53 protein-coding genes, 1 tRNA gene, 3 pseudogenes and 1 riboswitch (1 of these 58 running past the window's edge) are annotated in these 48,578 nt (G+C 71.1%); of the genes and pseudogenes, 20 read left to right on the plus strand and 37 right to left on the minus strand.

Going from position 1 to position 48,578, the window contains the following annotated elements; translation table 11 throughout:
* A protein-coding gene (locus ACFY4A_RS10890; RefSeq protein WP_390829084.1) for a DUF3427 domain-containing protein crosses the window boundary here: on the plus strand, nt 1–93 show its final stretch. Its footprint begins 3,054 nt before the window's first position; the window shows 93 of its 3,147 coding nt (coding positions 3,055–3,147); its start codon lies off the left edge, out of view; it ends in the stop codon at nt 91–93.
* 12 nt (nt 94–105) lie between these two features.
* Here ACFY4A_RS10890 and ACFY4A_RS10895 read toward each other — a convergent pair whose 3' ends face one another.
* Nucleotides 106–765 carry an ATP-binding protein gene (locus ACFY4A_RS10895; protein WP_390829191.1) on the minus strand — a complete coding sequence of 220 codons (660 nt, stop codon included), beginning with the start codon at nt 763–765 and terminating at the stop codon, nt 106–108.
* A gap of 215 nt (nt 766–980) precedes the next feature.
* Here ACFY4A_RS10895 and ACFY4A_RS10900 point away from each other — a divergent pair, with 215 nt between their 5' ends.
* A complete protein-coding gene (locus ACFY4A_RS10900) occupies nt 981–1,826 on the plus strand; it encodes a helix-turn-helix domain-containing protein (protein ID WP_390829085.1) in 846 nt (281 codons plus the stop codon).
* A complete protein-coding gene (locus tag ACFY4A_RS10905) occupies nt 1,826–2,014 on the plus strand; it encodes a DUF397 domain-containing protein (RefSeq protein WP_390829086.1) in 189 nt (62 codons plus the stop codon). The genes ACFY4A_RS10900 and ACFY4A_RS10905 overlap by 1 nt, the downstream gene beginning before the upstream one ends.
* 318 nt (nt 2,015–2,332) lie before the next feature.
* On the opposite strand, the pseudogene ACFY4A_RS10910 reads toward ACFY4A_RS10905, so the two are convergent.
* From ACFY4A_RS10910 to ACFY4A_RS10945, 8 genes and pseudogenes are all read right to left on the minus strand, one after another.
* A pseudogene (locus tag ACFY4A_RS10910) lies at nt 2,333–2,564 on the minus strand (e9imm peptide).
* An 85-nt stretch (nt 2,565–2,649) separates the two neighbouring features.
* Complete coding sequence (locus ACFY4A_RS10915; protein ID WP_390829087.1) at nt 2,650–2,937, minus strand: hypothetical protein; 288 nt, start codon at nt 2,935–2,937, stop codon at nt 2,650–2,652.
* Nucleotides 2,938–3,078: 141 nt separating this feature from the next.
* A complete protein-coding gene (locus tag ACFY4A_RS10920) occupies nt 3,079–4,137 on the minus strand; it encodes a response regulator transcription factor (RefSeq protein ID WP_390829088.1) in 1,059 nt (352 codons plus the stop codon).
* 42 nt (nt 4,138–4,179) lie between these two features.
* A complete protein-coding gene (locus ACFY4A_RS10925; RefSeq protein ID WP_390829090.1) occupies nt 4,180–5,883 on the minus strand; it encodes an amidohydrolase in 1,704 nt (567 codons plus the stop codon).
* A 232-nt stretch (nt 5,884–6,115) separates the two neighbouring features.
* The gene (locus tag ACFY4A_RS10930) at nt 6,116–6,316 is read right to left on the minus strand and encodes a DUF1737 domain-containing protein (RefSeq protein ID WP_390829091.1); all 201 of its coding nucleotides are present in this window, start codon (nt 6,314–6,316) and stop codon (nt 6,116–6,118) included.
* Between the two features lie 35 nt (nt 6,317–6,351).
* Nucleotides 6,352–6,753 (minus strand): PIN domain nuclease, encoded by a 402-nt coding sequence (locus ACFY4A_RS10935; protein WP_390829092.1) that lies wholly within the window; start codon nt 6,751–6,753, stop codon nt 6,352–6,354.
* Entirely contained in the window at nt 6,750–6,968 is a 219-nt protein-coding gene (locus tag ACFY4A_RS10940) for a type II toxin-antitoxin system VapB family antitoxin (RefSeq protein WP_111006448.1), read from the minus strand. The genes ACFY4A_RS10935 and ACFY4A_RS10940 overlap by 4 nt, the downstream gene beginning before the upstream one ends.
* A gap of 313 nt (nt 6,969–7,281) precedes the next feature.
* On the minus strand, nt 7,282–7,755 hold the full coding sequence (locus ACFY4A_RS10945; protein WP_390829093.1) for a carboxymuconolactone decarboxylase family protein: 474 nt from the start codon (nt 7,753–7,755) through the stop codon (nt 7,282–7,284).
* Nucleotides 7,756–7,968: 213 nt separating this feature from the next.
* Here ACFY4A_RS10945 and ACFY4A_RS10950 point away from each other — a divergent pair, with 213 nt between their 5' ends.
* A complete protein-coding gene (locus ACFY4A_RS10950; protein ID WP_390829094.1) occupies nt 7,969–8,277 on the plus strand; it encodes a hypothetical protein in 309 nt (102 codons plus the stop codon).
* A gap of 212 nt (nt 8,278–8,489) precedes the next feature.
* Nucleotides 8,490–8,723 carry a hypothetical protein gene (locus ACFY4A_RS10955; RefSeq protein WP_390829197.1) on the plus strand — a complete coding sequence of 78 codons (234 nt, stop codon included), beginning with the start codon at nt 8,490–8,492 and terminating at the stop codon, nt 8,721–8,723.
* Here the strand turns inward: ACFY4A_RS10955 and ACFY4A_RS10960 are convergent.
* Both ACFY4A_RS10960 and ACFY4A_RS10965 read right to left on the minus strand, forming a co-directional pair.
* Nucleotides 8,720–10,198 (minus strand): MFS transporter, encoded by a 1,479-nt coding sequence (locus tag ACFY4A_RS10960; RefSeq protein WP_390829095.1) that lies wholly within the window; start codon nt 10,196–10,198, stop codon nt 8,720–8,722. The genes ACFY4A_RS10955 and ACFY4A_RS10960 overlap by 4 nt on opposite strands.
* Nucleotides 10,199–10,553: 355 nt before the next feature.
* Nucleotides 10,554–11,903 (minus strand): DUF445 domain-containing protein, encoded by a 1,350-nt coding sequence (locus ACFY4A_RS10965; protein ID WP_390829096.1) that lies wholly within the window; start codon nt 11,901–11,903, stop codon nt 10,554–10,556.
* A gap of 171 nt (nt 11,904–12,074) precedes the next feature.
* Between ACFY4A_RS10965 and ACFY4A_RS10970 the strand changes: the two genes are divergently transcribed.
* Entirely contained in the window at nt 12,075–13,406 is a 1,332-nt protein-coding gene (locus tag ACFY4A_RS10970; protein WP_390829097.1) for an SGNH/GDSL hydrolase family protein, read from the plus strand.
* Nucleotides 13,407–13,432: 26 nt separating this feature from the next.
* Here the strand turns inward: ACFY4A_RS10970 and ACFY4A_RS10975 are convergent, their stop codons facing one another.
* The 4 genes from ACFY4A_RS10975 to ACFY4A_RS10990 form a co-directional block, all read right to left on the minus strand.
* Nucleotides 13,433–14,122 carry a DUF1707 domain-containing protein gene (locus ACFY4A_RS10975; protein WP_390829098.1) on the minus strand — a complete coding sequence of 230 codons (690 nt, stop codon included), beginning with the start codon at nt 14,120–14,122 and terminating at the stop codon, nt 13,433–13,435.
* Nucleotides 14,123–14,131: 9 nt separating this feature from the next.
* The gene (locus tag ACFY4A_RS10980; protein WP_390829099.1) at nt 14,132–15,163 is read right to left on the minus strand and encodes an ATP-binding cassette domain-containing protein; all 1,032 of its coding nucleotides are present in this window, start codon (nt 15,161–15,163) and stop codon (nt 14,132–14,134) included.
* A 34-nt stretch (nt 15,164–15,197) separates the two neighbouring features.
* Nucleotides 15,198–15,962, minus strand: a complete 765-nt coding sequence (locus ACFY4A_RS10985) for an ABC transporter permease (RefSeq protein WP_390829192.1) — start codon at nt 15,960–15,962, stop codon at nt 15,198–15,200.
* A 67-nt stretch (nt 15,963–16,029) separates the two neighbouring features.
* Nucleotides 16,030–16,830, minus strand: a complete 801-nt coding sequence (locus ACFY4A_RS10990; RefSeq protein ID WP_390829193.1) for an ABC transporter permease — start codon at nt 16,828–16,830, stop codon at nt 16,030–16,032.
* Between the two features lie 225 nt (nt 16,831–17,055).
* Here ACFY4A_RS10990 and ACFY4A_RS10995 point away from each other — a divergent pair, with 225 nt between their 5' ends.
* Nucleotides 17,056–19,506: a transglycosylase domain-containing protein gene (locus tag ACFY4A_RS10995; protein WP_390829100.1), complete on the plus strand. Its 2,451-nt coding sequence runs from the start codon at nt 17,056–17,058 to the stop codon at nt 19,504–19,506.
* 7 nt (nt 19,507–19,513) lie between these two features.
* Here ACFY4A_RS10995 and ACFY4A_RS11000 read toward each other — a convergent pair whose 3' ends face one another.
* From ACFY4A_RS11000 to ACFY4A_RS11010, 3 genes are all read right to left on the minus strand, one after another.
* The gene (locus ACFY4A_RS11000; protein ID WP_390829101.1) at nt 19,514–19,834 is read right to left on the minus strand and encodes a DMT family transporter; all 321 of its coding nucleotides are present in this window, start codon (nt 19,832–19,834) and stop codon (nt 19,514–19,516) included.
* A 38-nt stretch (nt 19,835–19,872) separates the two neighbouring features.
* Nucleotides 19,873–19,936: riboswitch (guanidine-III (ykkC-III) riboswitch) on the minus strand.
* 97 nt (nt 19,937–20,033) lie between these two features.
* Nucleotides 20,034–20,390, minus strand: coding sequence for a GroES family chaperonin (locus ACFY4A_RS11005; protein WP_390829102.1), 357 nt, complete (start codon nt 20,388–20,390; stop codon nt 20,034–20,036).
* Between the two features lie 54 nt (nt 20,391–20,444).
* Nucleotides 20,445–20,774, minus strand: coding sequence for a DUF3618 domain-containing protein (locus ACFY4A_RS11010; RefSeq protein ID WP_390829103.1), 330 nt, complete (start codon nt 20,772–20,774; stop codon nt 20,445–20,447).
* Between the two features lie 143 nt (nt 20,775–20,917).
* Between ACFY4A_RS11010 and bcp the strand changes: the two genes are divergently transcribed.
* Nucleotides 20,918–21,385 (plus strand): thioredoxin-dependent thiol peroxidase, encoded by a 468-nt coding sequence (gene bcp / locus ACFY4A_RS11015; protein ID WP_390829104.1) that lies wholly within the window; start codon nt 20,918–20,920, stop codon nt 21,383–21,385.
* A 39-nt stretch (nt 21,386–21,424) separates the two neighbouring features.
* A tRNA-Leu gene (locus ACFY4A_RS11020) sits at nt 21,425–21,511 on the plus strand.
* Between the two features lie 13 nt (nt 21,512–21,524).
* Here the strand turns inward: ACFY4A_RS11020 and rdgB are convergent.
* Nucleotides 21,525–22,127: an RdgB/HAM1 family non-canonical purine NTP pyrophosphatase gene (rdgB, locus tag ACFY4A_RS11025; protein ID WP_390829105.1), complete on the minus strand. Its 603-nt coding sequence runs from the start codon at nt 22,125–22,127 to the stop codon at nt 21,525–21,527.
* A 14-nt stretch (nt 22,128–22,141) separates the two neighbouring features.
* On the minus strand, nt 22,142–22,879 hold the full coding sequence (rph, locus tag ACFY4A_RS11030) for a ribonuclease PH (protein ID WP_390829106.1): 738 nt from the start codon (nt 22,877–22,879) through the stop codon (nt 22,142–22,144).
* A gap of 114 nt (nt 22,880–22,993) precedes the next feature.
* Between rph and ACFY4A_RS11035 the strand changes: the two are divergent.
* Nucleotides 22,994–23,155, plus strand: a pseudogene (locus tag ACFY4A_RS11035) (RNA-guided endonuclease TnpB family protein); the annotation flags it as partial.
* Nucleotides 23,156–23,190: 35 nt separating this feature from the next.
* Here ACFY4A_RS11035 and ACFY4A_RS11040 read toward each other — a convergent pair.
* The gene (locus ACFY4A_RS11040; RefSeq protein WP_390829107.1) at nt 23,191–23,424 is read right to left on the minus strand and encodes a glucose PTS transporter subunit EIIB; all 234 of its coding nucleotides are present in this window, start codon (nt 23,422–23,424) and stop codon (nt 23,191–23,193) included.
* Nucleotides 23,425–23,774: 350 nt separating this feature from the next.
* Between ACFY4A_RS11040 and ACFY4A_RS11045 the strand changes: the two genes are divergently transcribed.
* On the plus strand, nt 23,775–25,028 hold the full coding sequence (locus ACFY4A_RS11045; protein ID WP_390829108.1) for a PTS transporter subunit EIIC: 1,254 nt from the start codon (nt 23,775–23,777) through the stop codon (nt 25,026–25,028).
* Nucleotides 25,029–25,107: 79 nt separating this feature from the next.
* Here ACFY4A_RS11045 and ACFY4A_RS11050 read toward each other — a convergent pair whose 3' ends face one another.
* A complete protein-coding gene (locus ACFY4A_RS11050) occupies nt 25,108–25,860 on the minus strand; it encodes an MBL fold metallo-hydrolase (RefSeq protein WP_390829109.1) in 753 nt (250 codons plus the stop codon).
* Between the two features lie 216 nt (nt 25,861–26,076).
* Between ACFY4A_RS11050 and ACFY4A_RS11055 the strand changes: the two genes are divergently transcribed.
* Nucleotides 26,077–26,529, plus strand: a complete 453-nt coding sequence (locus tag ACFY4A_RS11055) for a type II toxin-antitoxin system PemK/MazF family toxin (protein WP_390829110.1) — start codon at nt 26,077–26,079, stop codon at nt 26,527–26,529.
* 217 nt (nt 26,530–26,746) lie between these two features.
* Here the strand turns inward: ACFY4A_RS11055 and ACFY4A_RS11060 are convergent, their stop codons facing one another.
* The 8 genes from ACFY4A_RS11060 to clpS all read right to left on the minus strand — a co-directional run bounded on the left by ACFY4A_RS11060 (nt 26,747) and on the right by clpS (nt 32,455).
* The gene (locus ACFY4A_RS11060) at nt 26,747–27,304 is read right to left on the minus strand and encodes a hypothetical protein (protein WP_390829111.1); all 558 of its coding nucleotides are present in this window, start codon (nt 27,302–27,304) and stop codon (nt 26,747–26,749) included.
* A 163-nt stretch (nt 27,305–27,467) separates the two neighbouring features.
* Nucleotides 27,468–28,418 carry a PLP-dependent cysteine synthase family protein gene (locus ACFY4A_RS11065; RefSeq protein ID WP_390829112.1) on the minus strand — a complete coding sequence of 317 codons (951 nt, stop codon included), beginning with the start codon at nt 28,416–28,418 and terminating at the stop codon, nt 27,468–27,470.
* Nucleotides 28,419–28,435: 17 nt separating this feature from the next.
* Nucleotides 28,436–28,714, minus strand: a complete 279-nt coding sequence (locus tag ACFY4A_RS11070) for a MoaD/ThiS family protein (RefSeq protein WP_390829113.1) — start codon at nt 28,712–28,714, stop codon at nt 28,436–28,438.
* A 141-nt stretch (nt 28,715–28,855) separates the two neighbouring features.
* On the minus strand, nt 28,856–28,951 hold the full coding sequence (locus ACFY4A_RS11075) for a putative leader peptide (protein ID WP_390829114.1): 96 nt from the start codon (nt 28,949–28,951) through the stop codon (nt 28,856–28,858).
* Between the two features lie 89 nt (nt 28,952–29,040).
* Entirely contained in the window at nt 29,041–29,463 is a 423-nt protein-coding gene (locus tag ACFY4A_RS11080; protein WP_390829115.1) for a Mov34/MPN/PAD-1 family protein, read from the minus strand.
* 144 nt (nt 29,464–29,607) lie between these two features.
* The gene (locus ACFY4A_RS11085) at nt 29,608–31,026 is read right to left on the minus strand and encodes an amino acid permease (protein WP_390829116.1); all 1,419 of its coding nucleotides are present in this window, start codon (nt 31,024–31,026) and stop codon (nt 29,608–29,610) included.
* A gap of 493 nt (nt 31,027–31,519) precedes the next feature.
* Nucleotides 31,520–32,125: a DUF2017 domain-containing protein gene (locus ACFY4A_RS11090; protein ID WP_390829117.1), complete on the minus strand. Its 606-nt coding sequence runs from the start codon at nt 32,123–32,125 to the stop codon at nt 31,520–31,522.
* A gap of 12 nt (nt 32,126–32,137) precedes the next feature.
* Nucleotides 32,138–32,455 (minus strand): ATP-dependent Clp protease adapter ClpS, encoded by a 318-nt coding sequence (gene clpS / locus ACFY4A_RS11095; RefSeq protein ID WP_141360548.1) that lies wholly within the window; start codon nt 32,453–32,455, stop codon nt 32,138–32,140.
* Nucleotides 32,456–32,611: 156 nt separating this feature from the next.
* On the opposite strand from clpS, the gene ACFY4A_RS11100 reads away from it, so the two are divergent.
* Together ACFY4A_RS11100 and ACFY4A_RS11105 are read left to right on the plus strand one after the other, a co-directional pair.
* Complete coding sequence (locus tag ACFY4A_RS11100; protein ID WP_390829118.1) at nt 32,612–33,958, plus strand: nicotinate phosphoribosyltransferase; 1,347 nt, start codon at nt 32,612–32,614, stop codon at nt 33,956–33,958.
* A 133-nt stretch (nt 33,959–34,091) separates the two neighbouring features.
* Complete coding sequence (locus ACFY4A_RS11105) at nt 34,092–34,679, plus strand: isochorismatase family protein (protein ID WP_390829119.1); 588 nt, start codon at nt 34,092–34,094, stop codon at nt 34,677–34,679.
* Nucleotides 34,680–35,168: 489 nt separating this feature from the next.
* On the opposite strand, the gene ACFY4A_RS11110 is transcribed toward ACFY4A_RS11105, so the two are convergent.
* Both ACFY4A_RS11110 and ACFY4A_RS11115 read right to left on the minus strand, forming a co-directional pair.
* A complete protein-coding gene (locus ACFY4A_RS11110; protein ID WP_390829120.1) occupies nt 35,169–35,507 on the minus strand; it encodes a hypothetical protein in 339 nt (112 codons plus the stop codon).
* Nucleotides 35,508–35,628: 121 nt separating this feature from the next.
* Nucleotides 35,629–37,314, minus strand: a complete 1,686-nt coding sequence (locus ACFY4A_RS11115) for a M6 family metalloprotease domain-containing protein (RefSeq protein WP_390829121.1) — start codon at nt 37,312–37,314, stop codon at nt 35,629–35,631.
* Nucleotides 37,315–37,731: 417 nt separating this feature from the next.
* Between ACFY4A_RS11115 and ACFY4A_RS11120 the strand changes: the two genes are divergently transcribed.
* On the plus strand, nt 37,732–38,028 hold the full coding sequence (locus ACFY4A_RS11120) for a hypothetical protein (RefSeq protein WP_390829122.1): 297 nt from the start codon (nt 37,732–37,734) through the stop codon (nt 38,026–38,028).
* Between the two features lie 115 nt (nt 38,029–38,143).
* Here ACFY4A_RS11120 and ACFY4A_RS11125 read toward each other — a convergent pair whose 3' ends face one another.
* Both ACFY4A_RS11125 and ACFY4A_RS11130 read right to left on the minus strand, forming a co-directional pair.
* Complete coding sequence (locus ACFY4A_RS11125; protein ID WP_390829123.1) at nt 38,144–38,956, minus strand: RDD family protein; 813 nt, start codon at nt 38,954–38,956, stop codon at nt 38,144–38,146.
* Nucleotides 38,957–39,077: 121 nt separating this feature from the next.
* Complete coding sequence (locus ACFY4A_RS11130; protein WP_390829124.1) at nt 39,078–40,658, minus strand: RDD family protein; 1,581 nt, start codon at nt 40,656–40,658, stop codon at nt 39,078–39,080.
* Between the two features lie 296 nt (nt 40,659–40,954).
* On the opposite strand from ACFY4A_RS11130, the pseudogene ACFY4A_RS11135 reads away from it, so the two are divergent.
* Nucleotides 40,955–41,369, plus strand: a pseudogene (locus tag ACFY4A_RS11135) (SsgA family sporulation/cell division regulator).
* An 11-nt stretch (nt 41,370–41,380) separates the two neighbouring features.
* On the opposite strand, the gene ACFY4A_RS11140 reads toward ACFY4A_RS11135, so the two are convergent.
* Nucleotides 41,381–42,787 (minus strand): FAD-binding oxidoreductase, encoded by a 1,407-nt coding sequence (locus ACFY4A_RS11140; RefSeq protein WP_390829125.1) that lies wholly within the window; start codon nt 42,785–42,787, stop codon nt 41,381–41,383.
* A 93-nt stretch (nt 42,788–42,880) separates the two neighbouring features.
* On the opposite strand from ACFY4A_RS11140, the gene ACFY4A_RS11145 reads away from it, so the two are divergent.
* Nucleotides 42,881–44,350, plus strand: a complete 1,470-nt coding sequence (locus ACFY4A_RS11145) for a tetratricopeptide repeat protein (protein WP_390829126.1) — start codon at nt 42,881–42,883, stop codon at nt 44,348–44,350.
* A gap of 94 nt (nt 44,351–44,444) precedes the next feature.
* On the opposite strand, the gene hppD is transcribed toward ACFY4A_RS11145, so the two are convergent.
* Complete coding sequence (gene hppD / locus ACFY4A_RS11150; protein WP_390829127.1) at nt 44,445–45,593, minus strand: 4-hydroxyphenylpyruvate dioxygenase; 1,149 nt, start codon at nt 45,591–45,593, stop codon at nt 44,445–44,447.
* A 125-nt stretch (nt 45,594–45,718) separates the two neighbouring features.
* Between hppD and ACFY4A_RS11155 the strand changes: the two genes are divergently transcribed.
* The 3 genes from ACFY4A_RS11155 to ACFY4A_RS11165 all read left to right on the plus strand — a co-directional run bounded on the left by ACFY4A_RS11155 (nt 45,719) and on the right by ACFY4A_RS11165 (nt 47,043).
* Nucleotides 45,719–46,186, plus strand: coding sequence for an Lrp/AsnC family transcriptional regulator (locus ACFY4A_RS11155; protein ID WP_390829128.1), 468 nt, complete (start codon nt 45,719–45,721; stop codon nt 46,184–46,186).
* Nucleotides 46,187–46,261: 75 nt separating this feature from the next.
* A complete protein-coding gene (locus tag ACFY4A_RS11160; RefSeq protein WP_390829129.1) occupies nt 46,262–46,846 on the plus strand; it encodes an ArsR/SmtB family transcription factor in 585 nt (194 codons plus the stop codon).
* A gap of 11 nt (nt 46,847–46,857) precedes the next feature.
* On the plus strand, nt 46,858–47,043 hold the full coding sequence (locus ACFY4A_RS11165) for a hypothetical protein (protein WP_390829130.1): 186 nt from the start codon (nt 46,858–46,860) through the stop codon (nt 47,041–47,043).
* A gap of 215 nt (nt 47,044–47,258) precedes the next feature.
* On the opposite strand, the gene ACFY4A_RS11170 is transcribed toward ACFY4A_RS11165, so the two are convergent.
* Nucleotides 47,259–48,050 (minus strand): PDZ domain-containing protein, encoded by a 792-nt coding sequence (locus ACFY4A_RS11170; protein ID WP_390829131.1) that lies wholly within the window; start codon nt 48,048–48,050, stop codon nt 47,259–47,261.
* Between the last annotated feature and the right edge of the window lie 528 nt (nt 48,051–48,578).

Here is a 48,578-nt window from a genome sequence, read left to right on the forward strand (position 1 = left end):
CATACAGGCAGCAAGCCAATGGCGGTCACCTGGCGTTTGAAGCACGAACTCCCGGCCGACGTGTGGACGTACTCGGCCATCACGGCGAGCTGATCCGCAGCACTGCTAAAAATCAGCGGGTTCGGCCTCGGCCTGGAAGTGGGTCTGGGCTCGCTCCAGTACCTCGTCCGGGTCCCGGCCATGGGCGCCGAGCCAGTGGAGGAGATCGGCGATCACGTTGATCGCCGTCTCCTCCGCTACCGCCGTCCCCAGCCGAGTGAGCCGGGTCCCTTGTGGCAGCTTCGCCACCTCGGTGTAGAGCCCGAGCACGTGCGCGGCTCGTGCCATACGAGGGCCTGTGATGTGCCCGTCGGCCGCAGTGAGACGCGTGCGCAACTCACACCACGTGGCCTTGCGCCCGGCGGTGAGGTCGACGCCCCAACGGTCGGTGATGGCGTCGATGAGGGCGATACCTCGCCCCGTCTCGGCGTCCGAGTCCACGTCCGCCAGGACCGCGAGGGCACGGGGGTCGGGGTCGTGGACTTCGATGCGCAAGCGGGTGCCGTTCATGAAGACGGCGAGCGTGGTCGGGGTCGCGGGCCCCACGTGCTTGATGACGTTGGCGACGAGTTCGCTAACGCACAACTGGGCAGCTTCGCTAACTTCCTGCAAGCCCCAAAGCTCCAAGTGGAGCCGCAACAGTCGCCGCAAAGCGGCAACTTCTTCCGCCTGCGCCAGGAACGGCAGCTCCCACATCCTTCTTGGCATACATCCGGTGCACTCCATGACGTACTCCGCTTCCTCGCTCACACTGTCTGTGGTGCTCTGTGCGCTCCGTGGCCTCACAACAACCAAGAGTTGCAGTGAGAGTTTCAAAATGGAACTCTCGTATCCGGTGAAGAGGAGCACGGCACCGCACAACGCGCCCCGGCGCACGCCACCTTGCCGTCTCTCCCGAGAGGCGACGACGATCTACCGCAGCGGCAGGAAGGGCCACACGCATGGCAGTTGGACCAACTACCCGTAGGCGCCAACTGGGAGCCGACCTACGTCGACTTCGAGAACTGAAGGGACTAACTCTGGAGGAGGCGGGCGCTCGAGTCGGCATCTCGAAGGCGACACTCAGCCGCTACGAAACAAAGGAAGGGACGGTGAAGTGGCCGGCCGTCGACGCCCTTTGCCGTGAGTACGGCGCCACGGACGAGGAACGTCTAGCGCTTGTAGAACTGGCCAAGGGCGCCAAGATCCAAGGCTGGTGGCGCTCCCTCGCCGACCCCATCCCCGAGTCCATGAACCTCATGCTCACCCTCGAAGACGAGGTCGTGCGCGAGGACCACTACGCCTGCATGTACATCCCCGGCCTGCTCCAGACTCGCGCATACGCCGAAGCCGTACACCGGGCTTCGGAGGTGCAGTGCCCGGAGCGCGAGGTTCAGCACATGGTCGACATTCGCATGAAACGGCAGGAGTTGTTGGATCGCGAGGAGCCACCACACATCTGGTGTGTGATCGACGAGGCGGCGATCCGGCGCCAGGTGGGCGGCCGAGAGGTCATGCGGCAGCAGATGGAGCACCTGCTGGCTGTGTCCCAACGACCACGTATCACCGTCCAGGTGCTGCCGTTCGCATGCGGTGCACACGCAGCAGCCGTCGGCAGCTTCGCCGTCCTCCGCGGACAAGCTCCCGAACTCGACGTGGTGTACGTGGACCTCATCGGCGGCGGCCTCTTCATGGAGAAGCCACAGGAACTGGAGCGTTATAGATTGGCGTTCGAATACCTCAGCGCCCAGGCACTCGACTTCGAGTCCTCTGCTGAGCTCATCGAACGGATTAGCAGGGAGCCTTGATGGCGAAGTCGGCAGAAGTGCACTGGTTCAAATCCTCTTACAGCGGCGGCAGTGGGACCGAGTGTGTAGAGGCCGCTTTCATCCCGCCTGGCGTGCTCGTGCGGGACTCCAAGCGGCCCGAGCATCCGCATCTCACCGTGTCGGCGGAGGCATGGGCGAGCTTCGTGGCTGGTGTGCGCCATACCTAACTCGCCTACATGTAAGGCTTTTCGACAGTCTGAGAGGCAGTCCCGCGTACGTAGTCATCGCAACACCTCGATACCCATGTCAAGTGGAGGGTTTGGGCCACCCGCCCTGATGTGACCAGGTATTTCCCAGGTCGCGGGCGGCCCAATTCCCCCACTTCCCCCTATGGGAGCACTCCTGTCGCCCAGTGCAGTGACGCGGCGGGCCTACCCGACCAGTGCCAAACCGACGTCGACCCCTTCGACAAACACGGTTGTGTCTCCCTGGGCACCGTTGCCACCGCAGTCCTCGTCATGCGGATCCGGAAATGAACGGGGTCCTCACAAGGCGATCGGCCGATACGCCGAGGCCTGATCGACCACCTCATCGGCCGAGAGTTCTCGCTCGGACGGCCAGAAGATCAAGTCGCCCGACGTGCCCAGTTGGACATGCCAGGGCCCTGTCGAGCATGTCCAGCCAGTTGCCTACCTCCGCTTCGGAGGCGTAATCCGCGTCCATGATCCGCTGCACGAACGCAACAGCCCGGGCCCGGCTCATCTCCACGGAACCCATCTGATCACGGTCTGGGTCGCGGTGTTGCCCTTGCTGTCCGACGCGGTGACGCGAATGGAGACGTAGGGCGCCGACTTCGGGGCCTTCACAGCGGTCTGCAAGGAGGCCCGGACCGGTTCAGGTCGGCCTTCTGCCAGGTGGCTCCGTCGTCGTACGAGACCTCCAGCCCGGTCGAGGTGACGGTGCCCGCGTCCACGGCACCGCCGATGGTCGACGGAGTGACGGTCAGGTCGGTGTTGCGGTGGGCGTAGCCGTTGGCCTCGGTCTCCACCCCGTAGTCGAACTGGATCAGCGGCAGCAGCTCGATGGCGTCCCACATGGTGCGGGCCGCGTGCGCCTGGTCGCCGCTGAGCCGGGACTCGGCAGGACTCACTGTCGGCCGGGTGCGGTGCCCGAACTGCCGCTCCGGTCGTCCGGTTGACCTGCTCGGTGATCCGGTGGGCGCCGCCCACGGCGATGTTGTCGACGTTGACGGCCACTGCCCCGCCATTGCGCATGTGCGCATCCCGCAGGTTCAGCTGCCGAGGGGAGTCACCTGGCGCAGGGCGGCTCGGGGGGCCGCGGCGACGGGGTCGGCAGGTGGTGGAGGCTTTGGCTCCAGCCCCCAGGCCGTGGCGCGGCTCGCGGCCGCCACGCGGTTGGGGAGGTCCAGCTTGGCGAGGATGTGCTCGACGTGTGTGGCGACGGTGCGCACGCTCACGAAGAGGCGTTCGGCGATCTCCCGGTTGGTGAGCCCGGTGGTGAGCTCGGCCAGGACGTCCAGTTCACGCGGTGAGAGCCCGCCCGGGGGCGTCACGCGACGGCACACCGCGAGCGTCGCGGTGCCCCGGCGGGTGAGCCGCAGTTCGAGCAGCCGCTGCCCGTGGGGCACGAGGATCGTGGCGGGCAGGGTCCGCCGCGCGGCCGCACGCCGTACGACGTCGCCCAGCGGCACCGCGTCACCGAGCCAGGCCGGGACGCGACCGCTGAGGGGCAGGGGGGCCGCCCGTGGCGGGTCGGGTACCGCCAGCGTCCACGTGTCGGCGGGGGAGTCCGCCGGCAGGCCGACGGAGCCTGCCGGCGCGAGGACGTCTACGGCCGCTGCCAGGCAGTCGCCGAGCAGAGCCAGGACGAGGTCGGTGGGCCGAAGCCGCTGCCGCCGCCGCCTCATGCTGAGGTTCAGCACGCCCACGTAGCGGCCGTCCGGGGAGAAGAGGCACTGGGTCACGCCGTCCTCGAACCCGGACGGTTCGAGGACATCGCGGATCGTGGTGGAGGCGGCCCGCAGGTCCTCCGGCACGTCATGCAGCCAGAGCAGCCCGCCCGGGCGGCGCACCAGGGCGAACAGCGGGTCCTCGTGCAGCCCGCTGCTCAGGTGCTCCCGCGCCCGCTCCGGGTAGTTGTTCGCCAGACTGACGTGACGGCGGTTCGCGGGATCCCACCGGGCCAGGGACGCGTGATCACAGTCGACCACCTCGGACAGCGCCGAGAGCACCGCGTGGGCGCTCCCGGCCTCGTACGTGCCCCGTCGCGCGGCCTCGCGCACCCGCAGTGCCGCCTCCAGGACCGTTTCCATCCGGGCTGCTGCCTCCATCCGCGTAGCATCGGGCGCCGCGCGGCCCTCGTCAACGCCTGTTCAGCCGGTGAGAAGGTCGTGCACGACCTCACCGCCGAGCACGGTCAGCGTCACCGGCAGGTCGGGGATGTCGTGCGGGTCGGCGGTCAACAGGTCGCCGCCCAGCACGCACAGGTCGGCGACCTTGCCGGCCTCCAGCGTGCCCTTCCAGTCGTCCGCGAAGTCCTGCCACGCGCCGTTGGCCGTGTAGGTGCGTACGGCCTCGGCGAGGGTGATGCGCTGATCGGGGCCGCTGACCCGGCCGCTGGCCTTGGACTCGCGCAGCAGCATGGTGGCGATGCCCTGACGCCAGTCGGGGAGCGTGACGGGCGCGTCGGAACTGCTCGCCACGGTGACTCCCGCGTCGATGGCGTCCCGGTAGGGCCACTCGTACGCTGCTCGCTCCGGGCCGACGAGTTCCTCCTCCAGATCGGCGATCGTCCACTTGATGGTGGGGTTCATGTTGGCCCCGAACCCGTGCTCGGCCAGCCGCTTCATGCTGCGGGGCGTGAGGAAGTCACCGTGGATGACGTAGTGCCGGGCGTCGGGACGGGGATGCGTGTCGGCCGCGGCCGCGAAGGCGTCGACGACGGTGTCGATGCCCCGGTCGCCGGTCACATGGACGCCGACCTGGTAACCGGCGGCGTGCGCGTGCCGCACCATCTCGCGGACCTCCGCCACGCGTTCGTCGTCGGTCCCGCCGCCCACGCACAGGGCGCCGCAGCCGCCGCCGAGGTACGCCTCGTGCATCCAAGCCGTCTTGTTCGGCGGGATGCCGTCGGCGAAGACTTTCACGCCGATGACGTTCAGGCGACGCGGGTCCGCGTTCGCCGGCGCGTCCATCCCGTCCAGGGCGCGGGCGAACTCCGTCGCCGTGCCGGACATGCCGACCGGCAGGAGCAGCACGCTGACGCGGGCGGTGAGTTCGCCGTCGGCCAGCAGTTGCCGGTAGACGTCGAGGGTCTCCCCCGCCAGCGCACCGCCCATGATCTGCTCACCGCCGGGGCCGAGGCCCGGCTCGGTGTAACTGGTGATGCCGAGAGCGCGCAGCTTCGCCAGCGTCGAGCGGATCGCCGTGGCCCTTGCCTCACGGGTGAGCGGCGGCAGCACCCGCTGAACACACACCTGGGCACCTTCCCGCAACAGCCCGGTGGGCTCTCCGGACCCGTCCGTGACGATGACCCCGCCAGGGGGCGTCGCGGTTGCCCGGTCCACCCCGGCGCGCGTGAGCGCGGCGGAGTTCACCCAGCAGGCGTGCCCGGAGAAGTCCTGCAGAAGGACCGGGTGGTGCGGGCTGACGGCGTCGAGGTCGTGACGGGTCGGCAGCCGCGAGGAGTCGGCCACGCATTCGGCGAGATAGCCGAGGTCCCAGCCGATGCCGGTGATCCACTGACCGGGCGGGGTGCTCTCGGCGGCCTGCCGGACCGCTTCGGTGACGTCCGCGATCGACCCCACGGCGGGGTGGCCGAGGTCGAGCGCCAGCGGGGGCGAGCTGACGCCGAAGGCGCAGCCGTGCAGGTGGGAGTCGTTGATGCCAGGCAGCAGCGTGCCGCCCTTCAGATCGATGACCCGGGTGGCGGGACCGGTCAGAGCGTCTGTCTCGCCGCGTCCGCCGACGGCCGTGATGGTGTCCCCGGTGACCGCGAGCGCGGAGGCGATGGTGAAGTCGGCGTCCACGGTCAGCACGGAACCGTTGACGAAGACCAGGTCGGCGAATGCGGGCAAGGCGACTCCCGGACAGGACGCGGTTGGATGACGGGCCGCCCAGGGGCGCACCCGGAGTGGGAGCGACTCTGCGATGTCAGCCGGGCGCCGCGCATCGGTCATCCGACCGATGCGCCGGGATGCCGATGCCTCCTGCGCGGTCAGGACGGGAAGGCCGCACGGGTCAGGCGTGGCTCACGCCTCGCCCAACCCGTGCGGCCACGACCACGTCACGGGTGAACCGCGACCGTCGCTACTCCGAGGGCTGCTTCGGCCGTACCGGCCAGACCACTGCCTGGGCGACCACGACGTTCTCGCCGTTGAAGGTGAGGGCAGGGCCGTCGTGCAGTTCGTAGCCGAGGCCGAGCGCCTCGCTCACCCGCCGGCAGAACGCGGCGTCGTCCGGGCCGGTCAGGACTCGGTAGAGGGGCAGTCCGTCTGGTGGTGTCGTCATGGGGTAAGGGTCTCAACATTTTTTGGATCAGTTGCTCAGCGTTCGCCCCGGACCATGGAGACGTCCGGTCTCACCTTGGCGATGGCCGCGAAGTCGTCATCGGCATGAAGCACGGTCAGGCCGTGCTGCCCGGCGGTGAGAGCGATCAGGATGTCCATGGGGGAGGGACCGCGATGATGGCCGATCTTCGCCAGGTCCCGCTGCACCTCCACGATCTTCGACCAGGGATCGTCGAGTGCGGGAACCCAGCCGAAGGTCTGGCCGAGCATGGTGAAGAAGGGCTCGTAGTCCCGGCCGGACCGGAGGCCGGGCATCAGTTCGGCCTCGACGGGCGGGCAGATGGCGACCAGCCCTCGTGCCACGCGATCGGGCCAGGGAGAGCCGAGTCGACCACGCAGCAGCCGCCACACCGCGGAGGTGTCGGCCAGGTAGGTCACAGGCCTGCCCGTTCCCGTTCCGCGAGGACGTCGAAGTCCAGGAAGGCGTCGGCGTTCTCCTGGAGCCAGCGCAGGGCGCGCGCCCGGTCATCGGCGCTGATCGCGGACGCTATGGTCAGCGCGCGGTCGATGGTCTCCCGTTTGGTCTTGGTGCCGAGCTGCCGCTGGGCGAAAGCCAGCTTGTCGTCGTCGATGTCAACCAGTGTCCTGGACATGAGGCCTCCCACGACCGGGTTTATATATCGCGGCCAATCTTATATCAGGCCGCGAATGCCGCCCTCACGGAAACCGACTCCCCCCACCGGACGCCAGGATGAGACGGACGGGCCGTGGGAGGAGCACCGGCAGGCGGCGAACGACACCACTGAGGTCGAGGCCGCCCGCCGGCGGCTGGTCACAGTGCACCGGCCGGACGGCCGGACGCCCCGACCGGACCCCCCGGCCGCCGCCCCCACGCCGGGTGGGATTCGGCGGCCGCGTAGGCCCGACGCGCTCAGCAGAAGCCCGGCCGGAGCACGGCCGAGACGCTCACCCGAACATGCCCGGTTCGTAGTCGCCCGCGGGCTGCTGGACGATGACGTTCAGGCGGTTGTAGGCGTTGATCATGGTGATGAGGGCTACCAGGGCCGCCAGTTGGTCCTCGTCGTAGTGCTTGGCGGCGTTGGCCCAGGCCTCGTCGGTGACGCCGCCCGCCGCGTCGGCGATGCGGGTGCCCTGCTCCGCCAGTTCCAGGGCGGCACGTTCGGCCTCGGTGAAGACCTTGGCCTCGCGCCAGGCGGCGACCATGTTGAGGCGTACGGCCGTCTCGCCGGCGTGGGCGGCGTCCTTGGTGTGCATGTCGAGGCAGAAGCCGCAGCCGTTGATCTGGCTGGCGCGGATCTTCACCAGTTCCTGGGTCGAGGCCGGGAGCGACGAGTCCGACACGGTCTTGCCCGCGGAGTTGATCTGGCGGAGGAACTTGGCCGCGAGGGCGTTGCCGAAGAGGTTGAGACGGGCTTCCATCCTGGGCTCCTTGTGGAGGTTGGTTCTGCTTCGTTCTGCTTCGCTCGGTTTCGCTTACACCTCTACGACGGACCCCGTAGGCGATGTGTGACAGACCCGCCGAGGCGACCCATGTGACCTGCGTCTCACCGCTCCGCTGGGGCCGCCGGCCCGCCGGAACGCCGCGTGACGTGCGGGTTAGCCTGGTATGTCCTACGAGTGCGGGAGGCAGTGATGGCCAGGGTTCCTGCGGCAGTGGTCGCCGCGAGTGGGCTCGTCGGTGGGTACGGCGTGGCCCGGTGGACCGGGAAGCGGCAACTGGGCGGGGCCGTGCTGGCCGCCGCCGGGGTCGCGTCCGCGTGGCAGTGGCACCGACGGGCCGGCGGGAAGGCGGCAGGTGCGCTCACCGCCGCCTACGTCGCCGCCTTCGCCGGGTCGCATCCGCTGGCCAGGAAGGTGGGCGCATGGCCGTCCGTGTTCACCGTGGCGGGCGCGGTCGCCCTCGCCTCCTGGGCCGTGGCCGACCGGCGAGACGCCCGGTAGGCCCGGGTCCCGGCCTCGGTCGGGCGGTCGGGCCTCGCTCCGGGCACCGGTCCGGCACTGGTCCGGCACCGGGGGTGTGCGCCGGCGCTCACCCCTGTCGTGCCTGATGGCGGTGCCCGCGATCGTCGGCGGGCCGGGGCTGGCGAGAATCCGTCGGTCCCTGTCACTCTCGCCACTTCTTCAAGATCGGCCCGGTGTCTAGCGTCGGGGACGTGACCAAGTTCCTTCTCGCCGTGCACGTCCTGGCCGCGATCGTCGCCATCGGACCCGTCACCGTCGCCGCCAGCATGTTTCCGCCCGCCGTGCGCCGCGCGCTGGCCGCGCCCGAGGATCTTCATCGAGAAGGGCACGCGGTACTTCTACGGCTGATCCGCGGCGGATGCCCGTGCGGCTGCCCCTCGGCGGATGCCCTTGCGGCTGCCCTCGGCGGGCGGCTGCCCCGCTAGGGCAACGACTCCGCCTCCGGTGTCTTCACCGCCGTCAGCGGTGTGGCGATGTCCTCCAGGGAGCGGCGTTCGGCCCTGACCGCGAGGAAGGCGGCGACCAGGCCCGCCGCGCACATCAGGGCGGCGCCGATCTGGAAGGCGAGGACCGTGTCGCCGACCCTGCCGGTGCTGGTGAGGTCGGCGAAGATGAGCGGGCCGCTGATGCCGCCGGCCGCGGTGCCGAGGGCGTAGAAGAAGGCGATGGACATCGCCCGGGTCTCCATCGGGAAGACCTCGGAGACCGTCAGGTAGGCGCTGGAGGCGCCGGCCGAGGCGAAGAAGAGCACCACGCACCAGCAGGCCGTCAGCGTGCCGGCGCTCAGCACGCCGCGGTCGAACAGCCAGGCCGTGCCGAACAGGAGCAGGCCGGACAGCAGGTAGGTGGAGGAGATCATCACCCGGCGGCCGACCGTGTCGAAGAGGTGGCCCAGCAGCAGCGGGCCCAGGAAGTTGCCCGCCGCGATGACGGCGAAGTAGTAGCCGGTGTGGTCGGAGGGGACGTGGAAGAACTTGGTCAGGATCGCGCCGAAGCCGAAGGTGATGGCGTTGTAGAGGAAGGCCTGGCCGATGAAGAGGGAGAAGCCGAGGACTGCGCGCCTGCGGTAGTCGGCGAAGACCGTGCGGGCGATCTCGGTGAAGCTCACGCCGCGGCGCTGGTGGATGGTGATCGCGCCGTGCGGCTCGGCAAGCGGCTCGTCCCGCTCGGCTTCGATCCGGCGTTCGATGTCGGTCACCACCTCTTGGGCCTCCCGGTCCCTGCCGTGGATCAGCAGCCAGCGCGGGCTCTCCGGGACGTGCCTGCGGACGAGGAGGATCACCAGGGCGAGGACGGCGCCGAGCGCGAACGTCAGCCGCCAGCCCAGGTCGGCGGCCAGGACGCCGGTGTTCAGCGCGAGGATCGACAGCAGGGAGCCGCCGACGGCGCCCACCCAGAAGCTGCCGTTGATGATCAGGTCGACGCGGCCGCGGTACGCGGCGGGGATCAGCTCGTCGATCGCGGAGTTGATGGCCGCGTACTCGCCGCCGATGCCGAAGCCGGTCAGGAAGCGGAAGAGGAAGAACCACCAGGCCTCGAAGGAGGCCGCGGTCAGGGCGGTGGCCGCCAGATACACCGCGAGGGTGATCATGAAGAGCTTCTTGCGGCCGTAGCGGTCGGTCAGGCGGCCCCAGAAGAGGGCGCCGGTGCAGGCGCCCGCCACATAGAGGGCGGCCGCGGTGCCGGTGACCTGTGCGGAGCTGATCGACAGGCCGCTGCCGGGCTCGGACAGGCGGCTGGCGATGTTGCCGACGACCGTGACCTCCAGACCGTCGAGGATCCACACGGTGCCGAGACCGACGACGATCGTCCAGTGCCAGCGCGACCACGGAAGGCGGTCCAGGCGGGCGGGGATGTCGGTGGTCACGGTACGGCCGGTCTCGGCCTCGGCGGTGGCCATGGGCTCCCTCCACGTCGAGCGGAACGCCATGCGGGTTCCCCCGAACCGCGTGGATCACGCTCGGGAGACGGCCGACCGGCCCAAAGGCCCGCCCTGCCCGCAGGCCTCGCCCCATCCGAATGCCCGTCCTGCCATCCAAAAGCCCGTCCCGCGGCCCACAGGCCCCGCCCGGCCCAAGGGCCCGTCCCGTCCAAGAGCCCGGCCCCCACCCAAAGGCCGTCCCGCCCAAGGACACCCCGCCCAAAAGCCCGCCCCGTCCGCCGACCACGACAGGGCCCGAGGGGCCCCCGGAAGCCGACAGGCCCCGGGTCCCCCGGACACACCAGGCCCGGAACCCGTCCAACCGCCGGAGGCCCTACGCTCCCATCGCCCGCGTCACCGCGTAGATCAGCACGCCCGCCAGGGAGCCCACCACCGTGCCGTTGATGCGGATGAACTGGAGGTCGCGGCCGATGTTGGCCTCGATCTTGCGGGTGGTGTGCTCGGCGTCCCAGCCGGCGACGGTGTCGGTGATCAGGGAGGTGATCTCCCTGCGGTAGGTAGTCACCACGTAGACCGCCGCGCCCTCGACCCAGGAGTCGACCTTGCCCTGCGCCTTGGAGTCCTCGGCCATCCGGGCGCCCAGGGACAGCAGCGAGGCGCGGACCCGCAGGCGCAGCTCGCTGCGCTCGTCCTCGGCCGCCGCGACGATCATCGACCGTACGGCCGTCCAGGCGGAGGCGATCAGCTCCTGGACCTCGCCGCGGCGCAGCACCTCGCCCTTGAGCCGCTCGACACGCGCGCGTGTGTCGGTGTCGGACTGGAGGTCGGAGGCGAAGTCGGTGAGGAAGCGGTCGAGCGCGCCGCGCGCCGGGTGCGAGGGCATGTCCCGCATCTCGGTGACGAAGCGCAGCAGCTCCTTGTAGACGCGCTCGCCGACCTTCCTGTCGACGAACCGCGGGGTCCAGCCGGGCGCGCCGCCCTGCACGGCGTCCATCACGGAGTCGCTGTGCAGCACCAGCCAGTCGTGCGCGCGGGAGACGACCAGGTCGACGACCCGTTTGTGGCCGCCGTCGGCGACGACCCGCTCCAGCAGCTTGCCGATGCCGGGCGCGATCTCCTGCGCGTTGGCCCTGCGGGTGATCGCCTCGCCGACGACGGCCTGGACGTCGGAGTCGCGCAGGACGGCCAGGGCGCCGCGCAGCGCGGTGGCCAGTTCCGCGGTCACCCGGTCCGCGTGCTCCGGCTGGGCGAGCCAGGCGCCGAGGCGGCTGCCGATGCCGACGGCGCGCAGCCGCTCCCGTACGACGTCCTCGGAGAGGAAGTTCTCACCGACGAACTCGCCCAGCGAGACGCCGAGCTGGTCCTTCTTGTTCGGGATGATCGCGGTGTGCGGGATGGGCAGGCCGAGGGGGTGGCGGAAGAGGGCGGTGACCGCGAACCAGTCGGCGAGCGCGCCGACCATGCCGGCCTCGGCGGCCGCGGCGACGTACGACGTCCAGGGGCCGGCGCCCGCGTGCTCGCCCCACTTGGCGAGCACGTACACCACGGCGACGAACAGCAGCAGCCCGGTGGCGGTCAGCTTCATGCGGCGCACCCCGCGGCGCCGCTCCTCGTCGGCGGGGCTGAACACGGTCATCGCGCGGCGGGAGACGGCGTCCGCCGTTTCCGGACCGGCCTTGGTCGTCTGTTCCATCCGCTCCACCCGTTCGGTGATCCCGCACACAATTGTCCCTTCCTGACCGACTCCCGGAACGGAACAAGAGTTCCCGGCGTCTGTCCGGAGGGGGGTTCGGCGGGATCCTGTCCATTCTCCCCGGGCGCATGACCCACCATGTGCCCATCAGTTCGGAGCCCCGGGCTCCGGTCGGCGTCGCCCGAGGAGAGCATCACCCGCATGACCAGACGCCACGGTTACGCCCTGCTGACCGCGATCGTCGCACTCATCGTCGTCGTTTCCGCCGCCATCTACGCCGGGATCGCCTCCGGCAACGGCCGCCTGGCCGGCGCCCCGGCCGGCGGCCGTGGCCCCGGACAGTCCGCCGCCCCGGCCTCCTCCGGTACCTGGGTCGCCACCTGGGCGACCTCCCCGGCCGCCGCCGAACCCGGCACGGAGACCACGGGCATGGCGGGCCTCTCGGTGCGCAACGTCGTGCACACGAGCGTCGCCGGGACGAGTGCCCGTATCACGCTGTCCAACCTCTACGGCCAATCGCCGCTGAGCGTCACCCACGCCTCGATCGCCGTCGCCGCCGGCGACGCCACCGCGGCCGCCGCCCCGCGCACCATGCGGCGGCTCACCTTCACCGGCGCCCCCTCGGTCGTCGTACCGGCCGGCGGGCAGGTGATGAGCGACTCCGTACGCATCGCCGTACCGCGGGGCGGCGACGTCCTGGTCACCACCTACTCCCCCACCCCGTCGGGCCCGGTCACCCACCACCCGCACGCCCGCCAGATCTCCTACGTCGCCCAGGGCGACCGTACCGAGGACCTGACCGGAGCCCCGTACACCGAGCGGACCACGGTCTGGCGCTATCTGACCGCGCTGGACGTGCTCAGCGACGAGGCCGAGGGGACGGTCGTCGTCCTCGGCGACTCGATCACCGACGGCACCACCTCCACCCTCGGCGCCGACCGCCGCTGGACCGACGTCCTGTCCGGCCGGCTGCGGGCGGCGATCGAGGAGGGCCGGGACGTGCCGCGCTACAGCGTCGTCAACGAGGGCATCAGCGGCAACCAGGTGCTGGCCGACGGCCTCGGGCGGCCCGCGGACAACCCCAGCGGGCTGAGCCGGTTCGAGCGGGACGTGCTGGAGCGGACCGGGGTCAAGGTCGTCGTCGTCGACCTCGGCGTCAACGACATCCTGCGCGATCCGCTGCTCGCCGACCCGGAGCGGATCACCGGCGGACTGCGCACGCTGGTGCGGCAGGCGCACGCGCGCGGGCTGAAGGTCGTCGGGGCGACGCTGATGCCGTTCGGGGGGCACCGCGGGTACACACCCGCCCGGGATGCGGTACGGCAGCGGGTCAACGCGGAGATCCGGGGCGGGCGGGTGTTCGACGCCGTGGTCGACTTCGACAGGGCGCTGCGGGACCCCTACGATCCGCGGCGGCTGCGAGGCGAGTACGACTGCGGGGACCATCTGCACCCCAGTGACCTGGGGTACCGGGAGATGGCCGAGGTGTTCGAGCTGAGGCTGCTGAAGGGGGCGGGGCAGGCGCAACTGTAGGGCGCGCAGTGGTGGGGGCCGCGGGGCTACTCGAGCCTGCGGCGTTCTTCCCTGCGCTCCAGTCTCTCCTGGCGACGCTGCTCCTTCAGGCGGCGCCGTTCCGCTTCGGTGATCTTTCGCCTGACGCCCACGCCGCCCCAGAAGGCCACGCCGGTCACGATCACGCGCGGTGCCCCCGGCACGCCCCGCACGCCGTCCTCTCGGTGGTCGAAGCCGCCCATGATGCCGATGCCGCGCACCACCACCTCGACGCCGGGCGGCACGATCACGTCCACCCCGCCCATGATCGCCACACAGTTGATCACGACCTCGCGGTCGGCGAAGTCCGCGTCGCGCAGGTCGATGCCGCCGCCGCCCCAGAAGGTGAAGCAGTTGAACCGCTTGGGCACGGTCCAGCGCCCCTTGCGCTCGAACCCGCCCATGATGGCGACGGCCCACGACGAGGACCCCTCGCCGCCGACCACCCGCGACGCCCAACTGCCGTCCTGCACGGGCTGCTTGACCATGTTCACCGCCGGGGCGACCATCCCGGGCACGGGCAGGTCCCGGGTGAGCGGCGCGAGTTCGCCGTACGTGCGCGCCCGGTACGCCGCCTCCAGCCGCTCCTCGAACTCGGTCATGTCGAGCCGCCCCTCCGCGAGGGCGTCCCGCAGTTGCTCGGCGACTCGTTCACGATCGGCGTCGGAAGCGCGAAGCTCCGGCAGGTCCTCCGTCATGACAGCAGCCTACGAGACCGCTTTCTCGGCGTACATCCTCGCGATGACCGCCTCGATGTCGGGCTCCCGCACCGACAGATCCACCAGGGGGTACTCCGCCGCGATCCGCGCCACCAGGGGCGCCGCCGACTCGGCCGCCGGGAAGGCCAGCCACTGCCGGGGCCCCTCGACCCGCACCACGCGCGCGGACGGAATCTCGATCGGCGGCAGCTCTCGCTCCAGGTCGACCACCAGGGTGCGTTCGCTCTCGCCCGCCTCGTGCAGGCCGGTGAGCGGGCCGTCGTACATCAGGCGCCCGTGGTCGATGACCATCACCCGCGAGCACAGCTGCTCGATGTCCTGGAGGTCGTGCGTGGTCAACAGCACCGTCGTGCCGCGTTCGGCGTTCAAGTCGCGCAGGAACTCACGGACCTTGGCCTTGCTGATGACGTCCAGGCCGATGGTCGGCTCGTCCAGGTAGAGGACCTCCGGGTCGTGCAGCAGGGCGGCGGCGATGTCGCCGCGCATCCGCTGGCCCAGCGAGAGCTGCCGTACCGGCACGTCCAACAGGTCGCCGAGTTCGAGGAGTTCGATGCAGCGGTCGAGGTTGTCGCGGTAACGGCCTTCGGGGATCCGGTACATGCGGTGCATCAGCCGGTAGGAGTCGATCAGCGGCAGGTCCCACCACAGGGTCGTACGCTGCCCGAACACCACCCCGATGCGCCGGGCGAGCCGGGTCCGCTCGCGGGAGGGGTCGATGCCGGCGACCCGCAGCCGGCCGCCGCTGGGCGTCAGGATGCCGGTGAGCATCTTGATCGTCGTCGACTTGCCCGCGCCGTTCGGGCCGATGTAGCCCACCATCTCACCGCGCGCCACGCTGAAGGAGATCGAGTCGACCGCCCGCACCTGCCGCCGCTCACGCTTGAGGAACCCGGTCTTCTTCCGTACGTCGAAGACCTTCTCGACCCGGTCGAGTGCGATGAAACCACCGCCCGCGCCGTCCGTGTCGTCCACGCCGTCCACACCGTCCCTGCCCTCCACACCGTCCATCGCCGTCGCCATACGCCCTGTACGCCCTTCTCCCCTTCATTTCCCGTCAGTTCCCGGTACTCCGATACGACCGCAGGCCCACCCGCCAGGCCGCCCCCGCCAGCGCGCAGCACGCCACCGCGACCAGCGGCGGCGCGAACGCGGTCCAGCCGGGCAGGCCGAGCGGATACGGCCGCCCCAGCACGTACAGCGCGGGCAGCCAGTTGACGAAGGCCAGCGGCAGGACGAACGTCACCCCGCGCACCAGCTCCTTGGCGAACACCGTCGGCGGGTACTGGAGCAGCGTGGTGCCGCCGTAGGTGAACGCGTTCTGCACCTCCGAGGCGTCCTGGGCCACGAACTGGAAGGCCGCCCCGGCCACGAACACCGCGCAGAAGATCGCGCAGCCGCTGACCACCATGACCGGCATCAGCAGCAGCTTCGGCAACGTCCAGTCGACGTCGAGCCGGGCCATCGCCCAGCCCAGCACCAGCGCCCCCTGCGTCACCCGGCCCAGCCGGCGCAGCGCGAACCGGTCGGCGGCCACCTGCGCGAGCACCGGCGCCGGCCGGACCAGCAGCGTGTCGAGGGTGCCGTCGCGCACCCGCCGCCCCAGCCGGTCCATGGAGCCGATCGCCAGGTCGGCGAGCCCGAAGGCGGTGGCGGACAGCCCGTACAGGAAGGCGATCTCGGGCAGCGTGTAGCCGCCGAGCGCGTCCACTCGGGAGAACATCAGCAGGATCGCCACGAAGTCCAGCCCGGTCGCGACGAAGCTCCCGGCCGTGGTCATGACGAAGGAGGCGCGGTAGGCCATCGTCGAGCGGATCCACATCGCGGCGATCAGGCGGTAGGCGCGCAGCCCCTCCACCAGCCGGTTGCCGGCCGGGTCCGCGGTGAGCTCAGCCACCCTGCACCACCACCCGCCGGGTCGCCGCCGACTGCACCAGCCGCCCCGCCGCCAGCAGCGCCACCGCCCACGCCCCCTGGAAGACGTACGTGTCCAGCGGGTCCGCGTGCCCCAGCAGGATGTCGGCGGGGGCCTGGAGCAGCGAGGACCACGGCAGCGCCCGGACCACCTCGCCCAGCGCGCCCGGGAAGACGTTCAGCGGCAGCAGCATCCCCGAGCAGAAGTACCCGGCCAGCCAGGCCATCTGCACCACGCCCGCCCCGTCCAGCAGCCAGAACGCGCTCAGCGCCACCAGGAAGCGGATCCCGAAGCCCACCAGCAGCGCCAGCGGCACCGCTCCGAGGAACGCCGCCCAGGTCACCGGGTCCGAGGGCAGGTACACCGGGAAGAACAGCGACCCGAACACGAAGGGCAGCACCCCCCGGCCCACCAGCTGGAACAACGCCCGGCCCGCGTCGGCCGACAGCCACCACAGCTGGAGATCGGCCGGCCGGTAGAGGTCGACGGCGATGTCACCCGTACGGATGCGTTCCATCAACTCGTCCTCGACGCCGCCCCCGCCGATCGCGAGCGCCGCCAGGAACGCCTGCCCCAGCCACACGTACGTCACGGCCTGTGCCTGGTCGTAACCGCCCAGGTGCGGCCGGACATCCCACAGCGCAAGGTACGTGTACACCAGGATCAGCCCGAATGCCGTATTGGTGAACACCCCGGCCGCCGTCGCCGCCCGATACGTCGCGTACCGTCTGAATCCCCCCGCCGCGACGGCCCCGTACAACCGTCCAGCGCCCACGTGCACCGCCTCCCAGGCCACGACACCGAAAGCGCCGGAGCCTAATGCGCCCGGGCGTGACATGCCACGCATTTTCCGGCCCGGACAAGTGCCCGTGACCGGGAACGGAACGGTTGCTGCGAGAGTCTTCATCTGGGGGCGCCGAAGGCGCATGAGGGCGTACGGGGACGTACGACGTGAAACGTACGGCGACGTACGACGTGAAAACAGGAGTCCGAGCACGACATGAGTGACGAGCCGCAGCCGCAGCAGCGGAACCAGGGCTGGGCCGACCACCAGCCACCGGCGGCGCCCGGGACCGGGGGCGGGACGGAGAGCGAGACGGGGAGCGGGGCGGGAAGCGGGGCGGAGAGCGAGACGGGCGACGAGAAGGCCGGACGGCCCCGGCGCACCGGCTGGCGCCGCGCCGTACCGACCTGGCGGATGGTGCTCGGCGGCTTCCTCACCGTCATGCTGCTGGTCATCGGCGCGTTCTTCCTCGGCTACTCCCTGGTGAAGATCCCGCCGGCCAACGCCATGGCCGTCAAACAGGCCAACGTCTACCTGTACGCCGACGGCACCGAGATCGCCCGCGACGGCGAGATCAACCGGGAGAACGTCACGCTCGCCCAGGTCTCCAAGGACGCCCAGCACGCCGTGCTCGCCGCCGAGGACCGCGACTTCTACACCGAGTCCGCCGTCGACCCCAAGGCGATGCTGCGCGCCGGCTGGAACACCGCCACCGGCAAGGGCAAGCAGTCCGGCTCGACGATCACCCAGCAGTACGTGAAGAACTACTACCTGGGCCAGGAGCAGACCGTCACCCGCAAGGTGAAGGAGTTCTTCATCGCGATCAAGCTGGACCGCACCGAGTCCAAGGACGACATCCTCGAGGGCTACCTCAACACCAGCTACTTCGGCCGCAACGCCTACGGCATCCAGGCCGCCGCCCAGGCGTACTACGGCGTCAAGGCCAAGGACCTCGACCCGGCCCGCGCCGCCTACCTGGCCGCGCTGGTCAACGCGCCCAGCGAGTACGACGTCGTCGCCCACCCGGAGAACAAGTCCGCCGCCGTGGCCCGCTGGAACTACGTCCTGAACGGCATGGTCAAGAAGGGCTGGCTGAGCGCCTCACAGCGGGCCGGGATGAAGTTCCCGATGCCGAAGGAGGCCACCGCCCCCACGGGCATGTCCGGGCAGCGCGGCTACATCGTCCGCGCGGTGAAGGACTACCTGGCCAAGAACAAGATCCTGGACGAGGACCAGCTCTCCGCGGGCGGCTACCAGATCACCACGACCCTGGAGAAGAACAAGCAGGACGCCCTGGTCAAGGCCGTGGACGACCAGGTGATGAGCAAGCTCGACCGGAAGAACCGCAAGGTCGACACCTACGTCCGGGCCGGCGCCGCCTCCATCGACCCGAAGACCGGCGAGCTCGTGGCCATGTACGGCGGCATCGACTACGTCAAGCAGTACACCAACAACGCCACCCGCCGGGACTTCCAGGTGGGTTCCACCTTCAAGCCGTTCGTGTTCACCTCCGCCGTCCAGAACGGCTCGGCGACCCAGGACGGCCGCCCGATCACCCCGAACACCTACTACGACGGCACCAACAAGCGCCCCGTCCAGGGCTGGAGCGGCTCCTACGCCCCCGAGAACGAGGACCAGCAGTCCTACGGGGACATCACCGTCCGCGAGGCCACGGACAAGTCCGTCAACGCGGTGTACGCGCAGATGGCCGTCGACGTCGGCTCCGACAAGGTCAAGGACACCGCCGTCGCCCTCGGCCTGCCGGCCGACACCCCCGAGTTGACCGGCACCCCGTCCATCGCGCTCGGGGTGGCCCGCGCCGGCGTCGTCGACATGGCCCAGGCCTACGCCACGCTCGCCAACCACGGCCGGCACGCCCCGTACACGATGATCAAGAAGATCACCAAGGACGGCACCGACACCGTCGAACTGCCCCAGCGCTCGGAGTCCCAGCCGATCAGCCGCGAGGCCGCCGACACCACCACCGCGGTACTGCGCAGCGTCGTGCAGAACGGCACCGCCACCGCCGCCCAGGGCGCCGGCCGGCCCGCCGCCGGCAAGACCGGCACCGCCGAGGAGGACACCGCGGCCTGGTTCGCCGGCTACACCCCCGACCTCGCCACCGTCGTCTCGGTCATGGGCCAGGACCCGGTCACCGCCCATCACAAGTCGCTCTACGGCGCCATGGGGCTGGTCCGCGTCAACGGCGGCGGGCCACCCGCCCAGATCTGGGCGCAGTACACCCAGGAAGCCCTGAAGAACACCCTGGTCACCGACTTCGACCTCCAACTCCAGCCGGGTGCCGACCAGATCCAGCCGCCGCCCTCGGAGCCCGCCGAGAACCCGGGCGACGGCGGCCAGAGCGACGGCGGCACGACCGGCGCCGACACCGGCGGCCAGGACCACGGACAGGACCAGGGCCAGGACCAGGGGCAGAGCCAGGGCCAGGGCGACGGCGGCACGGGTGACGCCAACAGCGGCGACCCCGCCACCGGCGGGACCGACAGCACCCCGCCGGGCGGTCCCACCGGCGGGGAGCCCGGGGACGTCGGAGGCACCCCGCCGGGAGACGTGACCGGCGGAGCCGACACCGGCACCCCGGGCGACGCGGGCGGGAGCACGGGGGCCGGTGCCTCGGGCGACGGCGGCACGAACACCGGCCTGTAAGGGGTGTTCAGTGGCCGGACGTGACCTTGAGCCCCACCACAGCCACCAGTAGCAGACTCACGAAGAAGATCCGGGCGGCGGTCGCCGGCTCCCCCAGCGCCACCATGCCGACCACCGCCGCACCGGCCGCCCCGATGCCCACCCACACGCCGTAGGCGGTGCCGATGGGCAGGGAACGGGCGGCGTACGACAGCAGGACCATGCTGGTCACGATCCCGGCGCCGGTGAGCACGCTGGGCAGGGGGCGGGTGAAGCCGTCGGTGAACTTCATCCCGATCGACCAGCCCACCTCCAGCAGACCGGCGAGGACGAGCAGGACCCAGGCCATGACGGGCACCTCCGGGACGACGTAAGGACATGAACGGGGGTGCGTCGTCTTTGCGTTCATCCCGGTACGGCGCGTCTCGTCGGGTTGGACCCGAGGCTAGCAAAGAAATGACAAAGGGGCTGGTGACCATGGTCACCAGCCCCTCGGCGGTCGGTCTGCGAAGCGGTCGTGCAGCGTCGTGCAGGACGTCCTCGCACTTCTACAGATACAGGCCGGTGGAGTCCTCCGAGCCCTCGAACCGGTCCGCGGCCACCGCGTGCAGATCACGCTCGCGCATGAGCACGTACGCGACCCCGCGCACCTCGACCTCGGCACGGTCCTCCGGATCGAACAACACCCGGTCCCCCGGCTCGACGGTCCGCACGTTCTGCCCCACCGCGACGACCTCGGCCCAGGCCAGCCGGCGTCCCACCGCCGCTGTCGCGGGAATCAGGATGCCACCGCCCGAACGCCGCTCGCCCTCGCTCGTGTCCTGCCGGACGAGCACCCGGTCGTGCAGCATCCGGATGGGCAGCTTGTCGTGGTGGCTGCTGTGCTCATTTCTGTTGGCGCTCACGACTCGAACCTACCTGCCTTCGGCACGTCGTCACGCGGTGGGGCGTCGTGCCGCTCAGCGGCGGCGCCGGCGGGCGCCCAGAGCGAGCAGTCCTACCAGGCCGACGGCGACGAGCGCGACCGGCACGACCCGCTCCAGGCGCGGGGTGCCCTCCTCGTCGACGAACTGCGCGCGCACATCGCTCACCACTCGGTTGACCTGCACGTAGGCCCGTCCGAGCGTGTGGTCGATGTTGGAGACGACCTTGGCCTTGGCGTCCCCGACGATGGTCTTCGGGTGCACGCGCACCCCGATCTCGTCGAGCGTCTCGGCCAGCACCTCGCGGCGGCGCCTGATGTCCGCCTCGATCTCAGCCGGGGTTCTGGTGTCCGCGGTGTCCGCCACCGTGCCGCCTCCGAAGTCAACTGATGCCTGTTCGGGACAGTCTGTCAGTTCTCGCTCCGACCGCACCGTCGGCACCCCCGGTTACCCTCGGAGCGACACGGTATTCGCACGCACGATGCGCACGCACGAGGAGACGAGCTTCGATGACCGAGCGACTCCAGCCCGGGGACGTGGCCCCCGCCTTCGCCCTCCCCGACGCCGACGGCAAGGAGGTGTCGCTGGCCGACCACAAGGGCCGGAAGGTCATCGTCTACTTCTACCCGGCCGCCCTCACCCCCGGCTGCACCAAGCAGGCCTGCGACTTCACCGACAACCTGGACCTGCTGGCGGGCGCGGGGTACGACGTGATCGGCATCTCCCCCGACAAGCCGGAGAAGCTGGCGAAGTTCCGCGACAAGGAGTCCCTCAGGGTCACGCTGCTCGCCGACCCGGACAAGAAGGTCCTGGAGTCCTACGGCGCCTTCGGCGAGAAGAAGCTCTACGGCAAGACCGTCGTCGGCGTCATCCGCTCCACGATCGTCGTCGACGAGGAGGGCAAGGTCGAACGAGCCCTCTACAACGTGAAGGCGACGGGCCACGTGGCCAAGATCATCAAGGACTTGGGCATCTGAGGGCGCCGCCCGGCCAGTAGCATGGCCGGGCAGCACCGGGCGGCCGTGGTGGAATTGGCAGTCACGCTGGGTTTAGGTCCCAGTGGGGTAACTCCCGTGAGGGTTCGAGTCCCTCCGGCCGCACCAGCTCCTGCTCGGGCTATCCGAGCAACTCCCGCACCACCGGTACCAGGGCGCGGAACGCCTTGCCGCGGTGGCTGATCGCGTTCTTCTCGTCCGGGGTCAGCTCCGCGCAGGTGCGGGTCTCGCCGTCGGGCTGGAGGATCGGGTCGTAGCCGAAGCCGTTGGCACCCGCGGACTCGTGGCGCAGAGTGCCCCGCAACTGGCCTTCGACGACCCGCTCCCGGCCGTCCGGCAACGCCAACGCCGCCGCGCAGGCGAAGTGGGCCGCCCTGTGATCGTCGGAGATGTCCGCGAGCTGGGCCAGGAGCAGGTCGAGGTTGGCCTTGTCGTCGCCGTGGCGACCGGCCCAGCGGGCCGAGAAGATGCCGGGGGCGCCGCCGAGGACGTCGACGCAGAGGCCGGAGTCGTCCGCGACCGCGGGCAGGCCGGTGGCCTGGGCCAGGGCGTGGGCCTTCAGCAGGGCGTTCTCGGCGAAGGTGACGCCGGTCTCCTTGACGTCGGGGACGTCCGGGTAGGCGTCGGTGCCCACGAGTTCGTGGGGCAGGCCGGCGTCGGCCAGGATCGCCCTGAGTTCGACGATCTTGCCGACGTTGCGGGTGGCGAGGATCAAGCGGGTCATGACGGGCTGCTCCTCTACTTCGCCAGGGCCGTCTCGAGTGCCGTGCGCTGGATCGCCGCGAGTTCGGTGCAGCCGGCCACGGCGAGGTCGAGGAGGCTGTTGAGTTCCTCGCGCGCGAAGGGCTCGGCCTCCGCGGTGCCCTGGACCTCGACGAAGCGGCCGTCGCCGGTGCAGACGACGTTCATGTCGGTCTCGGCGCGGACGTCCTCCTCGTAGCAGAGGTCGAGCAGCGGCACACCGCCGACGATGCCCACCGAGACGGCGCTGACCGTGCCGGTGAGCGGCTGGCGGCCGGCCTTGATCAGCTTCTTGCCGCGGGCCCAGGCGACGGCGTCGGCCAGCGCCACGTAGGCACCCGTGATGGCCGCGGTCCGGGTGCCGCCGTCGGCCTGGAGGACGTCGCAGTCCAGGACGACGGTGTTCTCGCCGAGTGCCTTGTAGTCGACGACCGAGCGCAGGGAGCGGCCGATGAGGCGGGAGATCTCATGGGTGCGGCCGCCGATCCTGCCCTTGACCGATTCGCGGTCGCCGCGGGTGTTGGTGGCGCGGGGCAGCATGGCGTACTCGGCGGTGACCCAGCCCTCGCCGCTGCCCTTGCGCCAGCGCGGGACGCCTTCGGTGACGGAGGCGGTGCAGAAGACCTTGGTGTCGCCGAAGGAGACGAGGACGGAGCCCTCGGCGTGCTTGCTCCACCCGCGTTCGATGGTGACCGGGCGGAGTTGTTCGGGGGTGCGGCCGTCGATACGAGACATGGCGTCGAGCGTAGTCCCCCATGGGCAAAGGGCTCCTCCCGCATCGGGAAGAGCCCCTTGAAGGTGAACCGCGGCGGACCGCAGGGGCCGGCCGTGCTCTGCGGCCCGCAGCAGGCGGTGCCGCTGTCGGAACGCACCTACACCTGCACCGCGTGCGGAGCCGCCTGTCCCCGCGACAAGAACTCCGCCCGCGTGATGCTCGTCCGGGCAGGTCTGGACCCGGCTGGCGTCGAAGGCGCACGACCTCCTGGAGCGCTGCTCCAGGAGGCGGCCTGAGCCAGGAATCCCCTTTCCTTCAGGGAGGGGAGCGGTCAAAACATGTCTTCGATCTCCGCGGCGATCGGGTCGGCGTCGGTGCCGATGACGACCTGGATGGCGGTGCCCATCTTGACGACGCCATGGGCGCCGGCGGCCTTGAGGGCGGCCTCGTCGACCAGGGAGGCGTCGTGCACTTCGGTGCGGAGCCGGGTGATGCAGCCCTCGATCTCGTCGATGTTCTGGATGCCGCCCAGCCCGGCGACGATCTTCTCAGCCTTGGTGGCCATGTTCCTTCTCCCTGATCCGATCCGCTTTGTCGCAGTAACCCATGGTTGCCCATCTTTGCGAGCGGTCGCGCCATGGGTGCAGAATGGTGCGCTCACGGCAGCGGAACCGTCGCCGACTGGTCTACACCAGTGTAGGCGCGGGGGCCAAACGCGGCCCGGCACCGCCGGATCGGCCGCGGGCCGGCACGGGAGCGGAGACGCTCCCCGCTCCACATCACCGACTCTCAGTCGGATCCACACGGTGCGTAGCGGTTCGGTCGCGGGAATCGCGGGTTCCTCGGGCGCCCTTCATCGTGTACAACAGGTCTACACCACTGAGTGGTGTAGACCACCACCCGATGGAGGACGTCATGACCACCGCCACCGCCACGTCGACGGCGGCACCCTCGAAGAAATGGGGATCGGGCCTGCTCCAGGGCCTTCAGAAGATCGGCCGCAGCCTTCAGCTGCCGATCGCCGTGCTGCCGGCCGCGGGCATCCTGCTGCGTCTGGGCCAGCAAGACCTGCACGACAAGCTGCACCTGCCCGACAAGGTCACGGCGGTGTTCGCCACGGCCGGCGGCGCGATCTTCGACAACCTGCCGATGCTGTTCTGCCTCGGTGTGGCGATCGGCTTCGCCAAGAAGTCGGACGGCTCCACCGCGCTGGCCGCACTGGTCGGTTTCCTGGTCTACAGCAACGTCCTGAAGGCCTTCCCGCTGACCGAGCAGCACATCGAGGGCGGGAAGGTAGTCGAGGCCACCTACAACAACCCCGGGGTGCTCGGCGGCATCCTCATGGGTCTGCTGTCGGCGGTGCTGTGGCAGCGCTACCACCGCAAGAAGCTCGTGGACTGGCTCGGCTTCTTCAACGGCCGCCGGCTGGTGCCGATCATCATGGCCTTCGTCGGCACCGCGATGGGCGTCTTCTTCGGCCTGGTCTGGAAGCCGATCGGTGAGGGGATCTCCAGCTTCGGCGAGTGGATCACCGGCCTCGGCGCTCTCGGTGCCGGTCTGTTCGGTCTGATCAACCGCGCGCTGATCCCGGTCGGCATGCACCAGTTCGTCAACACGGTCTCCTGGTTCCAGATCGGCGACTTCAAGAACGCGTCCGGTGACATGGTCCACGGCGACCTCAACCGCTTCTTCGCCGGTGATCCGACCGCCGGTCAGTTCATGTCGGGCTTCTTCCCGATCATGATGTTCGGTCTGCCGGCCGCCGCCCTCGCGATCGCCCACTGCGCCCGTCCCGAGCGGCGCAAGGTCGTGACGGGCATGATGGTCTCGCTCGCGCTGACCTCCTTCGTGACCGGCGTGACCGAGCCGATCGAGTTCGCGTTCATGTTCATCGCGCCGGTGCTCTACGCGATCCACGCGGTGCTGACCGCCGTGTCCATGGCGATCACCTGGGCGTTCGGCGTTCACGCCGGCTTCACCTTCTCCGCCGGCTTCATCGACTACGCCCTCAACTGGAACCTGGCGACCAAGCCATGGATGATCATCCCGATCGGCCTGGTATTCGCGGTGATCTACTACACCGTGTTCCGCTTCGCCATCATCAAGTTCAATCTCCCCACCCCAGGCCGCGAGCCCCAGGAGGAGACCGAGGAACTCACCAAGGCGTGAGCCCGGTCACGACGTCAGAGGACCCCCGGAGTTCCATGACTCCGGGGGCCTTTCGTCTCCTGGACCTGCTGTCCTGGGCCTAGATGTCGTACGACGCTCCGCGCGCCGCGAGCTCCACCGGGCCGGCGTAGGCCGCGCGGGCGTCGGCGAGGTTGATCTGCGGGTCGGTCCACGGGGGGATGTGGGTGAGGACCAGGCGGCGGACTCGGGCGCGCGCGGCGGCCTCACCTGCCTCGCGGCCGTTGAGGTGCAGATCGGGGATGTTCTCCTTGCCGTCCGTGAAGGCGGCCTCGCACAGGAAGAGGTCGCTGTCCCGGGCGAGTTCCTCCAGCGCCTCGCTCACCCCGGTGTCCCCGGAGTACGTCAGCGCGCGCCCGCCGTGCTCGATGCGTATGGCGTAGGCCTCCACGGGGTGGGCCACCCGCTCGGTGTGCACGGTGAAGGGGCCGATCTCGAAGGTGCCGGGCTTGACCGTGTGGAAGTCGAAGACCTCGCTCATCGAGGACGCCGTGGGGGTGTCGGCGTAGGCGGTGGTGAGCCGGTGCTCGGTGCCCTCGGGCCCGTACACCGGGATGGGGTCGCAACGGCCTCCGTCGTACCGGTAGTAGCGCGCGACGAAGTAGCCGAGCATGTCGATGCAGTGGTCGGCGTGCAGATGACTCAGAAAGATGGCGTCGAGGTCGTAGAGACCGCAGTGGCGCTGCAACTCGCCCAGGGCGCCGTTGCCCAGGTCGAGAAGCAGCCGGAAGCCGTCGGCCTCGACGAGGTAGCTCGAGCAGGCCGATTCCGCGGACGGGAACGACCCCGAGCAGCCGACGACGGTGAGCTTCATGAAGCAGAAACCTCCGCTGGCGGGAAACTTCAAAGAGGAAGGTGACGGGGGTCGTGCGGTCCGTCGAGCGTAAGGCGCGATACGTCCGGTCGCTGCTCCGGCAAGGGCTGTTGTGGGCGAACTCACCTGTGGTGTCACCGGTTCGGCTGGACCTGGGGCGCATTGGGGGAATTGAAGGGCGCGCACCGTGGATCGCACGCCGGTAACGTCATGGTTGTGGACACGTCCTGGTGGCTGGCGCTCGCGGCGGTGGTGCTGCTCGCGCTCGTCGCCACGCTCGTCGACGGCTGGGGGCGGGGCCGCCGGCCCCCGAGAGGCAAGCTGCGTCCCGGCCGCCCGGCCGGCCGCCGTGCCGCGGCGCGTCCGCAGCCCGCGGAGATCTGGTGGGCCAGCGTGCCCCACGGCGAGGGGCCGGGGACGAAGGACCGGCCCTGTCTGGTGCTGGCGGTGCACGGCAAGCGCGCCAGGGTCGCGGAGATCACCAGCAGATACCACGACGAGCGCTCCGGAGTGATCCCGCTGCCGCCCGGCTCGGTGGGGGACGCGCAGGGGCGGGCCAGCTTCCTGGAGACCGACGAGGTCCGGGAGGTGCCGGTGTGGGACTTCCGCCGCCGGGTGGGGGTCGTGGACCCGGTGCTCTGGGACCAGGTGCGGTATCTGGCCGGCTGAGCGAGGCGGGCACGGCCCGGCTGAGCGAGGCGGGCACGGCCCGGCTGAGCGAGGCGGGCACGGCCCGGCTGAGCGAGGCGGGCACGGCCCGGCTGAGCGAGGCGGGCACGACCCGGCTGAGCGAGGCGGGCACGACCCGGCTGAGCGAGGCGGGCACGACCCGGCTGAGCGAGGCGGGCACGGCGCTGCCGTGTATGTGCGCCGAGGCGCGTCGCGCTCATGGCCCTGTCACCCGCACGGTGACCGTCCACTGCTGGATGCCCTGGCATGCGATCCGGCCGGGGCCCGCCGCGCACAGCGGGCGGGCGGAGGTGAGCCGGGCCGTTCCGGGCGTGACGGCGTCGAAGGCGGCGACGGCGTCGCCCGGCAGGATCACGATGCCGGCGTTGGTCGCCCGCAGCGCGGTGCCGCTGGACCTGACCGGTGTCCAGGGGCGGTCCTTGGTGCCGTCCAGGGTGAGCCGCACCTGTCCGCCGACGGTCAGGCAGAGGGCGCGCCCGGAGTCGGCGGCGGTGAGTTCGGCGCGGTCCGTGCAGCCGGGGGCGGGGCGGGCGGAGGAGGCCGGGGCGGTCCCGGAGGGGGAGGCGGATCCCGGCAAGGGTGCGGACCCGGACGCTGAGGCGGACCCGGGCGGGGATGCGGGCGCGGTCGTCGGCGGGGAGAGCGCGCCGTCCTTGCCGGAGCCCGCGCCGTCGTGCTGTGCGCCGCAGCCGACGAGGAGCAGGGTCGCCGCCGCGGCGGTGACGGTGGTGGCGTGAAGCGTCGAACGGCGCATGGGGGCGGCCGCCTTTCTGCTGTGCCCGGGGTGCCGTGCCCTGTCCTTCTGCCGGTGTGACGTTCCTCCAGCACATCAGGATCCCGTCCCCCACGCACGCCGGGGCCCCGGCCGATACGACGGCCGGGGCCCCGCGTGCGGACATGGCGGTGGGCGGCAGGCCCTACGCCCAGAGCTGGCCCTGGAGGGTCTCGATGGCCTCCTCGGTGGTGGCCGCGGTGTAGACGCCGGTGGAGAGGTACTTCCAGCCGCCGTCGGCGACGATGAACACGATGTCGGCGCTCTCGCCCGCCTTCAGCGCCTTCTTCCCGACGCCGATCGCCGCGTGCAGGGCGGCGCCGGTGGAGACGCCCGCGAAGATGCCCTCCTGCTGGAGGAGTTCACGGGTGCGGGTGACCGCGTCGGCCGAGCCGACCGAGTAGCGGTTGGTGAGGACGGAGGCGTCGTAGAGCTCGGGGACGAAGCCCTCGTCGAGGTTGCGCAGTCCGTACACGAGGTCGTCGTAGCGTGGCTCGGCGGCGACGATCTTCACGTCCGGCTGGTGCTCGCGCAGGTAGCGGCCGACGCCCATGAGGGTGCCCGTGGTGCCGAGGCCCGCGACGAAGTGCGTGATGGAGGGCAGGTCGGCGAGGATCTCGGGGCCGGTGGTGGCGTAGTGGGCACCGGCGTTGTCCGGGTTGCCGTACTGGTAGAGCATCACCCAGTCCGGGTGCTCGGCGGCCAGTTCCTTGGCGACGCGCACGGCGGTGTTGGAGCCGCCCGCGGCCGGGGAGGAGATGATCTCCGCTCCCCACATGCCGAGCAGGTCCCGGCGCTCCCGCGAGGTGTTCTCGGGCATCACGCACACCATGCGGTAGCCCTTGAGCTTGGCCGCCATGGCCAGCGAGATGCCGGTGTTGCCGGAGGTGGGTTCGAGGATCGTGCAGCCCGGGGTGAGCCGGCCGTCCTTCTCCGCCTGCTCGATCATGTGCAGGGCAGGCCGGTCCTTGATCGAGCCGGTCGGGTTGCGGTCCTCCAGCTTCGCCCAGATACGGACGTCGGCCGACGGCGACAGCCGCGGCAGGCACACCAGCGGGGTGTTGCCCACCGCCGCCAGCGGGGAGTCGTAACGCATCGCTGATCAGCGACCGATCAGCGCATGCCGCCGGCGACGGCCGGCAGGATCGTCACGTTGTCGCCGTCGGCGAGCTTGGTGGAGATGCCGTCCAGGAAGCGCACGTCCTCGTCGTTCAGGTAGACGTTGACGAAGCGGCGCAGCTGCTCGCCGTCCACGATGCGGGCCTGGATGCCCGGGTGCCGGGTCTCGAGGTCGGCGAAGAGCTCGGCGAGGGTCTCCCCGTTGCCGTCCACGGCCTTCTGGCCGTCGGTGTACTGGCGGAGGATGGTGGGGATGCGGACCTCGATGGCCATGGTTGCGGGCTCCTGTCGGTAAGGATGTCGTCGGGGTGGACCCCGGCTCGGACGCGGCCGGGCGCACGGTGGGGGGTACCCCCAGGCTTTCGGCACTGGGGGCGCGCCGCGGCCCTCACGGCCGTGCGGCGGCGCGGAACGTCAACAGATGGCGCTGTTCAGCCTGCACAGGTCGACGTGCAGCCGCGCCACGAGCAGCATGCCCGGCGTCTTCTCGCTCACGTCGTGGAGAACCATGCGGTCATCGTATCGATTCCCGGTCCGGGATCCGGAGTGTGATCTCGGAACTCGGACAGTTCCCATCCACTTCACGAGACGTTCCGCGCTCAGTACGCCTCCACCACCTTGACCTCCTCCTCCGTGACCTCGCCCTCCACGATGCGGAACGACCGGAACTGGAACTCGCCGAGCCCGTCGGTGTCGGCCGTGGAGACCAGGACGTAGTGCGCGCCCGGCTCGTTGGCGTAGCTGATGTCGGTGCGGGAGGGGTAGGCCTCGGTCGCGGTGTGCGAGTGGTAGACGATCACCGGCTCCTCGTCCCGGTCGTCCATCTCCCGGTAGAGCTTGAGCAGGTCCTGCGAGCCGAACTCGTAGAAGGTGGGCGAGCGGGCCGCGTTCACCATGGGGATGAACCGCTCGGGCCGGCCGGAGCCCACGGGGCCGGCCACGACGCCGCACGCCTCGTCGGGGTGGTCCTTGCGGGCGTGGGCGACGATCTGGTCGTAGAGGGCCTGGGTAAGGGTCAGCATGGCGGCCAGCATAGACAGGCGGGCCGTTCCGTACCGGAGTTCGGTACGGAACGGCCCACATTGCGGACGTCCTGAGCGGCCGCGGGAGCGGGCGCCCTTGGGTGCCCGCTCCCGCCGGACGTCCGGTCCTGGAGCGCCGCGGGGTCAGCCGACCTTCTCGAGCTGCGGCTCGCGGCGGTCGGCGACCTGCGGGTTGCGGGTCTTGAGGACCGCCCAGCCGATGGCCAGGGCGGCGGCCCACCCGGCCATCACGTACAGGCAGACGCGGGAGTCGGCGTCGTACGCGATCAGGCCGGTGACGAAGAGCAGGAACGCGATGGCGACGTAGGAGCACTTGGCGCCGCCGGGAGCCGGGAAGGAAGAGGCGCGCAGCCGGCCCGCCTCGACGCCCCGGCGGTACAGGACGTGGCTGATCAGGATCATCAGCCAGGTCCAGATGCCGGCCGCGGTGGCGACGGAGGTGACGTAGCCGAAGGCCTTCTCCGGGACGACGTAGTTCAGCACCACGCCGATGCCCATGAAGGCGACGGAGACGGTGATGCCGAGCGCCGGGGTCTTCGAGCTCGACAGGCGGCTGAAGAACCGGGGGGCCTCGCCGTTGTCCGCGAGGGTGCGCAGCATGCGGCCGGTGGAGTACATGCCGGAGTTGCAGGAGGACAGGGCCGCGGTGAGCACCACGAAGTTCACGATGCCCGCGCCGGCCGGGATGCCGATGACCGCGAACGCCTTCACGAAGGGGCTGACGCCCGGGGCGAACTCGGTCCACTTCACCACGCACAGGATGACGGTGAGGGCGCCGACGTAGAACAGGGCGATCCGCCAGGGCAGGGTGTTGATCGCCTTGGGGAGGGTCTTCTCCGGGTTCTCGGACTCGCCCGCGGTGACGCCGACCAGTTCGACGGCGAGGTAGGCGAACATCACGCCCTGGAGGGTCATCAGGGAGGATCCGATGCCCTTGGGGAAGAAGCCGTCGAACTCCCAGAGGTTGGTGACGGTGGCGGTGTCACCGGCGGCGCTGAAGCCGAAGGTGAGGACGCCCAGACCGATCACGATCATGCCGATGAGGGCGGTGACCTTGACCATCGAGAACCAGAACTCGATCTCGCCGAAGAGCTTCACGGAGATCAGGTTGGCCACGAACAGGACGACCAGGAACACCAGCGCGGTCACCCACTGCGGGATGGCCGGGAACCAGTAGTGGACGTAGATCGCGGCGGCCGTGAGCTCGGCCATTCCGGTCACCACCCACATCAGCCAGTACGTCCAGCCGGTGAAGAAGCCGAAGAACGGGCCGAGGAACTCGCGGGAGTACTCCGCGAAGGAGCCGGAGACGGGGCGGTAGAGCAGGAGTTCGCCGAGCGCCCGCATGATGAAGAAGATGATCAGGCCTGCGAGGGCGTACATGACGATGAGGCTGGGTCCGGCCTTGGCGATGTTCGCCCCCGCGCCCAGGAAGAGGCCGACGCCGATGGCGCCGCCGATGGCGATCATCTGGACCTGGCGGCTGCCGAGCCCTCGCTCGTACCCCTCTTCGGGGGTTTCCGTGACCTGCGGTGAGGTCATGTGGTGTGCGCCTTTCTCCATGCCGACCCGGGCCCTTCGGTCGGCCCCGGATCGGGTTTCGATCCCCCCGGATTGATGGAGCGCGTGCCGGGTCTCCCCGGATCCGCTGTGCCTGGCCGGTGGTTGCCGGCTCGGTGGCGCACCCGGCCGGACATGGGTGGTGTCCGCCGGGCGGTCGTGAAGATTTATCACGGCCGCAACACTGATCGACGGCGAGCTGTGTGATGCATCCCACGGGAAGAAGCGGACGAAGCACGCAGAGCGCACCCATACCCGGCCGCCGCGGTGACCTGATCGTTATCCGGATTTGAGCGTCCCCTGAGCGAACGCGGAATCCGGACGTACCGGGTGGATCACGGCATGAGCCGGGTGGATCACGGCATGAGCCGGGTGGATCACGGCATGAGCCGGATGGATCACGGCATGAGCCGGGTGGATCACGGCATGAGCCGGATGGATCACGGCATGGGGCTACGGCATGAGAGGCGCGGGGCTACGGCATGAGAGTGGAGACGAGGGTCTCCTGGAGCCCGCCCAGCCACAGGTAGGCCATCACCATCGGCTTGCGCGGATCCTCGTCCGGCAGGCGGTAGAAGTCGTCCGTGTCGTCCTCGTCGGTGATCTCCAGCCGGGAGCCGATGGCCAGCCGCAGGTCGTTGAGCGCGCCGAGCCACCGCCGGGACTCGGCCGGCGTCAGCTCCAGCACCGCCAGGCCGCCTTCGCCCGGGGCGAGCGCGTTGAGCGAGTGGATCACCGCGAGGGCGTTCTCGCGCTTGCCGGCCCGCAGGTCGTTCTCGGTGTAGCGGCGGAACTCGGCGGAGTGGGCGCGCTGCTCGGCGGCCTCCTGCGGGTTGCCGGGAGTCTGCTCGGGGTCGCGGTAGGCGTCCGGGAAGAGCCGCTTGAGGACGGGGTCGGAGGGCGGTTCGCTCGGGCCCTCGGCGAACAGCTCGGCGAGCGGGTCGGCGGGGGTGTCCTCGGCGGGACCGGGTCCGATCAGCTCGAGCAGCTGCACGGCCAGCGAGCGGATGATGGAGATCTCGACGTCGTCGAGGGCGACGGACGCGCCGCCGCCGGGGAGCGGTTCAAAGGTTCCGGGCATGAAGGGAGTTCGCTACTTCCGGTCCTGCTGCAGGGTGGCCCACAGACCATAGCCGTGCATGGCCTGCACGTCCCGTTCCATCTCCTCGCGGGTTCCGCTGGAGACGATCGCCCGGCCTTTGTGGTGGACGTCGAGCATGAGCTTGGTGGCCTTGTCCTTGGAGTAGCCGAAGTACGTCTGGAAGACGTACGTCACATAGCTCATGAGATTGACGGGGTCGTTGTGGACGATCGTCACCCAGGGCACGTCGGGCTCGGGTACGGCGAATACCTCCTCCGCCGACTCGGTCTTCTCGATCTCGATGGGTGCGGCTGCCGTCACACGGCCCATGCTGCCATCCCGAGGGGGTACTCGCATAAGCCGAGGGCCAAATCGTCAGTCTGACGAAATGGGAGTACGATTCTTCGCCAGGCATCATCCGGGGACGGTCCCCGGACCCCCGGCCGACGCCGGGGGCACCCGCACGACTTGTCTAGGAGAGCTTCGGTGGGCGTTGCGGACCTTGGGCTGCCGGTGGACGTTCCCTCGACGGCTCTGTTCACCGATCACTACGAGCTGACGATGCTCCAGGCCGCTCTGAAGGCCGGGACAGCCGGGCGGCGCAGCGTCTTCGAGGTCTTCACCCGGCGGCTGCCCGACGGGCGCCGCTACGGGGTCGTGGGCGGCACCGGGCGGGTGCTGGACGCGGTGGAGAACTTCCGCTTCGACGCGGGCGTCCTCGCTTTCCTGCGCGAGCGCCAGGTGGTGGACGAGCCGACCCTGGAATGGCTCGCCGACTACCGGTTCGGCGGGGACATCTGGGGCTACCCCGAGGGTGAGGTGTACTTCCCGGGCTCGCCGATCATGCGGGTGGAGGGGTCGTTCGGCGAGTGCGTGCTGCTGGAGACCGTGATCCTGTCGATCCTCAACCACGACTCGGCGATCGCGGCCGCCGCCTCCCGGATGGCCTCGGCCGCGGGCGACCGCCCGCTGATCGAGATGGGCGCCCGCCGCACCCACGAGCTGGCCGCGGTCGCCGCCTCCCGGGCCGCCTACGTCGGCGGCTTCACCTCCACCTCCGACCTGGCCGCCGGCTTCCGCTACAACATCCCGACGGTGGGCACCTCCGCCCACGCCTTCACCCTGCTGCACGACCGCGAGCGGGACGCATTCCAGGCGCAGGTCGACTCCCTCGGCCGGGACACCACACTGCTGGTGGACACCTACGACGTGGCCGAGGCGGTCCGTACGGCCGTCGAGATCGCCGGGCCCGAGCTGGGCTCGGTGCGCATCGACTCCGGGGACCTGCTGCTGGTCGCGCACCGGGTGCGCCAGCAGCTCGACGAGCTGGGCGCCCGGGACACGAAGATCATCGTCACCTCGGACCTGGACGAGTACGCCATCGCCTCGCTGGCGGCGGCGCCCGTGGACGCCTACGGCGTCGGCACGCAACTGGTCACCGGCTCCGGCCACCCGACGGCTTCCATGGTGTACAAGCTGGTCGCGCGCGCCGAGACCACCGACGCCGGGGCGCCGCTGGTGCCGGTGGCGAAGAAGTCCACCGGCGGCAAGACCTCCATCGGCGGCCGCAAGTGGGCGGCGCGCCGGCTGGACGCGCACGGGGTCGCGGAGGCCGAGGTCGTGGGCACCGGTCCGGTGCCGGACGGACTGGACGGTCGGCAGCTCCTGGTGGAGCTGGTCAAGGGCGGCGAGGTGGTCGCCCGCGAGCCGCTGGACGCCGCCCGGGAGCGGCACGCGGGCGCCCGCGCCAACCTGCCGCTGTCGGCGACCCAGCTCTCCCGAGGGGAACCCGTCCTTCCGACGGAGTACGTCCACGGAGGCTCGGGTAGCTAAAGCCCGTGCCCCCGCTTCGGTACGCCCCCGAAAGTCCCCTCCCGTCCGAGTGGCGGAGTCCCTGGGCCCGTGGCCTCATGACCGGACCCGCGCCCCCTCCGCCCACCGATCCGACAGCCGAAGGACACCGACCATGCGCCGCGCCTTGATCGTCGTCGATGTGCAGAACGACTTCTGCGAGGGGGGCAGCCTCGCGGTGGCCGGGGGCGCCGACGTCGCCGCCGCCATCACCGAGCTCGTCGGGCAGGCGCCCGCGGGCTACCGGCACGTGGTGGCGACCCGGGACCACCACATCGCGCCCGGCGGCCACTTCGCCGACAACCCCGACTTCGTCCGCTCCTGGCCCGCGCACTGCGTCGCGGGCACCGAGGGCGTGGGCTTCCATCCCAACTTCGCCCCCGCCGTCGCCTCCGGAGCCGTCGACGCGGTCTTCGACAAGGGCGCCTACTCCGCGGCCTACAGCGGCTTCGAGGGCACCGACGAGAACGGCGAGCCGCTGGCCGGCTGGCTCAAGGCCCGGCAGATCGACGAGGTGGACGTGGTCGGGATCGCCACGGACCACTGCGTGCGCGCCACCGCCCTGGACGCCGTGAAGGAGGGCTTCCGCACCCAGGTGCTGCTGGACCTCACCGCCGGGGTGGCCCAGGCGACCACCGAACGGGCGCTGGAGGAGCTGCGGCAGGCGGGCGTGGAACTCACGGGCAAGCCGGTCGTCGCCTAGGTGTTCTGTCCACGGAGGTTGGTGACAGCGATCACTGACGTGTGATCTTGAAATGGGTGAGGGCCCTCTGGCTCGGTGTGGATTGCCACATCTGCACCGGCGACCAGAAAGGCCCTCATGCCGCACCGTAACGCACCGCTGACCGAGACCGGACGCCTGCGCCTGGCCCGCTGCGTCGTGGACGACGGCTGGCCTCTGCGGTGGGCGTACGCGGGCGATCCCGACAACGCGGCGAGGCGCCGTGCCAGGCGTCGCGGGGCAGGCGGGACTTTCGAAACGCGCCCTAGGGTCTTCCGTGGATCGCAAGGCGGAGGAGGGCGGCAGGGCGGAGCCCTGCCGACCGACGACAACGCGGCTGCGGGTCCCCCTGGTCGAAGAGCTTGGGGGAGCGGCACCAGTGCCCGCGAGCCGGCACGATCCGAACGAAAGGCCCCAGCCGGCCCCCAGGTCGTGCCCCGGGCCTGTCCGGGCCGTGTCCGGAGCGCGCCGTCACGACGCCTGCCGGTGTGTGGCCGGTCTGCGCAGCAGGGCTCTGATCGGGTGCCACAGCTCCGGGGCGCCGACCGTGTCGCCGGGTGACGTGCGCCATATCAGGCCGTCGGGGTGGTGCAGGACCGCGGTGACCTCGTCCGGGGTCGGCGGAGCCGCGTTGCCCCGCAGGTAGACCGCGCGCAGGCCCAGGTTGCGCAGCCGGGTCAGGGCCCGGGCGCGGTTGTGCGCGTGGACGAGCACGCGCACGCCGCCGGTGCCGTCGAGGGCGGGGCTGGGCAGGTTCAGCGCCACCACCACGGTGCCGTTCGGCAGCTTGCAGAAACCTCCTGCGGCCATGCGGTCACTCCCCCGTTCCGGTCGGTGTCAATAAGCGGGTCACAGGACGCACCTAAACACGATCGGCGGCAACCCGCCAGAGGGTTGCCGCCGATGTGCTTCTGACCTGCGTAAATACCGATTACTTCAGCGCGCTGCCGATCTCGATCTCGATCGAGGAGCCGTCCTTGGCCTCCTTGGTGATCTTGATCTTGGTGTTGGTGTCAGTGATCTTGACACCGCCGGCCGGGTTCGCGGGGTCGTAGTAGGTGTTGGTGCGGTCGTTGAAGACCGACACCCCCTGCGACGACTTGATCCTGGTCGGCACGCCCGCCTTGTGCAGCGTGATGCCGTCCGTGCTGTACAGGCTGAACGTCGAGTCGTAGGTCTGGATGCGGTTGCGCATCAGCGTGCCGTCCGACCACTTCAGTGCGTCCGGGTGCGAGTCGACCGGGAGGATCCGGCCGGTGCCCGGGTGCTTGCTGGTGTTGTTGTCGGCCTGGGAGGTGTCCCACTTCCAGATCAGCAGGCCGTTCTGGTACGGGAAGTGCTCCACCCAGTCCGGACGGTCGGCGAAGCCGAAGTTGTACGGGCCGGTCTCCAGCGTGGTGTCGTACGACACGTACTGGCGGTTCTCGGCGATGTAGTACTGCTTGTAGTCCTTGGTGAAGGACTCGCCGATGCGGGAGAAGCCGTTCGCCGTCCACGCCGGGTCCGCGGTCTCGGCGTCGTCCGCGAAGAGCACCGAGCCGTCCGCGGTCAGCGTGACCTCGTCCGCGGCGAAGCCCTTCAGCGCCACCCCGCCGTCGGTCTGGTAGCGGAAGCGGAGCTGGATCTCCTGGCCCGCGTAGGCGTCGAGGGAGTACGACAGCTTCTTCCAGCCGTCGACCGAGCCGTGCAGGGCCGGCTTGTTGCTGCCGTCGCGCGGGATCGGCCGGCCGTCCACCGTGCCGTCCAGGGCGGTGAAGTTGGCGCCGCCGTCGGTGGAGACCTCGGTGTAGAGGAAGTCGTAGTTGGCCTCGATGTCGTACCAGCCGTCGAGGGTGAGGGCGGCCGACTTCTTGCCGGTGAGGTCCACGGACCGGGTCAGGGTGTTCTTCAGGTAGTGGCCGCTGCCGCTCCACCACTGGGTGGCGCCCTGGGGCGGGGTCACGATCTGGGTGGTGACCGGCTTGGCGGGCAGGGAGACCACCACGGCCTGCGGGTCCTTGGTGTTGTACTCGGAGGGGCCCAGCTTGTGCGAGGAGCTCACGCCGGCCTTGGCGATGTCGTAGTCGAGCCAGCCCAGTTGCAGCTTGTCCCAGGCGTTCATGTCGCCCGGCAGGTCGCCGATGGCGTCCTTGCCGCGGCCGAGCCAGGAGCCGGAGGACATCAGCGTCCAGAAGCCGGTGGGGTTCTCGCCGCCGGCGGTGTCGTACTCGTCCGGCAGCCCGAGGTCGTGGCCGTACTCGTGGGCGAAGACGCCGAGGCCGCCGTTCTCCGGCTGGATGGTGTAGTCGCCGACCCCGATGCCGGTGTCGCCGATCTGTGCGCCGCCGAGCTTGTTGTACTCGGGGCCGGTGGAGCCGGCGTCGCTGCCGAAGGCGTACCAGCGGTGGGCCCAGATCGCGTCGGTGCCCTGTGTGCGTGCTGCTCGACCGGCTGCGGGTCGTGCCGGGTCACGGCGGCGGAGTCGGCCGTCGTCCCGGCCTCCGCCACGGCGAACGTCGAGAACGTGGCGGTGGCCGCCGCGAGCGCGACACCGATCGCGGCCGTTCTGAACGTCCAGCGTCCACTGGTCACTTGTGGTCCTCCCCTGCCGCGTCCATGCGCGCGGAAGGGGGGTCATGGGCCATGGAAAGGTCCGCGCACGATGAACGCGTGTAGTCAAGTGACGTCATTCGACTGGACGTTCGCAGGAAAAGACAGATCTTGACTTGACCCCGTCAAGTGCATTGTGCGGAGCGGGCGTTCGCTTCGCGGACACGGGCGGGCCAGGGCCGAACGGCCCCTCCGGGCGCGTACGCCCGTCCACTCCGTGGACCGCATGACTCCGTGCGCCCCCCGTGCACCGGCACCATGGGTTAGGTCGTGCTTACCAGCGGTTCCACTCGGGCACACAGGCGAATAGAGTCGATTGGCGAACCGCCCGGAAACCGGTGGAAAGCCAGGCCGACACCTGCGTCACACCTCCAGATCCCTGTCCGCACCCTCCCCCGCAGCGAGAGGCACGGGGGGAGACCCCCACTTCCGAGGACCGATTGCCATGCCTCGTCCCACCGCCGCACAGCTCGCCTACGGTTCCTGCACCGTGATCCTCTCGACGCTCGCCATGCTGCTGCTGTCCCGGACGAGTTCGGGCCCGGGGATCGTGGTCATCGCCCTCGCGGCACTCGCGCTGGGGCTCCTGGTCGCCATGACGGTGCCGATGCCGAAGGTGGGCACGGCCGAGCCGGCCCGCGCCCGGACGGCCGACGCCGGGCAGACGCGGGTGCGGGCCCGGACACACCGGGAGCCCGTCCCGGCCGGAGTCGAGCCGGTACGCGGGCCGACGGCTCCCTGACGAGCCGGTACGGGGGCCGACGGCTCCCTGACGAGCCGGTACGGGGGCCGACGGCTCCCTGACGAGCCTGTACGGGGCCGACGGCTCGTGACCTCCTCGCCGCCCCGGGCAGGGGTCAACCGGTGCTGACCACCACGGTCTTGGCCGCCTTGTCGTGCAGGCCCTGCTTGTAGGGGCGGTCGAAGAAGCTCCAGCCGCCGCTGATCGCCAGCCACAGGCAGGCGCAGCAGAACCAGAAGGGGACCCAGAGCACCGCCGCGCGTCCCAGCGCGGTCGGGACGGACGGGGTGGAGCCGTCGTCGAGGTTGGCCACCCGCATGCCCAGCCACTTCTTGCCCAGGGTCTGCCCGTATCGGGAGATCATGAAGGTGTCGTAGGCCATGTAGAGCACCACGCCGACCACCGACTGCGCCACGGACTTGCCGACCTGCACGTTCTCGGCGTTGACCGCGTACTCGTTGACCCGCAGCGCCCAGGTGATCAGGGTGACGACGATGCCGACCAGGATCAGGTCGACGATCCGGGCGAGGGTGCGTTTGCCGCTGTCGGCGAGCGGGGGCATTCCGGCGAGCGGATCACGGCCGTAGGGACCGCCACCGTAACCACCGCCCTGCGGGCCGTAGGGGCCCCCGCCGCCCTGCGGACCACCGCCGTACGGCCCGCCGCCCTGGGGCCCGCCGCCAGGGGGCGGCTGCTCGCCGGGCGGCGGGGGCTGCTCGCCCGGGGGCGGGGGCATGCCTGCCGACGGATCGTCGGAGTACGGGGAGCCGCCGGACCGTCCGCCTCCCTGGCCGCCGCCCCACGCTCCGCCGCCCTGCCCGTCGCCGACCCGCGCGTCGTCGCCCCGTGGGCCGTCGCCCTGGGGTGGCTGCCGACCTCCCGGGGGAGGGGGCTGCGGTCCGGAGCCGGGGGGCGGTTCGGTGCTCATGCGCCGAGTGGATCGCGGCCCCGACCGCCTCGCATCCGGTGCGCGGCCGTACGAATGAGACCGGCGCGGATGAGACCGGCGCGGATGAGACCGGCGCGGGCGCGGAGCCGCCCCGCCGACGTCAGCCCGCCACGAACGTGTGCGCCGCCTTGTCGTGCCAGCACTGGCGCCACGGCCGGTCGAACAGGCACCACGCCATGCCCACGAGGCCGATGCCGAGGAGACCGGGGACACTCCAGACGAGCCAGCGGCGCAGGGCCGGGCCGAACGAAGGGGGCTCGTGGCCCTCGATGTCCCGCACTTCCAGGCCGCACAGCTTCTTGCCCAGGGTGCGGCCCCACTTGGCGGTGGGCAGCACCTCGTAGACGACGCCGAAGAGCAGCAGGACGGCGAGGACGACGGCGAGGTACGTCCCCGTGGTGCCGTCCAGGAGCCACACCGTCACCGTGCGGCCGGAGAGCTTGGCCTCTTCGATCTTGTCGTTGACGTGGTCGATCGCCTTGGCGCCGAGCGGTACGGCGGCCACGGCGGTGACGCCCCCGAGGACGACCGAGTCGACGAGCCGGGCGGTCAGCCGCTTGCCGAGGCCGGCGGGCCGGGCCGCCGCCTGCCGCCGCGCCGCCGCCTGGAACGGGTCCTCGACCGGCGGCTTCCAGGGCGCTACGGGCTGCTGCTCACCCGACCCGGCGAGCTGGTGCACCTGCTGCGCCCAGGAGGACTGCCCGCCGCCGGCACCGCTGGTCAGCGGCGTCGCGGTGGAGGCGCCGGGGCCTTGCGGTCCAGCGGCCTGAAGGGGCGGGGACGGTGCGGAGGACACGGCGGGCGCGGCCGGGGCGGGGGCGGGGGCGGAGGCCTGCGCGGAGGCGGCACCCGCCCGGGATCCGGCCTGGCCCGGCGCCTGCGCGGCTGCCGCCCGCGCGGCGGCGGCCTTTCCGGCCCCGAAACCCGGACCGCCGGCACCGCTCGCGGCGGGCCCACCGGCAGCGGGAGCCCCTGCGGGCCCGGCCGGCCCGGTGCCGCCCGGGGAGTGGGCGCCGCCGGACGAGCCCGGCCGGCCGGAGCCGGAGGCGGGCCCGGAGGCGGGCGAGCCCTGGCCGGGGAGGCCCGGCGCGCCTGCCACCGGGGCCCTGGGAGGCACCGTACGGAAGGTCATCGTGCCCTCGTCGACGGGCGTCCCCGGTCCCGGAACCCCGGGGGCGGCGCCACCGGGGGTCCCCGGGGTGCCGCCCGCCGTGGGGCGGCGGAAGACGAACGTGCCGTCGGAGCGGCCCTCGTCCCGGGCCTGCTCCGCGTCGGCCGGTGCGGGGTCCGCCGTGTGGGCCACCCTCGGGTCGGCCGGCGCCGGAGCGCCCCAGGAGACGCGGCGGTCCTGCTCGCCGCCGAAGCCGGACTGCCGGCTCCGGTCGGCGCCCCACGCCGACGCCGGTTCGGGCCGGCCGCCCTGCGGTGCCGCGGCGGGGCCGGGGTCGGCGACGGGGTCCTCGTCGAAGAAGTGCGGCCCCGTCTCCTCGACCGCCGGGACCGCCGTGGTGCGCACACCGGGAGGCGGTCCGAGCGGCTCGCCGTCGGCCGGCGCCGGGCGGCTGGTGCCCGGCACCCAGGCGGCGCCGTTCCAGTACCGGACGTAGCCAGGGATGGACGGGTCCGGGTAGTAGCCTTCGCGGGGCCTGTCGTCACCGGGTGCCGGGGTTGGGGCGCTCATGTCCGTCGTCCCGTATCTGCTCGGGGGTCGTCTGGGAGCCTCCACATCTATCAGACCGAGGCAGGCGACACCCCCGGTCCGGCCGGACCCAATCCTTTCCGGGCAAGCTCGAACAGGTACTTCACGATCACGTGACATCCGGATCAAAAGAATTCGGGCAACCCGCGTAACGCCCGGCGTCCACCGCTCTCTCCCTTCACACGGGCCCAAGGCGGCCCGCGCTCCGGCGGCCGGCCGCCGTACCGTCCCCGGGCCCGGGCGGTGCGAGGGGCTCGTGTGAGAAGAGGAGAGGACCCATGTGGCACACCGCGGTGGAGCGCGAACTGGAGCTGGGACTGATCCTGTCGCCCGAGTGCGGCATCCCCGTCCCGGCACGGCTCGTCTACCGCACCGACGCCCCGTACGCCGTGCACATCGTCTTCCACGTCGACTCAGAGCACCCCCGTGCACTGGACGTTCGCGCGGGAACTGCTCGTGGAGGGGGTGTTCCGGCCGTGCGGGGACGGCGACGTGCGGGTGTGGCCGTCGAGGGCGCTGGGCCGCGGCATGGTCCTGCTGGCGCTGAGCGCGCCCGACGGCGAGGCCCTGCTGGAGGCGTCGGCCGCGCCGGTGTCGGTCTGGCCGGAGTGCACGCTGCGCCTGGTGCCGCCGGGCCGCGAGGGCGGGCAGCTCGGCATCGACGACGAGCCGGCCGGTCTGCTCGCCCAGTGAACGCGGGGGCGTCAGAACAGCTTGCCGGGGTTGAGGATGCCCAGCGGGTCGAAGGCATGTTTGATCGCCCGCTGCATCTCGACCCCGACCGGGCCGATCTCGCGCGCCAGCCACTCCTTCTTCAGCACGCCCACGCCGTGCTCACCGGTGATGGTGCCGCCGAGTTCGAGGCCGAGGGCCATGATCTCGTCGAAGGACTCGCGGGCGCGCCGCGACTCGTCGGGGTCCTGCGCGTCGAAGCAGACGGTCGGATGGGTGTTGCCGTCGCCCGCGTGCGCGCAGACCCCGATGGTGAGCCGGTACTTCTCGGCGATCTGTTCGATGCCCTCGAGCATCTCGCCGAGCCGGGAGCGGGGCACGCACACGTCGTCGATCATCGTCGTGCCCTTGACGGCCTCCAGCGCGGTGAGCGACAGCCGCCGCGCCTGCAACAGCATCTCGGACTCGGCGGCGTCGTCGGCGGGGACGACCTGGGTGGCGCCGGCCGCCTCGCACAGCGCGCCGACCGCGGCGAGGTCGGCGGCCGGGTCCGGCGTGTCGAACGCGGCCAGCAGCAGCGCCTCGGTGGTTTCCGGCAGTCCCATGTGGGCGAGGTCGTTGACGGCCTTCACCGTCGTACGGTCCATGAGCTCGAGCAGGGAGGGCACATGTCCTCCCGTCATGATCCGGCACACGGCGTCGCAGGCGGCGGCCGCGGACGCGAACTCGGCGGCCAGCACGAGCTGTTGCGGCGGCTGCGGCTTGAGCGCAAGGACGGCCCGCACGACGATGCCGAGCGAGCCCTCGGAGCCGACGAACAGGCGGGTCAGGTCGTATCCGGCGACGCCCTTGGCGGTGCGGCGGCCGGTGGACATCAGCCGCCCGTCGGCCAGCACGACGTCCAGGCCGAGCACGTACTCGGCGGTGACCCCGTACTTCACGCAGCACAGGCCGCCGGAGGCGGTGCCGATGTTGCCGCCGATGGTGCACATCTCCCAACTGGAGGGGTCCGGCGGATAGTACAGACCGTGCTCGTTCACCGCGCGGGACAGCGCGGCGTTGACGACGCCCGGTTCGACGACGGCGATCCGGTCGACCGGGCTGATCTCCAGGATGCGGTCCATTTTGGTCAGGGACAGCACGATGCAGCCGTCGGAGGCGTTGGCCCCGCCGGACAGGCCGGTGCGGGCGCCCTGCGGAACGACCGGGACACGCAGTTCGGTGGCGGTGCGCATGATGTGCTGGACCTGTTCCACCGTGCGCGGCAGGACGACGACGGCCGGGGCTCCGGACGGGCAGAAGCTCGCCATGTCGTTGGCGTAGGAGGCCGTGACATCGGGATCTATGAGGACAACCTCGGCCGGCAGGCCCGCGAGGAGCCGATCGGTGAGGTTGTCCTGGGCTTCTTCGGGTGCGGCTTCAATACGGCTCACGATCACAGCCTCGCACCCGGGGCCATCGGTGTGAACCCCGTCGGTCCCACCCCTCGGCCTGCCGGGTGACGGTCGCCGTCCTGACGCACAGTGTGCGCCATGGAGAACCCTCTGCGGAGCCCGGACACGTCCGTGACCAGCGAGCCGCGGCGGCGCCGTTCCCGCCGGGTGCGCCGGGTGCTCCTCGCCCTGCTCGTGGCGGCCGGCGTGCTCGGCGCGGTGTGGCTGATGCTGCCGGCTCAGCGGGACGGGGCGAGGGCGCCCGGGCCGCCCCGGCCGCCGGCGCCGGCCCCCGGGGCGGCGGGGCTGGCCGCGGTGGGTGCCGGGGCGCCGGCCTCGCTGCCCGCCCTGACGGCGCTGATCGCCGAGCGGGAACGGCACCTGCGGGCGCGGCCGAAGGACGCGGGGGCGTGGGCGGTGCTCGGGGTCGCCTACGTCGAGCGGGGGCGGCGCACGGTGGACCCGGCGGACTATCCGAGGGCCGAGGAGGCGCTGCGGACCTCCCTGCGGCTGCTCCCGCAGGAGAAGAACACCGAGGCGCTGAACGGGCTGGCGATGCTGGAGAACGGGCGGCGCGACTTCGCCGCGGCGCGTTCGTGGGGCGAGGCGGCGGTGAAGCAGGAGCCCGAGCGGTGGACGGCGTATCCGCCGCTGATCGACGCCTACACCGGGCTCGGCGACCACAAGGCCGCGCAGCGCACCCTCGACAAGCTGTTGACGCTCAACCGGTCCCCGGCCGTACGGGCCGAGGCCGCGGCCGTGTACTGGGACCGGGGGTGGCGCGAGGACGCGGCGGCCGAACTGTCGGACGCGGCGGCGGGTGCGGCCTCGCCCGCCGAGCGGGCCGCGTACCTGGAGCAGGCCGGCCGGATCGCGCTCGAGCGCGGTGACCGCGAGGACGCGCTGCGCCGCTTCGACGCGGCGCTGCGCCTCGACCCCGACCGGCTGGCCGCGCGGGCCGGGCGGGGGCGGGCGCTGGCCGCGCTGGGCCGCACGGCGGAGGCGCTGACCGCGTACCGGCAGGCGCTCGGCGACCGGCCGTACCCCGAATACGCCCTGGAGCTGGGCGAGTTGTACGAGTCGCTGGGCAGCCGGCCGGAGGCGCGGGAGCTGTACGGCCTGCTGCGGGCGCGGGCCCTGCAGAACGAGGAGGCGGGGGTCGACGACGAGGTGGTGCTGGGCCGGTTCGAGGCCGACCACGGCGACCCGGGGTCCGCGGTGCGGCGGCTGCGCGCCGAGTGGGAACGCCGGCCCGGGACCGCGGTGGCCGACGCCCTGGGGTGGGCGCTGCACCGGGACGGGCAGGACGTGGAGGCGCTGCGGTTCGCCACGAGGGCCACGGAGGCGGCCGAGGGCGGCGGGGTGCGCAACGCGCTGTACGCCTTTCACCGGGGGGTGATCGAGCAGGGGCTTGGGCTGCCGGGGGCGGCGCGGCGGCATCTGGAGAACGCGCTGCGGACCAATCCCTACTTCTCGCCGCTGTGGGCGCCGGAGGCGCAGGCGGCGCTGCGGGCGCTGGGCGAGCCGCCGCCGGAGGAGGTGCCGGCGGGCGTCGTCGGGGCCCGGTGAGCGCCGCGACGGCGGCCCGCCCGCCGCGCGGGTGTCGCGGCGGGCGGACGTGGTGCCGGGAGCGGTGCCGTGGGCGGGCTCGCGGCGGACGGGCTCAGAGGTTCCCGCGGCGCTCCTGCTCGCGCTCGATCGCCTCGAACAGGGCCTTGAAGTTGCCCTTGCCGAAGCCCATCGAGCCGTGCCGTTCGATGAGTTCGAAGAAGACGGTCGGGCGGTCCTGGACCGGCTTGGTGAAGATCTGCAGCAGGTAGCCGTCCTCGTCGCGGTCGGCGAGGATCTTCAGCTCGCGCAGGGTCTCCACGGGCACGCGGGTGTCGCCGACCCACTCGCCGAGGGTGTCGTAGTAGGTGTCGGGGGTGTCCAGGAACTCGACACCGGCCGCGCGCATCGCGCGTACGGTCTGCACGATGTCGTTGGTGTTCAGCGCGATGTGCTGGACGCCGGCGCCGCCGTAGAACTCGAGGTACTCGTCGATCTGGGACTTCTTCTTGGCGACGGCGGGCTCGTTGATCGGGAACTTGACCTTGAGCGTGCCGTCGGCCACGACCTTCGACATCAGCGCGCTGTACTCGGTGGCGATGTCGTCGCCCACGAACTCCTTCATGTTCGTGAAGCCCATGACCTTGTTGTAGAACTCCACCCACTCGTTCATCCGGCCGAGTTCGACGTTGCCGACGCAGTGGTCGACGGCCTGGAACATGCGCTGGGCGGGCGGCTCGACGATAGGCTTCGCGGCCACGTAGCCGGGCAGGTACGGGCCGTCGTAGCCGGCCCGCTCGACCAGGGTGTGGCGGGTCTGGCCGTAGGTGGCGATCGCGGCGAGGACGACGGTGCCGTGCTCGTCCTTCAGCGCGTACGGCTCGGTCACCGAGCGGGCGCCGTGCTCGATGGCGTAGGTGTACGCGGCGCGCGCGTCCGGGACCTCGATGGCGAGGTCGATGACGCCGTCGCCGTGCTCGGCCACGTGCTGGGCGAGGAAGGTGCCCCAGTCGGTGCCGGGCTTGATCACCGAGGTGAACACGAACCGGGCGGAGCCGCTCTCCAGGACGTAGCTCGCGGTCTCGCGGCTGCCGTTCTCCGGTCCGGAGTAGGCGACCAGCTTCATGCCGAAGGCGGTGGAGTAGTAGTGCGCCGCCTGCTTGGCGTTGCCCACGGCGAAGACGACCGCGTCCATTCCCTTGACCGGGAAGGGGTCGGCCTGCCGGGCGGTCGCGTCGGGAGTGAGGTGTGTGGTCTGCGTCATAGCGGAAGCGTCACCCGGTCTCGCAAGGTGCGCAATAGTTCGCACATTCACTGGGCAATGTGCTCGGTGAAAGCGCGGGACCTTCGGGCTTTCTGTACAGGATGACCATTCGGGAGGCGGGACACGTGGCGATCGATCATCTGGACGGCCGCATCATCGTGCTGCTGGCGCGCGAACCGCGCATCGGCGTGCTGGAGATGTCGCGACGGCTGGGGGTGGCGCGGGGGACGGTCCAGGCGCGCCTGGACCGTCTCCAGGCGCGCGGGGTGATCCGCGGCTTCGGCCCGGAGGTGGACCCGGCGGCGCTCGGCTATCCGGTCACGGCGTTCGCGACGCTCCAGATCCGGCAGGGGCAGGGCCCGGACGTACGGGCCCATCTGGCGAGCGTGCCGGAGGTGCTGGAACTGCACACCACCACCGGCACCGGCGACATGCTGTGCCGGCTGGTCGCCCGCTCCAACGCCGATCTCCAGCGGGTGATCGACCTGGTGGTGGGGTTCGAGGGCATCGACCGGGCGTCGACGGCGATCGTCATGGAGAACCCGGTGCCGCTGCGGATCATCCCGTTGGTGGAGCAGGCGGCGCAGGAGTGACCGGGGCGGCAGCCGGGTGGCCGACTTACAAAGGAACCGTTGCAAAGACTCCTTTGCAAGGTTATCTTTGTACGCATGAACGAGCCCAGGGAATGGCCGGTCCGCCCTCTCGACGCCCGCTCGCTGCGGGGCCTCGCCCACCCACTGCGCATGCGACTGCTGACCACGCTGCGGCACCGCGGGCCGGCCACCGCCTCCCAACTCGCCGCGAAACTCGGCGAGTCCAGCGGAGCCACCAGTTACCACCTGCGCCAGCTCGCCGCGCACGGGTTCGTCGAGGACGCGCCCGAGCACGGCAAGGGGCGGGAGCGCTGGTGGCGGGCGGCCCACGGGGGAGTGAGCTTCGACGAGACGCTGCTGAAGGACGCCGACCCCGAAGTGCGCGGTGCCGCGGACCTGTTCCTGCACGAGATCGCGAACCAGCGCACCCAGGAGCTGGCGACCTGGCTCGGCACCAGGAACGACTGGTCCGGGGCCTGGCGCCGCGCCTCGGACCTGAGCGACTGGACGCTGCGTCTCACGCCGGCGCTCGCCCTCGACCTCATCGAGAAGATGCACGAGCTCGTGGAGGGCTACCGGGCCCTGGCCCCCGAGGACGGCACCACGGACACCGAGCAGGTACGCGTCCACACGCACGTCTTCCCCACCCACACGGACTGAGAGGCCGCCCCATGCACCCCGAGACACACCTCGTACTGCACCGCACCCGAGCCGCCGAACTCCGGGCCGAGGCCGACGCGCGCCGGCTGGCCGCCCGGGCCGGCGGACCCGGCGCCCTGCGCACCCGGCTGGGCTGGACCCTCGTGGAGCTCGGCCTGCGTCTGGCCATCGCGCCCAGGACGGCCCCTGCCCTGTAGGCGTGGCGGAGAACGAGCCCAGTGCTGTGATCAGGGGGGTTCACCGGCTCGCGACGCCCGGCACGGCACCTCGCCGCGTTGTCGCATCACCCGAGTACAACCAGTACGCGGGTGATGCTCCGCCTTGCGATGCTCCCCCACTGCCTGAAGGGCGTGGGAGGTGCTCCCGGCACCGGACGCCGCGAGCTCTCCGGCAAACCTTCCCGGTCACAGCACTAGCAGCTCGGGACCGTCTCCAGGCCCTTGTCCAGGACGACCAGGGCGTTGACCGCGCTCTGGAGGGTGGTCACCGGGATCAGGCGCAGGCCCTTGGGGAGTTCGGATTTGGCGTCGGCGCACTCGGCCTTGGGGACCAGGAAGACGGTGGCGCCGTCCCGGCGGGCGGCCTGGGTCTTGAGGGCCACGCCGCCGACCGCGCCGACCGTGCCGTCGGCGTTGATGGTTCCCGTGCCGGCGATGGTGCGGCCGCCGGTGAGGTCGCCGCCGTTGCCGTTGCCGTGGAGCTTGTCGACGATGCCGAGGGAGAACAGCAGGCCCGCGCTGGGGCCGCCGACGTCGGCGAGCTTCAGCGAGACCTTGACCTTCTTGTCGTTGATGCCGAGGTACTTCAGCGCGGCCCGGGTGGCCGCGTCCTGGGACTGCCGCATCTGCTCGGCGTTGTGCCGCTCGATCTCCTTGACGCTGCCGCCGCTCGGGTAGACCGCGTCGCGCGGCATGACCGCCCGGTCGGTGGCGAACCAGCCGTCGATCACGTCCCCCAGCGAGACGCGCGCGTCCGGGCCGGTCGCCTCGATCGTCGTCATACGGAGCTGACCGCTCGTGCTGCGGGTGGGCGCGCCGGAGACGGTGATGACCTGGGTGCCCTTGTTCTCCCCCAGCACGTTCGCCGTCATCCCGGGCTGTGCCACCGAGAACGGCAGCGGCGCGAACACCGCCGTGGCGATCAGAGCCGCGACGGGCAGCGCGCAGACGGCGAGGGCCTGGGAACGTGTGAGACGAGAGAGCACGGATTCAATCTATCCCGCGCACGAATTCCGGCCATCCGACGACCGTTCCCCGCACCCGCGGACAGCCGTGCTGGCGAAACGGCACAAGGTGCGCCCGCCGGGGCGGCACGAGGCACACCCGGCGGCACGGCACGTGGTACGCCGCCGACACGGCATGGGCCACACCGCCGACACCGCACGAAGTGTGCCCGGCGGCACGGCACGGTGAGCCCGGCGGCACGGCAGGTGCACCGCCGGCACGGCACGGACGGACCCGGCGGCACGACGAGAGGTACACCGGCGGCACGGCACGAGAGGGGGCCGGCGGGGCAGCACGAGGCAAGCCCGGCGGCACGGCACGGTGAGCCCCGCGGCACGGCAGGTGCACCGCCGGCACGGCACGGACGGACCCGGCGGCACGACGAGAGGCACACCGGCGGCACGGCACGAGAGGGGCCGGCGGGGCAGCACGAGGCAAGCCCGGCGGCACGGCACGGTGAGCCCCGCGGCACGGCAGGTGCACCGCCGGCACGGCACGGACGGACCCGG

Source organism: Streptomyces sp. NPDC001292 (assembly GCF_042896465.1).
Taxonomy (GTDB): Bacteria; Actinomycetota; Actinomycetes; order Streptomycetales; family Streptomycetaceae; genus Streptomyces.

What these genes read in the sequence shown, in the direction of transcription:
- ACFY4A_RS10895 (WP_390829191.1), bottom strand. Translation starts at nt 765, where the DNA reads ATGGAGTGCACCGGATGTATGCCAAGAAGGATGTGGGAGCTGCCGTTC.
- ACFY4A_RS10900 (WP_390829085.1), top strand. Translation starts at nt 981, where the DNA reads ATGGCAGTTGGACCAACTACCCGTAGGCGCCAACTGGGAGCCGACCTA.
- ACFY4A_RS10905 (WP_390829086.1), top strand. Translation starts at nt 1,826, where the DNA reads ATGGCGAAGTCGGCAGAAGTGCACTGGTTCAAATCCTCTTACAGCGGC.
- ACFY4A_RS10920 (WP_390829088.1), bottom strand. Translation starts at nt 4,137, where the DNA reads ATGGAGGCAGCAGCCCGGATGGAAACGGTCCTGGAGGCGGCACTGCGG.
- ACFY4A_RS10930 (WP_390829091.1), bottom strand. Translation starts at nt 6,316, where the DNA reads ATGACGACACCACCAGACGGACTGCCCCTCTACCGAGTCCTGACCGGC.
- ACFY4A_RS10940 (WP_111006448.1), bottom strand. Translation starts at nt 6,968, where the DNA reads ATGTCCAGGACACTGGTTGACATCGACGACGACAAGCTGGCTTTCGCC.
- ACFY4A_RS10945 (WP_390829093.1), bottom strand. Translation starts at nt 7,755, where the DNA reads ATGGAAGCCCGTCTCAACCTCTTCGGCAACGCCCTCGCGGCCAAGTTC.
- ACFY4A_RS10950 (WP_390829094.1), top strand. Translation starts at nt 7,969, where the DNA reads ATGGCCAGGGTTCCTGCGGCAGTGGTCGCCGCGAGTGGGCTCGTCGGT.
- ACFY4A_RS10960 (WP_390829095.1), bottom strand. Translation starts at nt 10,198, where the DNA reads ATGGCCACCGCCGAGGCCGAGACCGGCCGTACCGTGACCACCGACATC.
- ACFY4A_RS10970 (WP_390829097.1), top strand. Translation starts at nt 12,075, where the DNA reads ATGACCAGACGCCACGGTTACGCCCTGCTGACCGCGATCGTCGCACTC.
- ACFY4A_RS10975 (WP_390829098.1), bottom strand. Translation starts at nt 14,122, where the DNA reads ATGACGGAGGACCTGCCGGAGCTTCGCGCTTCCGACGCCGATCGTGAA.
- ACFY4A_RS10980 (WP_390829099.1), bottom strand. Translation starts at nt 15,163, where the DNA reads ATGGCGACGGCGATGGACGGTGTGGAGGGCAGGGACGGTGTGGACGGC.
- ACFY4A_RS10985 (WP_390829192.1), bottom strand. Translation starts at nt 15,962, where the DNA reads ATGTGGATCCGCTCGACGATGGCCTACCGCGCCTCCTTCGTCATGACC.
- ACFY4A_RS10995 (WP_390829100.1), top strand. Translation starts at nt 17,056, where the DNA reads ATGAGTGACGAGCCGCAGCCGCAGCAGCGGAACCAGGGCTGGGCCGAC.
- ACFY4A_RS11000 (WP_390829101.1), bottom strand. Translation starts at nt 19,834, where the DNA reads ATGGCCTGGGTCCTGCTCGTCCTCGCCGGTCTGCTGGAGGTGGGCTGG.
- bcp (WP_390829104.1), top strand. Translation starts at nt 20,918, where the DNA reads ATGACCGAGCGACTCCAGCCCGGGGACGTGGCCCCCGCCTTCGCCCTC.
- rdgB (WP_390829105.1), bottom strand. Translation starts at nt 22,127, where the DNA reads ATGACCCGCTTGATCCTCGCCACCCGCAACGTCGGCAAGATCGTCGAA.
- rph (WP_390829106.1), bottom strand. Translation starts at nt 22,879, where the DNA reads ATGTCTCGTATCGACGGCCGCACCCCCGAACAACTCCGCCCGGTCACC.
- ACFY4A_RS11040 (WP_390829107.1), bottom strand. Translation starts at nt 23,424, where the DNA reads ATGGCCACCAAGGCTGAGAAGATCGTCGCCGGGCTGGGCGGCATCCAG.
- ACFY4A_RS11045 (WP_390829108.1), top strand. Translation starts at nt 23,775, where the DNA reads ATGACCACCGCCACCGCCACGTCGACGGCGGCACCCTCGAAGAAATGG.
- ACFY4A_RS11050 (WP_390829109.1), bottom strand. Translation starts at nt 25,860, where the DNA reads ATGAAGCTCACCGTCGTCGGCTGCTCGGGGTCGTTCCCGTCCGCGGAA.
- ACFY4A_RS11060 (WP_390829111.1), bottom strand. Translation starts at nt 27,304, where the DNA reads ATGCGCCGTTCGACGCTTCACGCCACCACCGTCACCGCCGCGGCGGCG.
- ACFY4A_RS11065 (WP_390829112.1), bottom strand. Translation starts at nt 28,418, where the DNA reads ATGCGTTACGACTCCCCGCTGGCGGCGGTGGGCAACACCCCGCTGGTG.
- ACFY4A_RS11070 (WP_390829113.1), bottom strand. Translation starts at nt 28,714, where the DNA reads ATGGCCATCGAGGTCCGCATCCCCACCATCCTCCGCCAGTACACCGAC.
- ACFY4A_RS11075 (WP_390829114.1), bottom strand. Translation starts at nt 28,951, where the DNA reads ATGGTTCTCCACGACGTGAGCGAGAAGACGCCGGGCATGCTGCTCGTG.
- ACFY4A_RS11080 (WP_390829115.1), bottom strand. Translation starts at nt 29,463, where the DNA reads ATGCTGACCCTTACCCAGGCCCTCTACGACCAGATCGTCGCCCACGCC.
- ACFY4A_RS11085 (WP_390829116.1), bottom strand. Translation starts at nt 31,026, where the DNA reads ATGACCTCACCGCAGGTCACGGAAACCCCCGAAGAGGGGTACGAGCGA.
- ACFY4A_RS11090 (WP_390829117.1), bottom strand. Translation starts at nt 32,125, where the DNA reads ATGCCCGGAACCTTTGAACCGCTCCCCGGCGGCGGCGCGTCCGTCGCC.
- clpS (WP_141360548.1), bottom strand. Translation starts at nt 32,455, where the DNA reads ATGGGCCGTGTGACGGCAGCCGCACCCATCGAGATCGAGAAGACCGAG.
- ACFY4A_RS11105 (WP_390829119.1), top strand. Translation starts at nt 34,092, where the DNA reads ATGCGCCGCGCCTTGATCGTCGTCGATGTGCAGAACGACTTCTGCGAG.
- ACFY4A_RS11110 (WP_390829120.1), bottom strand. Translation starts at nt 35,507, where the DNA reads ATGGCCGCAGGAGGTTTCTGCAAGCTGCCGAACGGCACCGTGGTGGTG.
- ACFY4A_RS11115 (WP_390829121.1), bottom strand. Translation starts at nt 37,314, where the DNA reads ATGACCCCCCTTCCGCGCGCATGGACGCGGCAGGGGAGGACCACAAGT.
- ACFY4A_RS11120 (WP_390829122.1), top strand. Translation starts at nt 37,732, where the DNA reads ATGCCTCGTCCCACCGCCGCACAGCTCGCCTACGGTTCCTGCACCGTG.
- ACFY4A_RS11125 (WP_390829123.1), bottom strand. Translation starts at nt 38,956, where the DNA reads ATGAGCACCGAACCGCCCCCCGGCTCCGGACCGCAGCCCCCTCCCCCG.
- ACFY4A_RS11130 (WP_390829124.1), bottom strand. Translation starts at nt 40,658, where the DNA reads ATGAGCGCCCCAACCCCGGCACCCGGTGACGACAGGCCCCGCGAAGGC.
- ACFY4A_RS11145 (WP_390829126.1), top strand. Translation starts at nt 42,881, where the DNA reads ATGGAGAACCCTCTGCGGAGCCCGGACACGTCCGTGACCAGCGAGCCG.
- hppD (WP_390829127.1), bottom strand. Translation starts at nt 45,593, where the DNA reads ATGACGCAGACCACACACCTCACTCCCGACGCGACCGCCCGGCAGGCC.
- ACFY4A_RS11160 (WP_390829129.1), top strand. Translation starts at nt 46,262, where the DNA reads ATGAACGAGCCCAGGGAATGGCCGGTCCGCCCTCTCGACGCCCGCTCG.
- ACFY4A_RS11165 (WP_390829130.1), top strand. Translation starts at nt 46,858, where the DNA reads ATGCACCCCGAGACACACCTCGTACTGCACCGCACCCGAGCCGCCGAA.